The organism is Actinomycetospora sp. 2LY8.5 (assembly GCF_057180585.1).
The window spans coordinates 1-56538 of sequence record NZ_JBXUHE010000037.1 but is presented as its reverse complement, the minus strand read 5'-3'; the positions used below and the strand labels follow the sequence as shown (position 1 = coordinate 56538).

Annotated in this window: 55 protein-coding genes and 2 pseudogenes (1 of these 57 only partly in view); 28 read left to right on the top strand and 29 right to left on the bottom strand. The window is 72.8% G+C overall.

What is annotated here, in order from left to right; translation table 11 throughout:
• Positions 1–853 carry the 3' portion of an MFS transporter gene (locus tag AC2A1K_RS28435; RefSeq protein WP_483899711.1) on the top strand. Its footprint begins 647 nt before the window's first position, so only the last 853 of its 1500 coding nucleotides appear in the window; its start codon lies off the left edge, out of view; its stop codon occupies positions 851–853.
• 97 nt (positions 854–950) lie between these two features.
• Here AC2A1K_RS28435 and AC2A1K_RS28430 read toward each other — a convergent pair whose 3' ends face one another.
• Entirely contained in the window at positions 951–1475 is a 525-nt protein-coding gene (locus tag AC2A1K_RS28430) for a DinB family protein (RefSeq protein ID WP_483899710.1), read from the bottom strand.
• 62 nt (positions 1476–1537) lie between these two features.
• Entirely contained in the window at positions 1538–1900 is a 363-nt protein-coding gene (locus AC2A1K_RS28425) for an MmcQ/YjbR family DNA-binding protein (RefSeq protein ID WP_483899709.1), read from the bottom strand.
• 326 nt (positions 1901–2226) lie between these two features.
• On the opposite strand from AC2A1K_RS28425, the pseudogene ssb reads away from it, so the two are divergent.
• Positions 2227–2661 (top strand): annotated as a pseudogene (gene ssb / locus AC2A1K_RS28420) (single-stranded DNA-binding protein); the annotation flags it as partial.
• Between the two features lie 2 nt (positions 2662–2663).
• Here ssb and AC2A1K_RS28415 read toward each other — a convergent pair.
• Complete coding sequence (locus tag AC2A1K_RS28415; protein ID WP_483899708.1) at positions 2664–3110, bottom strand: VOC family protein; 447 nt, start codon at positions 3108–3110, stop codon at positions 2664–2666.
• Between the two features lie 543 nt (positions 3111–3653).
• Between AC2A1K_RS28415 and AC2A1K_RS28410 the strand changes: the two genes are divergently transcribed.
• The gene (locus AC2A1K_RS28410) at positions 3654–4271 is read left to right on the top strand and encodes a class I SAM-dependent DNA methyltransferase (RefSeq protein ID WP_483899707.1); all 618 of its coding nucleotides are present in this window, start codon (positions 3654–3656) and stop codon (positions 4269–4271) included.
• Positions 4272–4440: 169 nt separating this feature from the next.
• On the opposite strand, the gene AC2A1K_RS28405 is transcribed toward AC2A1K_RS28410, so the two are convergent.
• The 6 genes from AC2A1K_RS28405 to AC2A1K_RS28380 form a co-directional block, all read right to left on the bottom strand.
• Positions 4441–5352: a putative RNA methyltransferase gene (locus tag AC2A1K_RS28405; RefSeq protein WP_483899706.1), complete on the bottom strand. Its 912-nt coding sequence runs from the start codon at positions 5350–5352 to the stop codon at positions 4441–4443.
• Positions 5353–5694: 342 nt separating this feature from the next.
• Positions 5695–6120: a GNAT family N-acetyltransferase gene (locus tag AC2A1K_RS28400; protein ID WP_483899705.1), complete on the bottom strand. Its 426-nt coding sequence runs from the start codon at positions 6118–6120 to the stop codon at positions 5695–5697.
• A 234-nt stretch (positions 6121–6354) separates the two neighbouring features.
• A complete protein-coding gene (locus AC2A1K_RS28395; RefSeq protein WP_483899704.1) occupies positions 6355–6537 on the bottom strand; it encodes a hypothetical protein in 183 nt (60 codons plus the stop codon).
• Positions 6538–6688: 151 nt separating this feature from the next.
• Positions 6689–6877: a hypothetical protein gene (locus AC2A1K_RS28390; protein WP_483899703.1), complete on the bottom strand. Its 189-nt coding sequence runs from the start codon at positions 6875–6877 to the stop codon at positions 6689–6691.
• Positions 6878–7405: 528 nt separating this feature from the next.
• Positions 7406–8764 (bottom strand): amidohydrolase family protein, encoded by a 1359-nt coding sequence (locus AC2A1K_RS28385; protein WP_483899702.1) that lies wholly within the window; start codon positions 8762–8764, stop codon positions 7406–7408.
• Entirely contained in the window at positions 8761–9909 is a 1149-nt protein-coding gene (locus AC2A1K_RS28380) for a CoA transferase (RefSeq protein ID WP_483899701.1), read from the bottom strand. The genes AC2A1K_RS28385 and AC2A1K_RS28380 overlap by 4 nt, the downstream gene beginning before the upstream one ends.
• 72 nt (positions 9910–9981) lie before the next feature.
• Between AC2A1K_RS28380 and AC2A1K_RS28375 the strand changes: the two genes are divergently transcribed.
• The 17 genes and pseudogenes from AC2A1K_RS28375 to AC2A1K_RS28295 form a co-directional block, all read left to right on the top strand.
• Entirely contained in the window at positions 9982–10977 is a 996-nt protein-coding gene (locus AC2A1K_RS28375; RefSeq protein WP_483899700.1) for an enoyl-CoA hydratase/isomerase family protein, read from the top strand.
• Positions 10978–11082: 105 nt separating this feature from the next.
• Entirely contained in the window at positions 11083–12252 is a 1170-nt protein-coding gene (locus tag AC2A1K_RS28370) for an acyl-CoA dehydrogenase family protein (protein ID WP_483899699.1), read from the top strand.
• 7 nt (positions 12253–12259) lie between these two features.
• Positions 12260–13501, top strand: coding sequence for an acyl-CoA dehydrogenase family protein (locus AC2A1K_RS28365; RefSeq protein WP_483899698.1), 1242 nt, complete (start codon positions 12260–12262; stop codon positions 13499–13501).
• Positions 13502–13522: 21 nt separating this feature from the next.
• Positions 13523–15019 (top strand): class I adenylate-forming enzyme family protein, encoded by a 1497-nt coding sequence (locus tag AC2A1K_RS28360; protein ID WP_483899697.1) that lies wholly within the window; start codon positions 13523–13525, stop codon positions 15017–15019.
• 57 nt (positions 15020–15076) lie between these two features.
• Positions 15077–15847: an SDR family NAD(P)-dependent oxidoreductase gene (locus AC2A1K_RS28355; protein ID WP_483899696.1), complete on the top strand. Its 771-nt coding sequence runs from the start codon at positions 15077–15079 to the stop codon at positions 15845–15847.
• 22 nt (positions 15848–15869) lie between these two features.
• Positions 15870–17459, top strand: coding sequence for a GMC family oxidoreductase (locus AC2A1K_RS28350; RefSeq protein ID WP_483899695.1), 1590 nt, complete (start codon positions 15870–15872; stop codon positions 17457–17459).
• Between the two features lie 98 nt (positions 17460–17557).
• Positions 17558–18787: a CaiB/BaiF CoA transferase family protein gene (locus tag AC2A1K_RS28345; RefSeq protein WP_483899694.1), complete on the top strand. Its 1230-nt coding sequence runs from the start codon at positions 17558–17560 to the stop codon at positions 18785–18787.
• Entirely contained in the window at positions 18784–19620 is an 837-nt protein-coding gene (locus AC2A1K_RS28340; protein WP_483899693.1) for an NAD(P)-dependent oxidoreductase, read from the top strand. Before AC2A1K_RS28345 ends, AC2A1K_RS28340 begins: the two co-directional genes overlap by 4 nt.
• Positions 19617–20477: an NAD(P)-dependent oxidoreductase gene (locus tag AC2A1K_RS28335; protein WP_483899692.1), complete on the top strand. Its 861-nt coding sequence runs from the start codon at positions 19617–19619 to the stop codon at positions 20475–20477. The genes AC2A1K_RS28340 and AC2A1K_RS28335 overlap by 4 nt, the downstream gene beginning before the upstream one ends.
• A 44-nt stretch (positions 20478–20521) precedes the next feature.
• Entirely contained in the window at positions 20522–21988 is a 1467-nt protein-coding gene (locus AC2A1K_RS28330; RefSeq protein ID WP_483899691.1) for an aldehyde dehydrogenase family protein, read from the top strand.
• Positions 21989–22056: 68 nt separating this feature from the next.
• Positions 22057–22272, top strand: coding sequence for a ferredoxin (locus tag AC2A1K_RS28325; RefSeq protein ID WP_483899690.1), 216 nt, complete (start codon positions 22057–22059; stop codon positions 22270–22272).
• 17 nt (positions 22273–22289) lie between these two features.
• Positions 22290–23687, top strand: a complete 1398-nt coding sequence (locus AC2A1K_RS28320; protein ID WP_483899689.1) for a cytochrome P450 — start codon at positions 22290–22292, stop codon at positions 23685–23687.
• Positions 23684–25348 (top strand): thiolase C-terminal domain-containing protein, encoded by a 1665-nt coding sequence (locus tag AC2A1K_RS28315; RefSeq protein WP_483899688.1) that lies wholly within the window; start codon positions 23684–23686, stop codon positions 25346–25348. Before AC2A1K_RS28320 ends, AC2A1K_RS28315 begins: the two co-directional genes overlap by 4 nt.
• A 1-nt stretch (position 25349) precedes the next feature.
• Positions 25350–26882 carry an NAD-dependent succinate-semialdehyde dehydrogenase gene (locus tag AC2A1K_RS28310; RefSeq protein ID WP_483899687.1) on the top strand — a complete coding sequence of 511 codons (1533 nt, stop codon included), beginning with the start codon at positions 25350–25352 and terminating at the stop codon, positions 26880–26882.
• Between the two features lie 78 nt (positions 26883–26960).
• Entirely contained in the window at positions 26961–27263 is a 303-nt protein-coding gene (locus AC2A1K_RS28305) for a hypothetical protein (RefSeq protein WP_483899686.1), read from the top strand.
• Between the two features lie 62 nt (positions 27264–27325).
• Positions 27326–27874 (top strand): DoxX family protein, encoded by a 549-nt coding sequence (locus AC2A1K_RS28300; protein WP_483899685.1) that lies wholly within the window; start codon positions 27326–27328, stop codon positions 27872–27874.
• Between the two features lie 133 nt (positions 27875–28007).
• Positions 28008–28301, top strand: a pseudogene (locus AC2A1K_RS28295) (FAD-dependent oxidoreductase); the annotation flags it as partial.
• A 179-nt stretch (positions 28302–28480) separates the two neighbouring features.
• Here the strand turns inward: AC2A1K_RS28295 and AC2A1K_RS28290 are convergent.
• The 5 genes from AC2A1K_RS28290 to AC2A1K_RS28270 form a co-directional block, all read right to left on the bottom strand.
• Complete coding sequence (locus AC2A1K_RS28290) at positions 28481–28921, bottom strand: MaoC/PaaZ C-terminal domain-containing protein (RefSeq protein WP_483899684.1); 441 nt, start codon at positions 28919–28921, stop codon at positions 28481–28483.
• Between the two features lie 68 nt (positions 28922–28989).
• Entirely contained in the window at positions 28990–29517 is a 528-nt protein-coding gene (locus AC2A1K_RS28285) for an FAS1-like dehydratase domain-containing protein (RefSeq protein ID WP_483899683.1), read from the bottom strand.
• Between the two features lie 78 nt (positions 29518–29595).
• Positions 29596–30852: an amidohydrolase family protein gene (locus tag AC2A1K_RS28280; RefSeq protein ID WP_483899682.1), complete on the bottom strand. Its 1257-nt coding sequence runs from the start codon at positions 30850–30852 to the stop codon at positions 29596–29598.
• 67 nt (positions 30853–30919) lie between these two features.
• Positions 30920–31789 (bottom strand): TIGR03560 family F420-dependent LLM class oxidoreductase, encoded by an 870-nt coding sequence (locus AC2A1K_RS28275; protein WP_483899681.1) that lies wholly within the window; start codon positions 31787–31789, stop codon positions 30920–30922.
• A 285-nt stretch (positions 31790–32074) separates the two neighbouring features.
• Positions 32075–32482 carry an ArsR/SmtB family transcription factor gene (locus tag AC2A1K_RS28270; RefSeq protein ID WP_483899680.1) on the bottom strand — a complete coding sequence of 136 codons (408 nt, stop codon included), beginning with the start codon at positions 32480–32482 and terminating at the stop codon, positions 32075–32077.
• Positions 32483–32667: 185 nt separating this feature from the next.
• On the opposite strand from AC2A1K_RS28270, the gene AC2A1K_RS28265 reads away from it, so the two are divergent.
• The 3 genes from AC2A1K_RS28265 to AC2A1K_RS28255 all read left to right on the top strand — a co-directional run bounded on the left by AC2A1K_RS28265 (position 32668) and on the right by AC2A1K_RS28255 (position 35441).
• Entirely contained in the window at positions 32668–33465 is a 798-nt protein-coding gene (locus AC2A1K_RS28265) for an enoyl-CoA hydratase/isomerase family protein (RefSeq protein ID WP_483899679.1), read from the top strand.
• 80 nt (positions 33466–33545) lie between these two features.
• Positions 33546–34586: a LacI family DNA-binding transcriptional regulator gene (locus tag AC2A1K_RS28260; RefSeq protein WP_483899678.1), complete on the top strand. Its 1041-nt coding sequence runs from the start codon at positions 33546–33548 to the stop codon at positions 34584–34586.
• A gap of 141 nt (positions 34587–34727) precedes the next feature.
• Positions 34728–35441 (top strand): hypothetical protein, encoded by a 714-nt coding sequence (locus AC2A1K_RS28255; RefSeq protein WP_483899677.1) that lies wholly within the window; start codon positions 34728–34730, stop codon positions 35439–35441.
• Positions 35442–35481: 40 nt separating this feature from the next.
• Here AC2A1K_RS28255 and AC2A1K_RS28250 read toward each other — a convergent pair whose 3' ends face one another.
• The 10 genes from AC2A1K_RS28250 to AC2A1K_RS28205 all read right to left on the bottom strand — a co-directional run bounded on the left by AC2A1K_RS28250 (position 35482) and on the right by AC2A1K_RS28205 (position 45941).
• Positions 35482–36417, bottom strand: coding sequence for a VOC family protein (locus AC2A1K_RS28250; protein ID WP_483899676.1), 936 nt, complete (start codon positions 36415–36417; stop codon positions 35482–35484).
• Positions 36418–36491: 74 nt separating this feature from the next.
• On the bottom strand, positions 36492–37934 hold the full coding sequence (locus AC2A1K_RS28245) for a carboxyl transferase domain-containing protein (protein WP_483899675.1): 1443 nt from the start codon (positions 37932–37934) through the stop codon (positions 36492–36494).
• Positions 37924–38718 (bottom strand): 3-hydroxyacyl-CoA dehydrogenase family protein, encoded by a 795-nt coding sequence (locus tag AC2A1K_RS28240; RefSeq protein WP_483899674.1) that lies wholly within the window; start codon positions 38716–38718, stop codon positions 37924–37926. The genes AC2A1K_RS28245 and AC2A1K_RS28240 overlap by 11 nt, the downstream gene beginning before the upstream one ends.
• A gap of 86 nt (positions 38719–38804) precedes the next feature.
• Positions 38805–39974, bottom strand: a complete 1170-nt coding sequence (locus AC2A1K_RS28235) for a thiolase family protein (protein WP_483899673.1) — start codon at positions 39972–39974, stop codon at positions 38805–38807.
• 245 nt (positions 39975–40219) lie between these two features.
• Complete coding sequence (locus AC2A1K_RS28230; protein WP_483899672.1) at positions 40220–41929, bottom strand: FAD-binding protein; 1710 nt, start codon at positions 41927–41929, stop codon at positions 40220–40222.
• A gap of 68 nt (positions 41930–41997) precedes the next feature.
• Positions 41998–42318: a 2Fe-2S iron-sulfur cluster-binding protein gene (locus AC2A1K_RS28225; RefSeq protein WP_483899671.1), complete on the bottom strand. Its 321-nt coding sequence runs from the start codon at positions 42316–42318 to the stop codon at positions 41998–42000.
• A gap of 6 nt (positions 42319–42324) precedes the next feature.
• Complete coding sequence (locus AC2A1K_RS28220) at positions 42325–42582, bottom strand: lipoyl domain-containing protein (RefSeq protein ID WP_483899670.1); 258 nt, start codon at positions 42580–42582, stop codon at positions 42325–42327.
• On the bottom strand, positions 42566–43564 hold the full coding sequence (locus AC2A1K_RS28215; protein ID WP_483899669.1) for an alpha-ketoacid dehydrogenase subunit beta: 999 nt from the start codon (positions 43562–43564) through the stop codon (positions 42566–42568). Before AC2A1K_RS28215 ends, AC2A1K_RS28220 begins: the two co-directional genes overlap by 17 nt.
• Complete coding sequence (locus tag AC2A1K_RS28210; RefSeq protein ID WP_483899668.1) at positions 43561–44547, bottom strand: thiamine pyrophosphate-dependent dehydrogenase E1 component subunit alpha; 987 nt, start codon at positions 44545–44547, stop codon at positions 43561–43563. The genes AC2A1K_RS28215 and AC2A1K_RS28210 overlap by 4 nt, the downstream gene beginning before the upstream one ends.
• 53 nt (positions 44548–44600) lie before the next feature.
• A complete protein-coding gene (locus AC2A1K_RS28205; RefSeq protein WP_483899667.1) occupies positions 44601–45941 on the bottom strand; it encodes an aromatic ring-hydroxylating oxygenase subunit alpha in 1341 nt (446 codons plus the stop codon).
• A 217-nt stretch (positions 45942–46158) separates the two neighbouring features.
• Here AC2A1K_RS28205 and AC2A1K_RS28200 point away from each other — a divergent pair, with 217 nt between their 5' ends.
• The gene (locus AC2A1K_RS28200) at positions 46159–47712 is read left to right on the top strand and encodes a PucR family transcriptional regulator (protein WP_483899666.1); all 1554 of its coding nucleotides are present in this window, start codon (positions 46159–46161) and stop codon (positions 47710–47712) included.
• A gap of 154 nt (positions 47713–47866) precedes the next feature.
• Here the strand turns inward: AC2A1K_RS28200 and AC2A1K_RS28195 are convergent, their stop codons facing one another.
• Positions 47867–48601, bottom strand: coding sequence for a class III extradiol dioxygenase subunit B-like domain-containing protein (locus AC2A1K_RS28195; RefSeq protein ID WP_483899665.1), 735 nt, complete (start codon positions 48599–48601; stop codon positions 47867–47869).
• Between the two features lie 268 nt (positions 48602–48869).
• Here AC2A1K_RS28195 and folP point away from each other — a divergent pair, with 268 nt between their 5' ends.
• Positions 48870–49685 (top strand): dihydropteroate synthase, encoded by an 816-nt coding sequence (gene folP / locus AC2A1K_RS28190; protein ID WP_483899664.1) that lies wholly within the window; start codon positions 48870–48872, stop codon positions 49683–49685.
• Positions 49686–49694: 9 nt separating this feature from the next.
• Here the strand turns inward: folP and AC2A1K_RS28185 are convergent, their stop codons facing one another.
• The 4 genes from AC2A1K_RS28185 to AC2A1K_RS28170 all read right to left on the bottom strand — a co-directional run bounded on the left by AC2A1K_RS28185 (position 49695) and on the right by AC2A1K_RS28170 (position 53499).
• Positions 49695–50459: a pyrimidine reductase family protein gene (locus AC2A1K_RS28185; protein ID WP_483899663.1), complete on the bottom strand. Its 765-nt coding sequence runs from the start codon at positions 50457–50459 to the stop codon at positions 49695–49697.
• Between the two features lie 628 nt (positions 50460–51087).
• Complete coding sequence (locus tag AC2A1K_RS28180; RefSeq protein ID WP_483899662.1) at positions 51088–51684, bottom strand: dihydrofolate reductase family protein; 597 nt, start codon at positions 51682–51684, stop codon at positions 51088–51090.
• Between the two features lie 10 nt (positions 51685–51694).
• Complete coding sequence (locus AC2A1K_RS28175) at positions 51695–52645, bottom strand: NAD-dependent epimerase/dehydratase family protein (RefSeq protein ID WP_483899661.1); 951 nt, start codon at positions 52643–52645, stop codon at positions 51695–51697.
• Positions 52646–52656: 11 nt separating this feature from the next.
• Positions 52657–53499 carry an AraC family transcriptional regulator gene (locus AC2A1K_RS28170; RefSeq protein ID WP_483899660.1) on the bottom strand — a complete coding sequence of 281 codons (843 nt, stop codon included), beginning with the start codon at positions 53497–53499 and terminating at the stop codon, positions 52657–52659.
• A gap of 112 nt (positions 53500–53611) precedes the next feature.
• Between AC2A1K_RS28170 and AC2A1K_RS28165 the strand changes: the two genes are divergently transcribed.
• Genes AC2A1K_RS28165 through AC2A1K_RS28155 form a run of 3 tightly spaced genes read left to right on the top strand, consistent with a single transcriptional unit; the run spans position 53612 to position 56407 of the window.
• Complete coding sequence (locus AC2A1K_RS28165) at positions 53612–55237, top strand: sensor histidine kinase (RefSeq protein WP_483899659.1); 1626 nt, start codon at positions 53612–53614, stop codon at positions 55235–55237.
• The gene (locus AC2A1K_RS28160) at positions 55222–55884 is read left to right on the top strand and encodes a response regulator transcription factor (protein WP_483899658.1); all 663 of its coding nucleotides are present in this window, start codon (positions 55222–55224) and stop codon (positions 55882–55884) included. Before AC2A1K_RS28165 ends, AC2A1K_RS28160 begins: the two co-directional genes overlap by 16 nt.
• 58 nt (positions 55885–55942) lie before the next feature.
• A complete protein-coding gene (locus tag AC2A1K_RS28155; protein WP_483899657.1) occupies positions 55943–56407 on the top strand; it encodes a hypothetical protein in 465 nt (154 codons plus the stop codon).
• Positions 56408–56538: the final 131 nt, after the last annotated feature.

Sequence of the window (56538 nt, the reverse complement as noted above, 5' to 3'; positions counted from 1 at the left end):
GATCGTCGGGGCGGTCAAGCACACGGCCGCCCACGGCCCGGGCCTCGTCACCTCCGCGCTCCTGCTCGCGGGTGTCGGCGCGGGCGTGCTGTTCGTGCGCCGTCAGTACGGTCTCGCCGACCCGATGCTCGACCTCACCTTGTTCCGCCGCCGCGCGTTCGTCGCCGCCGTGTCCCTGCTCTTCCTGGGGCTGCTCGCGATGAACGGCATGAACTTCCTGCTGCCCCAGTTCCTGCAGTTCGTCGGTGGCCTCGATCCGCTGGCGGCCGGGATCGCGCTCCTCCCGATCGCGGTGATCACCGTCGTCGGCGCTCTCGCCACGCCCTCCGCGGCCGCACGCTGGGGACGGACGCCGCTGCTGGCCGGCGGGATGGTGCTAGCCGTGCTCGGGGCCGTCGGGGTGGCACTGGTGGCCCCGACGGGCGCGACGTCGGCGGTCGTCGCGCTGGTCGGGGTCACGGTCCTCGGCGTGATGCCCGCGGGCGTGCTCGGCACCGACCTCGTCGTCGGATCCGTGCCGACCGCCCGCGCCGGGGGAGCGGCCGCCATCTCCGAGACCAGCGGCGAGCTCGGGGTGGCACTCGGGGTCGCCGCGCTCGGCAGCGTCCTCACGGCGGTCTACACCGCGCGGGTCGCCTCGACCCTGCCCCCGGCCGTGTCGGCCACTGCGGCGGAAGGGGTGGCGCCCGCGATGACGCTGGCGGCGCAGCTCCCGGCGGCCGACGGCGCCGCCGTGCGCGACGCGGCGCTCGCTGCGTTCGCCGAGGGCGTCGGCGCCGTCGGGTGGACCGCGGCCGCCCTCACGGCGGTGAGCGCCGTCCTGGTGCTCACGGTGCTGGGGACGCGGAACTGAAGGGCTCGGGCACGGCGGATCACTACGCCGACCGCGAAGCCGGCTCGCCAAGGATCGCAGCCAGGGCGAGCGACCTCCGGGGCCGCGCGACTCGCCCCTACTCCGCGGCAGCGCGGATGATCGTGAGTTGTCCGATCTCGGCGACGTTCTTCATCAGTTCGATGTTCGCCCACGCCAGGAGATCGGCGACCGTCCGCCCCGCCTCCACCGGCCACGGAAACCCGACCACCGCGTCGAGCGCGGGCCCGTCGATCTGGTCGAGCAAACCGCTCCAGTGTTCGCTCAGCTGTTCCAACCACGCCACCGTCGTGGCCGCGTCCCCGGGCCAGACGATGTCCTCCCGACCCGGCGGCGGTCCGCCTTGGACGTGAGCAGCTGCCACGCTCCACCACCAACCGAGATGCCAGCTCACCCACGCCGCGGTCGGCGCCGGCACCGGGTCGGGCTCGGGCACCTCCCAGTCCGGGACCCATCGGCCCTCCACGTCGCGTCGCACGCTCCAGCACGAGCTCGCCGGCTCCCACAGCAGGCTCTCGTCGGTGACGCGCTCGAGGTGATACCGAGCCAGCGACCACGTCACCTCGAACTGATCGCGCAGCAACCCCAGACGACCGTCCGCCACGCAACGATCATTCCCGGCGCGCGCAACCGTGTTCCGGCGTCCCACCCGCCGACGTGATCGCCCTACGGGGCGATTCGGTCCTGGTTTCGGCTCCAGGCCTTTGTCAGTGATCGTGGAGCTCGGAGGCGCCAGGATTCGTCGACGAGCTCGGTGAGTTCCTCGACATCGATCGTGGCCATGCGGACGAGAACGATGGGGTGACCGTCGTAGTGGGGGGTCGTGACGAACTTCTCCGGGTCCGAGGCCAACAGCGCCTCCTTCTCCTCGATCGAGCCGACCCACACCACGAGCGAGCCGTCTTCACCGCCGATCCAGGTGAACATGCGTGGTTTGGTTCGCCACGACGGACTACCGCCGTAGGACTCCTGCTCGTAGGCGCCGGGCAGGCGCAGCGCGACACGACGGACGTCGTCCTCGGTGACCATCAGGCCCCTCTCTTCTTGCTGGCGGCCGCTGTTCCGGCGAGCCGGCCCCAGGTCAGCGCGAGTCCGATGGTCGTGCCTGGGGACAGGATGCCGGGCCCGATGGCCGAGTCGGCGACGTTAGCGGCGGCGAACAGGCCCGGGATCGGGATGTGGTCCCCGTCGACGACCTGCCCGCGGGGGTCGGACGGTTCTCCGCGCCGAGCTCAGCAGGCACATTCACTGCATTGGTCACGAGGATCACGGTGGCCCGACAGGAGTCACGGGTCTTGAACGAAACCGACCCCGCTCGAGGCGAGAGTGACCGCCGTGAGAGCGCGCTACGCCTCATGCCCGAGGGCCGCGGCATGTCCTACGTGCTGGCCGTGCCCTCCCACCAGCGCGTGCGCTCCACCCCGTCAGGTGGCCGTCGCCGGCTTCACCGCGGCGTCCACCCCGCGGGCCTGTGACCGTCAGAGCGGCGGGCGGATGGACGGCGAGGCACTGTTCGTGCGCTGCAACATCTGGCGCCAGGCCGCGGAGAACGTCGCCGAGGCGCCCACCCGGAGCGCCCGCGTGATCGTGCAGGGACGCCTCGAGCAGCGGTCGTTCGAGACCCGGGGAGGCGAGAAGCGGAGCGTCACCGAGCTCGAGGTCGACGAGGTCGGGGCGTCGCCGCGGGTGGGACGGCGGCGAAGGTCACCAAGGCGTCGGACCCGGGCAACGGCTCCGGTGGAGCGAATCGCCGAGCGCCGGCAGGCTTGTGTGTCGTGCCAGCTCGGGACGTTCATGTGAGGTCCAGCGGAGGCATTGCCGGAGTGTGGGGGCTCCATGCCTGTCGGAACCCGTCTTGGACGGTGATGTCGACGAGTTCGATGCGCCCGCCGAGGCTGGGTAGGTGGTGGTAGGTGAACGACCGGCCGTAGGGGCAGGAGTCGAAGTCCAGTGGTGCTCCGCGGTCGACGAGGACGTGCTTGTCGGTGGCCACGTCGTTGGCCCAGTAGCCCAGGTGGTGGAAGTGGGGGCCGGTGGTGGTGTCCCAGGGGCTGCCCGGTGGGCCTTGGATGATCTCGAAGAAGGGTGGTCCGGCGACGGAGAAGACGATGCGGTAGTCCCAGTCGCCGAGGCTGCCATCCTGGGCCGGGCTCCAGGTGACACCGAGAACCGAGGACAGTTCTTCGGTGGCTTGTTCGAGGTCTTGGACGGCGAAGCAAAGGTGGTAGAAGTCGCTCATCGCCGTCGTTCCTAGCAGCCTCGGGGCTGGCGGTCAGGCTCTGCGCAGGGGGATCACTCCCGGCTCTGGTGCGCTTGGCCGGGCGGCTTCGGGGGTGGTGCGCAGGCGACGATGGAGACCTTGCCGCCGCAGTGCGGGCAGTCGCGGACCGCGGCCGGTGCGGCGAGGGCCTGCTGGCCGCGTCGCTGCCCGGTGCGGTGGGCGTGGTGTGCCGGCGGGTGTGCCGGCTTTGCGGCAGCGGTCCGAGCAGTAGCGGTGAGTCGGGCCAGCGGGGGTGGAGGTGGTCCAGCAGATCGGGCAGCTGCGGCGGTCGCCGGCGACGGCGAGCTGGAGCCCGATCACCACGCCCAGGAGTGGCCCCAGAACGCGAAGGTGTCCGCGCCGGCCTCGTCGGCGATGGCCAGCAGGTCGCGGGTGACGGCGTCCGGGGTCAGAGTGCCGTCTTGGGAACGTCGGGATGAGCGGGCTGGACGACGGAGAATCGGTCGCCGAGCACGTCCGGCCAATCATCGACCTGCCCGCAACTCCTAGACTCTCGCGGCGATGGAGCAGCCGGGCTCGGTGCGCGACGCGTACTCGTCGATGTCGGAGCAGTACATCGGGCTGTTCGACGAAGGGGGCGGCTGGCAGGCCCATGAGGGCGACGCCGCGCTCATCCGCCGGCACTTGACCGGCCTCTCCGGGCCGGTGCTCGATCTCGGCTGCGGACCTGGTCATTGGAGCGCCTACCTGCACTCGTTGGACGTCGACGTGACCGGCATCGACATGGTCCCCGAATTCATCGCGCACGCCCGAGCCGCTCATCCCGGCCCGACGTTCCGGCTCGGCTCGATGACCGAGGTGGACGTCCCCGAGCATTCGGTGTCCGGCGTGCTGTCCTGGTACTCGACGATCCACCTGCCACCGGCGGAGCTCGACCGCACGCTCGCCGGGTTCAGGCGCCTGTTGACCGCGTCGGGGACGCTCGTCGTCGGCTTCTTCGACAGCGACGACGAGGTGGCCGAGTTCGATCACGCGGTGACCCGTGCCTACCGCTGGCCGGTCGAGGTCTTCGCTCAGCACCTCACCGACGCGGGCTTCACCGAGATCGAGCGCCTGCGCCACCAGGTCGCTGAACGCCCGAACCGCAGGTACGCCGCCCTCGCCGCGCGCGCGTCCTGAGGCTCCACTCGCCGCGCGACGACGGGCGAGGTCGAGTCTGGGGGCGCGTCCGAGAGCCGTCCGGTGTCGCGCAGCGTGGCCTCGACCAGCAGAAGGCCCTGCATGTGGAGGTCGCCGCCGCGGAGGCCTCACGGCCGGCGGGCGGAGAAGCCTGCGGCGTGGTGGGCGGTCACCGCCGGTGCTGCAGCACTGTCACCGACACTGCCGCGCTGACTGCGGACACCTCGGGCAGGGCAGCGACCGCGGCCTCCAGCTCCGCCTCGTCGAGGTGGTGGCCGCTGGGTCCCATCGCGACCAGGTCCTTCACGTCGTGGCGTTCGAGGGCCAGGCGCCACTGGACGCTCTGGTCGTCGAGGACGTCGAACTCGGCGAAGGACTGACGCAGCCGCTGGTCCTTGCGGGGGTCCACCTCGAGGGTCCGGAATCGTGTGCGGAGCTCGCGGAGGTGACCGGGGCGTGCGGTGGCGAGGATGAGGATGCCGTCGCGGCGCAGGAGTCGGGTGATCTCGGTGGTCGAGCGGGGCCCGAACACGCTGAGCACCACCGCGGCCGCGCCGGAGGCGACGGGCAGCGTGCTGCGCAGGTCGGCGGCGATGGCGCCGGCTCGCGGGTGGGCTCGTGCGGCGCGGCGCAGAGCGGCGGTGGAGACCTCGACGACGAGTCCGTGGGCGGCGGGAAGGGCGTCGAGCACGGACGCGAGGTAGTGGCCGGTGCCGCCGGCGAGGTCGGCGACCAGCTGCTCGCTGGCGGGGGCGTGTTCGGCGGCCAGAGCGGTGATGGTGGAGCGCACTGGCCGATAGTGGTCGCGGCCGAGGAACTGCTCGCGCGCGGTGACCATGGGTGGGTCGTCGCCGCGGTGCGGACGTCGGCCGGTCAGTAGCGAGACGTAGCCCTGGCGGGCGATGTCGAAGTTGTGCCCGGAGCGGCATTGCAGTGCTCGCGGGGATGCGGGCTGCAGCGCGGCGGCGCAGTGCGGGCAGCGCAGCCACCGGGTGAGCGCGCCGAGGGCGGTCGCCGGGTCGGTGGTGTCGTCAGGGCAGGGCAGGGGCCCGACCTGGTGGCCGGTGGGGTGGTGATCCACGTCCGCGTCGTCCCGAGGAAGCAGGGAAACCGCGGCGGCGACACGTCGGCACGAGCGAGCCCACGTCGGCGCGCGTGCGAGGCCGACCGGCGCGAGGCGCGCGGTCGGCGGGGTGCGCCGCCTTCAGGCGGTGCGGGGACGCTTCGTCGGGAACCAGCCCATGGCGAGGATCTTACCGGTGCAGTTCGGAGGCTTCGAGCCATCGCTCCCGGCGCTCGGGTGACCAGGACGGGCTCGACCACCGGTGCGGCGGGGCGATGTCGTCGTGCAGTCGTCGAATGCGCTCGAGGTCGGTGCCCGCTGGGTCGGTGACCTCGGCGCGGCGCCCGGGTACTTGCGGACTCACCTCGGCTCGGGAGACAGGTAGATCAAGCCGGCTCGGGTGGGAGCGAACCCGCAGGACCGCTCGTAGAAGCCGGCGAGGTGTTCCTCGTAGTCGACGTGGAGCCACTCACAGCCGGCGGCTCGCGCAGAGGACGTCGCGAGACTGACAAGACCAGTGGCGAGACCTCGTCGCTGGTGGGCGGGTGCGACCTTGGTGTCGAGCAGGAAGGCGTGCCGGTCACCATCCCACGCGACGTTGACGAAGCCGATCAGCTCGCCGTCCTGACCCCGGGCTGTGGCCCAACCCAGCGAATGCGGGCGTACGCGGTCCCACCAACCCTGCACGACCCGGCCGCCGAGGGCCTCGTCGAGCGCCATCAGCTCGTCGTCGGCGACGACGGCGCGCCAGGCGACGTGAACCGCACTGGGTGGCTCGTTGTTCACCCCGCTGATCCTTGTGGCTACCGGGCCGGTCCACCGACTCGGCGCCGAAGTCCGCTGAGAACGCGACACCGAATACGGCGGCTCTACTGTCGAGGTCATGCGCCCCGACGGCCCGGCTGAGGACTTCGCGCCGCTGGCCGGGCGGGTCGCGGTCGTCACCGGCGTCAGCCGCCGGGTCGGGATCGGGTTCGCGATCGCCCGCCGCCTGATCGGGCTCGGCGCCTCTGTGATGGTTCACCACTCCATCGAGCCCACGACGAAGCCCAGGCGTGGGGCGGCGACGACCTCGAGGCGCTGCTCGCCGAGCTCCGCGATCACCAGCGACACCACGGCTCGCGATCGGCCCGTCTCGCCGACACCGCCGCCGACCTGGCGCAGCCCGACGCTCCCGAGCAGCTGATCGCCCGCACCGCCCACCTTTCGGGCAGGTCGACATCCTGGTCGCCAACCACGCCCGCAGCGCCCCCGACGGCAGCCTCGGCCAGCTGACCGCCGACATCCTCGACGGCCACTGGGCCGTCGACGCCCGCTCGACGATCCTGCTCGCCCAAGCCTTCGCCGAAGCCCATCACGACGACCGGCCGGGCCGGGTCGTGTTCCTCACCAGCGGGCAACATCTCGGGCCGATGCCCGGCGAGGTGCCTACGCCGCCGCCAAGGCCGCCCTGGCCGGGGTCACGCTCACCCTGGCCGACCAACTCGCCCCGCGGGATCACGCTCAGCGCGTGGCGCGCCAGCATCGTCAGCCACACCGTCACGAACGGGATGACCGTGACGTTCTTGATCGCGAGTTCCCACGCCTCCGCAGTCGGCCGGGCGATCGCGAGCGCAGCGCTGCCTGGGCACGGAACTGAGCGACGCCATCGTCGGCTTCCACGAGGCGATCGGAGGCGCTGCTCGGCGTCTCTGCGGCCGATCACAAGGCGCTGGGTGTCCTCCAGCGGGAAGGCCCGCTGTCCGCGAGGCAACTGGCGGCACGAACGTCGGTGACGCCGGGGGCACCGGGCTCGTCGACCGGCTCGAGGCCGCGGGACTCGCACACCGAGAGCGTGAGCCCGCCGACCGGCGTCGCCTCGTCGTCACGGCCAGCGCACCCACCGGTCCCGGAGTGGGGCCGCCTTCGCCGCACCGGGGCAGGTGATGGCTGATGTCGTCGTCGCCTTCACACCCGAGTAGCAGCAAGCGATCGTCCAGTGGGCCTCGAGAACCAGCGCGGTGCTACGAGACCGCACAGCAGTTGTCGCCGCGAGTGCGCGACAGCATCGCGGTCATGCCGCGCGGCCGCGTCAGCTCCCCCGGACGACCCGCCCGGCGATCAGCGTGGCCCGCACGTGGTCGGCACTCGGGTCCCGCAGCACCTCGGCCAGCGGGGCGTGCAGCAGCACCATGTCGGCCGGGGCACCGACCCGGACGCGTCGCGCGGGGGCGCCGGGTGCCGCGGCCGGGGTGAGGTAGCCGTCGAGCGCCTCCGCGGCGGTCAGTGCCTCCGCCGGGCCCACGACGCCGTCGTCGGGGGCCTGCCGCGTGGTCGCCGCCTTGATCACCGCCCACGGGTCGACCGGGCCGTACGGGGCGTCCGAGGACAGCGCCAGCCCGACACCGGCGGCGAGGAGACTGGCGGCGCGGTAGAGGTCGTCGTGCTCCTCGGGAGGGACGCGCCGACGGTAGGCGTCCCCGCGGTCGGCAAGGAAACCCGGCTGGGTCACCACGGCGAGCCCGCGCAGATCGCCGAGCAGCTCCTTCGGGACCAGGGCCGCGTGCTCGACACGGTCCCGCGGGTGGCGGCCGGCCCGGTCCAGCGCGAGCAGCAGGAGGACCAGCGAGTCGCGGGTGACCGTGTGCACCGCGACCCCGCGCCCGGTGGCGTGCACTGCGCGGATCCGGGCGGCGAGCTCGTCGGGGTCGGGCAGGTCACCGTCGTCGAGGACGATCTTGTAGGGCCCGGCCGCGGCACCCGCGGGAGGTGTGGCGCCGCCGCGCACGCCGAGCAGCGTCAGGCGTTGGGGCAGCACGGTGAGGTCCGCGGCGGCGTCGTCGTCGAGATCGGGCGTGGCGTCGGTGACCCCGGTGAGCCCGTAGGCGGCCAGCTCGCCGCCCAGGGCCCCGAGGTCGGGCAGGGGCGAGGGGGGCAGGCGTGCGCGCAGCCAGCCGTCGGCACGGAAGATTCGTCCGCTGGGGCGGCCGTCACCGCGACGCTCGACGCCCGGGTGCTGGAGGTCGCCGAGTCGGGCGAGCGCCGCGGTGTTCATCGACCACATCGCCCCGCTGCGATGCTGCACCCGGACCGGGCGCTCCGGCACGACCGCGTCGAGCGCGTCCGCGTCGAGACCGTCGTCGCGGTTCCCGACCGCCCGGATCCAGCCCCCGCGGTCCGGTTCCGCGGCCCGCAGCGCCGCGACGAGGTCCGCACGGTCCCGGCCGACGTGCACCGAACGCCGCGTCGCCGCCAGCGCGTGCAGGTGCAGATGGTGATCCACCAGTCCGGGCAGGAGCGCGCTACCGCGAGCGTCGATGGTGTCGCCGGTCGCGACCGGGGTCGTGTCGAGGGGCGCCCGGGTGGGACGCAGCGCGGTGACCCGTCCCTCGTCGAGGGTGACGTCGACACGGTGTCCCTCGACCTCGGCGTCCCGGATGCGCAGCCTCATCGGCACTCCCGCGCGAGCACGGCGGCGGTGTCCGCGCCGAGGCCCGGGGCACGCCCGGCGGGCGCGCGGGCGCGCGGAGGCGCCACGTCGCCGGGTGCGAGCTCCCCGCCGACGGTGCCGTCCAGGGTGCCGGCGACGACCCGGGCCATGGACACGTCGTGCAGGCGCCCGGGCGCCGTGAGCGCCAGCGCCGCCGCCGTGAGCCCGGTCAGCGGATCGGCGAGGGCGTCCCCGGCGAACAGCGGCCGCCCGTCCGGGTCCCGGGCGACCAGGCCGGCCGACGCGGCCACGTCGTCGCCGAACCCGACGCGGCCGCTGCGCCGCCCGCCCGCGGTGATCGACATCCACGTCGCGCCCCGGGCCACCTCCGCGGCCGCGTCGAGACCGAACCCGCGCAGCGCGCGCGGCCGGGACGCCTCGACGACGATGTCCGCGGCGGCGACCAGGCGGTGCAGGGCGTCGCGCTGCTCCGGGAGGTCCGGATCGAGCACCACGGAGCGGTCCCGGGCGTGCAGGAGGTCGTGGAACTCCGGGTGGCTCCACCGTGTCGGGTCCGGACGCCTCGGGGTCTCGACGGTGACCACGCGAGCGCCCAGGGACGCCAGCAGTTGGGCACAGAGCGGGGCCGCCCACAGGGCGCCGAACGACACCACCAGCGCGCCGCGCACCGGGTGGAGGTGCGTGGTGGGACGGATCGGCGCGGTCTCCACGGTGGGCACGGCGTCGGGCACCGAGCCCGCCGCCACACCCAGCCGGGCGGCCCGGCCGTCGAGAACCTCCGGCGACATCCCGGCGAGCGCGTCCACCAACGGGGGCCACGGGTCCTGGGCGGGCAGGTCCCGCCCGACGAGGGCGCCCAGGAGCCCAGGGTCGTCGGGACGGGCGCACGTCACCGCGGCCCACCCGGAGGCCAGGGGCACCAGCCGGCAGGCCCCGCCGACCGAGGTGCGACCGGCTCGGTGCCTTCCCGACAGCGCGGCACGCTCCCCGAGCAGCGCGGCCCCGTCGATCCCGAAGAGCTCGCCGAGCTCGGTGGCCACCGACGCCGCGCGGCCCGGGGGAGCGAGCGGCGGACCGTTGCGACGCCCGGTCAGCGCCGCCGCCCCCGAGGCCGCCCACGCGGCCGACTCAGCAGCAGCGGACACCGGCTCAGGCTAGACACCGACCCGGAGCGGGCGCGGGTCGCGCTGGCGGTGGGCTCGGGACATGCTCGTCGGGTGCATCCCGCCACCGCCGCGGCCCTGCTCGGAGCTCCTCGCCTGCTCGACGACGCGGCGAGGATCGACGAGCCCCTAGTGCTGGTGGACGGCCGCACGCCGTCGGACCGGGTCGACGCGCTGCGCGCGTCCGGGCGCATCGTGGTCGGCGTCGTCGACGCCCGTGCCGAGGTCGATGTCCTGCTCGGTGCGCCCGGCGGAGCCGGCGACGTGCTCGTCGACGATCCGCGGCACGAGGGCGAACGGCTCGCCGCGGCGGCGGCGTCGTCGCCCGCGGCCGCGGTGCTGCTGGCCGGCACCGTCCGCGTCGGCGCCCGCCTGGAGGTGCCCGACGCCCTCCAGCTGGAGTCCCTGGCCTACTCGACCCTGCTGGGCGGGCCCGAGCACGCGAGCTGGCTTGCGACGAGGCCGCCGCGGGCGGCTCCCGAACCCCCGGGCGAGCCGGTGCTCCTGCGGCGTGACGGGACGCTGCTCCGGCTGACCCTGAACCACCCGGGGCGTCGCAACGCGTTCGGGCGCCACCTGCGTGACGCGTTGCGGGCGGCCCTCGAGGTGCCGGTGCTCGACGCCACGATCGAGCAGGTGGTGCTCGACGCGGCGGGCCCGGTGTTCTGTTCGGGAGGGGACCTCGCGGAGTTCGGCACCGCCTCCGATCCGGTGACGGCCCACCTGGTGCGGACCGCGGGCGGGGTCGGCCTCGTCGTGCACGCACTCGCCGACCGCCTCACCGTGCGCGCGCACGGCGCCTGCGTCGGGGCCGGGGTGGAGCTCGCCGCCTTCGCCGGCCGTGTCGAGGCCGATCCCGGCACCACGTTCCGGCTCCCCGAGCTCGCGATGGGGCTCCTGCCCGGCGCCGGCGGCACGGTCTCCCTGCCCCGGCGGATCGGCACCGCGCGGACCCTCTACCTCGCGATCTCCGGCGCCGCGCTCGACGCGGTCACCGGCTGCGCGTGGGGCCTGGCGGACGTCATCTCGGATCATAGTTCGATAGATTGACAAAGATAAGAGTTACGTTGTTCGATGGCCTCCACCCCGTCACGGCGATCGCCGCGGACGCACCGTTCGCCGGTGCCCGGCACGACGAGCTGAGAGGAAGCCTCGATGGAGCTGGCGCTCTCGTCGGATCAGAAGCTCTTCCGGTCGTCCGCACGGAGTCTGCTCCAGCGCGACCACTCCCTCGACCGCCTGCGGAACGTCAAGGACGACGAGGCCCGGTGGGACCGCGACTGGTGGCGCCAGTGCGCCGAGCTGGGATGGGCGGCGACCGTCGTCCCGGAGGACCTGGGCGGGGGGAGCGTCTCGGGCGAGGGCCTGCGCGACCTGGCGCTGCTCGCTGAGGAGCTCGGCACGGTCCTGGCCCCCGGGCCGTTGTTGCCGGTCAACGTGGTGCTCGCCGGGCTGGTCGCGGGGCAGGACCACGGCCCGGACCACGGCCCGCAGATCGAGGCGCTGGCGTCGGGCGAGCTGGTCGCGACGTGGGCGGTCGACGAGGCCGGGCAGGGCTGGACCCCTGGCGCACCGGGCACGACCGCGACGCCCGACGGTGACGGTTACCGGCTCGAGGGCACCAAGGTGCACGTCCAGGACGTGGCGGCGGCCGACCTGCTGCTGGTCACCGCCGCGGCGCCGGACGGGGTGGCGCAGTTCCTCGTCCCCGCCTCGGCCGGCGGAGTCACGATCACGCCCTCGTGGTCGCTCGATCTCTCCCGGTCCTTCGGCGAGGTCCGCCTCGACGACGTGCGCGTCGACGCCGACGCGCTGGTGGGAGCGGTGGGTGACCACGAGGTCATCGAGCGCCAGGTGCAGGTTGCGTGCCTCATCCAGTGCTGCGAGGTCTGCGGCGGGCTCGACCGGATGTTCGCCGCGACCGTCGAGTGGGCGTTCGACCGGTACTCCTTCGGCCGCCCGCTCGCCTCCTACCAGGCGCTCAAGCACCGGTTCGCCGACATGCGCACCTGGCTGGAGGCCTGCCACGCCACGACCCAGGCCGCGGCCGCCGCCGTCCAGGACGGCTCCGCCGACGCCGCCGAGCTCGTGAGCGTGGCGGCGTCGTTCGTGGGGGAGCGATCGCTGGTGATCCTGCAGGAGTGCGTGCAGCTGCACGGCGGCATCGGTGTGACCTGGGAGCACGACCTGCACCTCTACCTCCGGCGTGCCGTCGCCGACCGGGCCCTGCACGGGACCCCGGAGGAGCACCGCATCCGCGTCGCCGCGCTGGCCACGGCGCGAACCGGCGCCTCCCCTGCCGCCCGTCCTGCCGCGAGGGGTTGAGACCACCGTGAGCACGAGCACCGTCGAGAACGTCGAGTCCTTCCGCGCCCGGGCCCGGTCCTGGCTGGCGGAGAACATGCCTCGTCGCGACGACAGCGCGCCGGCACCGCCCTCCGGTGACGACGACCACGTCTGGGAGCGCGCCCGCGAGCTGCAGCAGAAGCTCTACGCCGGTGGCTTCGCCGGCATCTGCTTCCCCCGCGAGTACGGCGGGCTGGGGCTGAGCCCGGCGCACCAGGAGGCGTTCACCGACGAGGCCGACAGCTACGAGATGCCCCTGGTGCTCAACACGCCGACCTTCAGCATCTGCGCGGCGACACTGCTGGACGTGGGCACCGAGGAGCAGAAGCGCGAGCGGATCGGCGCCGCCGTCCGCGGCGAGGAGGTCCTCTGCCAGCTCCTCTCCGAGCCGGGCGGCGGCTCGGATCTGGCGGGGGTGACCACGCGGGCGCAGCGCGACGGCGACCGGTGGATCCTCAACGGGGCCAAGACGTGGAGCACGTCGGCCTACGCCGCCGACTGGGGACTCTGCCTCGCTCGGACCGACTGGGACACCGCCAAGCACGGCGGCCTGACCATGTTCCTCGTCCCCACCCGTGCGCCGGGCCTGACGATGAACCGCGTCCGCATGGTCGACGGTTCGACCGAGTTCTGTGAGGAGTTCCTCGACGATGTCGTCGTCGACGAGAGCGCCGTCGTCGGTGCCGTGAACGACGGTTGGCGGGTCGCATCGTGCCAGCTCTTCCACGAGCGCAACGCCGTGGGGGGCGGCTCGCCCTACGTCAGCGGACGCGGACTGGGGCGAGCGCGGACCCGCGCGACGCCGCTCGACCTCGCCCACCGCACGGGCCGCGCGGACGATCCGCGGGTGCAGGAGAAGGTCGGCGGATGGCTCGCGCTGGAACGGGTCCACGACCAGACGGTCGCGCGCGTGTCCCGGGCGATCGCCGACGGCACCCTGCCGTCGCCGGCCGCCTCGATGCTGCGCCTGCTGCACGCCGAGGCCGCCCAGCACGGGGAGGACGTCGCCGTCGAGGTCGCCGGCGCGAGCGTGGCGGTCGGCTCCGGGCGGGAGCCCGGCCTGGGCGGCACCGCCGGCGTCGAGTACCTGATGCGCCAGGGCGCCAGCCTGGGCGGGGGGAGCACCGAGATCTCCCGCAACATCATCAGTGAGCGCCTGCTGGGCATGCCCCGCGAGCACGCCCCCGACCGCGACGTCCCGTTCCACCAGGTCAAACGCGGCCGCTGACGCCAGGGAGCAGCGAACCCGATGAACCTCGCCACGATTCTGGACATGATCGCCGACGGCATGCCCGACCGGGTGCTCCTCGGCGACCGCACCGACGGGCTGACCGGCGCGGAGCTCCGTGAACGGGCGGCGGCGGGCGCGGCCCATGTCACCGCGCACGGCGCTCGGCGCCTGGTCTACCTGGGCCCCAACGCGCCGGCGTTCCCGACCGCACTGTTCGCCGCCGCGCTCGCGGGGGTGCCCTTCGTCCCGCTGAACTACCGTCTCGGCGGGTCGCAGCTCGCCGAGATCCTGAGCCGGCAGGACGCACCGCTGGTGGTGACCGACGCCCCGCAGCGCGTGCCCGGCGCCACGACGATCGACCCGGAGGCGTTCCTGGCGCTGCCGCCGGCCCCGGAGCCGCGCTCCGTGCCGCAGCTCGACGCCGACGCGGTCGCCGTGCTGCTCATGACCAGCGGCACCACCGCCGCGCCGAAGAGTGCCGTGCTGCGGCACCGCAACCTGGCGGCCTACCTCTTCGGCTCCGTCGAGTTCGGTGCCGTCGAGGAGGACGCGGCCACGTTGATCAGTGTGCCGCCGTATCACATCGCCGCGGTGGCGAACGCGCTGTCGAACCTCTACAGCGGACGACGGGTGGTCTACCTGGACCGCTTCACCCCCGGCGAGTGGCTCGACGTCGTCGCCGCGCAGCGCGTCACCCACGCCATGGTCGTCCCGACCATGCTGGCGCGCATCGTCGCCGAGCTGCGCTCACGCGGGACCGAGGGGCCCGACTGCCTGCGGTCGATCTCCTACGGCGGGGCCAAGATCGCCCAGGAGGTCGTCGAGGAGGCCCTGCGCCGGTTCCCCGGGACGGGCTTCGTCAACGCCTACGGCCTGACCGAGACCGCGTCCTCGGTCGCGGTGCTCGGCCCCGACGACCACCGGGACGCTGCGGCCAGCACCGATCCCGCGGTGCGGGCCCGACTGGGCTCGGTCGGGCGGGCCTTGCCATCGGTGGAGCTCGCGGTGCACGACGACGACGGCAACCCGTGCCCGCCCGGCGTCGTCGGCGACATCGTCGTCCGCGGCCCGCAGGTCGCGGGCGAGTACCTCGAGGCGGGCAGCATGCTCGGGCCCGACGGGTGGTTCCGTACCCGCGATCGCGGCTACCTCGACGACGGCGGCTACGTCTTCGTTCGCGGCCGCACCGACGACGTGATCATCCGCGGGGGCGAGAACATCGCCCCCGCCGAGATCGAGGACGCGCTCGGCACCCACGTCGCGGTGCAGGACTGTGTCGTGGCCGGGGTGCCCGACGCGGAGTGGGGTCAGCGGATCGACGCGTTCGTGGTGCTGCGCCCGGACGCCCGGGCGGACGCCGCGGAGCTGCGGGCCTGGGTCCGCGAGCGCCTGCGCGGGTCGAAGACCCCGGAGTTCGTGCATTTCGTCGCCGAGCTCCCCACCACGGCGACCGGCAAGGTCCTGCGCCGTGACCTCGTCGCCCTCGTGGTCCCCGAGGACACCGTGCCGGCGTGACCGGTCCCCGGGCCGGTCCCCCGAGGCACGCGAGTGCCACATCATCGAGGAGGACGCATGGATCTGAGCGGAGCGTCGGCGCTGGTCGTCGGCGGAGCCGGCGGCTTCGGCGAGGCGACCGTGCGCCGCCTGGTCGACGCCGGCGTCGGCGTGGTCCTCGCCGACCTCGCCGAGGACAGGGGCAAGGCCCTCGAGGCCGAGCTGGGCAGTCACCGCACGCGCTTCGTCGGCACCGACGTCACCGACGAGCAGTCCGTCCAGGACGCGGTCACCGCGGCGGGCGAGCTCGGCACGCTCCGGATCGCCGTCGCGGTCCACGGGGGTCCCGCCGCGGCCCGCCGGATCGTCAACCGGCGGGGCGAGCCGTATCCCTCCGAGGTGTTCCGGCGGACCACCGACGTCTTCCTCGGCGGCACCTTCACCGTGCTCAGCACGGCCGCCGCCGCGATGAGCGCGAACGATCCGCTGGAGTCCGCCCAGCGGGGGGTGGTCGTCACGACGGCGTCGATCGCCGGGTTCGAGAGCCAGGTCGGCCAGACCGACTACGCCGCGGCGAAGGGCGGCGTGATCAGCCTGACCCTCGCCGCCGCCCGCGACCTCGCCCCCGCCGGTGTCCGCGTCATGTGCATCGCGCCCGGCACGTTCTTCACGCCCGCCTACGGCGTCAGCGAGGACGAGGCCCAGGCTCGGTGGGGCCAGGGGGTCCCCAACCCGCAACGGATGGGCCGCGCCGACGAGTACGCCGGCCTCGCCCTCCAGATCGCCGAGAACGACTACCTCAACGGCGAGGTCATCCGCATCGACGGCGCCCTCCGCTTCACCGTCTGACATCCCGACCCGAGAAGGCACCATGAGCGAGTACGACTACGTCATCGTCGGGGCGGGATCGGCCGGTTGCGTGCTGGCCCACCGTCTCAGCGCCGATCCCGGCCGATCCGTCCTGCTGCTCGAGGCCGGCGGCGGGGATCGCAGCCCGTGGGTCCACGTTCCCAAGGGCCTGGCGATGGTGGGCCCGGACAAGATGTGGGTGAACCCGACCGTGCCTTTCGGTCCCCGCGGTCAGACCGAGTACTGGACCCGCGGCAAAGTGATCGGCGGCTCCAGCTCGATCAACGGCATGGTCTACAACCGCGGTGGGCAGCCCGACTACGACCATCTGGTCGAGCTGGGGAACCCCGGGTGGGGATGGGAGGACATCCTGCCGGTCTTCCGCGCCATCGAGGACCACAACCTGGGCGCCTCCCCGGTGCGGGGCGAGGGGGGCCCGCTGGGGATCACCGTGCAGACCCGGCCCGAGCCCGTGTCCGAGATGATGATGGACGCGGCCTCCGCGCTCGGTGTCAAGCGCACCGACGACGTCAACTCCTCCGACGAGGAGCGCATCGGCTACACGCCCGGCACGATCCGCCGAGGTCTGCGCCAGAGCGCGGCCAAGGCCTTCCTGCGCCCGGTCGAGCGGCGGCCCAACCTGACCGTCCGCGACGGGGTGCACGTCACGGAGGTGATCGTCGAGCGTGAGCGCGCCGTCGGTGTCGCGGCGCGCGTCGGTGACGCCGCCACCCTGTTCCGTGCCCGCAGGGAAGTGATCCTCTCGGCCGGCAACCTGGGCTCGCCGCACCTGCTCGAGCTCTCGGGTATCGGGCCGCGGGAGGTCCTCACCGCCGCGGGGATCACCGTGCGGGTCGACAGCCCGCGGGTGGGCGAGGGTCTGCGCGAGCACCGCTGCTTCCCGTTGCAGGTCCGCCTGCGCTCGGACATCGGCTACAACAAGGCCCTGGCCAGGCCGCTGCGTCAGGCGGTCAGCGGCGCGAAGTACCTGCTGGACCGGGGCGGGCCCATCGGCACCCCCGCGTACGAGATGCTGGCGTTCTTCCGCGCCACCGACACCGCCCGGCGCCCGGACGCCCAGGTCCTGCTCGCTCCGTTCACGATGGGTTGGGCACCCCCGTCCTACGGGGTGGAGGACCGCCCCGGCGCCTCCATGTTGGGTTTCGCCCTGCGCCCGACCAGCGTCGGCTCGGCCCACATCACGACGCGTGACCCGTCGGCTCCGCTGCGCCTGGACCCCGGATACCTGAGCACCGACCACGACCGCGAGGTGTCGGTGGGGATGTTCCGGCGGATGCGGGAGATCCTGCGACAGTCCCCGATCGCCGACGAGATCGTGATGGAGATCCAGCCCGGAGCCGTGGTCGAGGACGGCGACGACGTGCTCGAGTCCGGCTTCCTCTACGGCGGTCCCGGTTACCACGCCTCCGGGGCGTGCGCGATGGGCCCGGACGACGCCGCGGTGGTCGACAGCCGGCTGCGCGTGCGTGGTGTCGAGGGCCTGCGCGTCGTCGACACCTCGGTGCTCCCGTCCATGGTCTCGGGCAACCTCAACGCCCCGATGATGGCCATGGCCTGGCGGGCGGCCGACTTCGTCCTCGAGAGCGCCTGAGCGGGCTCGGGCTTGTCCCGTCATATTTCGACGGTTAGACTTTTATGGAAGTGATTCGGTCCTTCGGGTCCCCGCGCGCAGAGATCGAGGTTCCTCACGTGGTCACACCGATGCAGGGTATCCGCGTCCTCGAGGTCGCCCAGTTCACGTTCGTGCCGTCGGCGGGCGCGGTGCTCGCCGACTGGGGAGCGGACGTCATCAAGATCGAGCACGCGGAGTCCGGCGACGCTCAGCGTGGCCTGGTCAAGGCCCTCGGGCAGGACGTCGTCTCGAAGGGCTCGAGCTTCGCTCCGATCATGGACGGGCCCAACCGGGGCAAGCGCAGCCTCGGCCTGGCCCTGGGGAAGCCGGGATCGGCCGAGGTGCTGCGGGAGCTGATCCGCTCCAGCGACGTCTTCCTGACCAACTTCCTGCCCAGCGCCCGTGCCAAGCTCGGCATCGACCTCGACGAGGTCCGTGCGATCAACCCCCGCATCGTGTACGCACTCGGCACCGGTTTCGCCCACAGCGGGCCGGAGGCGGACAAGGGCGGTTACGACGGGACGGCGTTCTGGGCCCGCGGCGGCAGCGCCGACTCCGCGACGCCGCCCGGGTACGACCTCGTCATCGGGCAGCCGGGGGGCGCGTACGGCGACAACATCGGCGGGATGACCATCGCCGGCGGCATCGCCGCGGCCCTGCTGACCCGCGAGCGCGCCGGTGTCGCCCCGACCGTCGACATCTCCCTGCTCGGCGTCGGTGCCTGGGCCAACCAGCTCAACGTCAACCTCTCGCTGATGGCGGGTGGTCCCCTGCCCAAGCCCGATCCGCGAGCCGGCAACGCCACCAACCCGTTGACCGGGATGTACCTCACCGCCGACGACCGGTGGCTCTCGCTGGTGATGCTCCAGCCGGGCCGCTACTGGCCCGAGTTCTGCGCGTACGTCGGTCGACCCGAGCTGGCCTCCGACGAGCGCTTCGACTCGGCGGAGAAGCTGATGGCCAACTCCGCGGAGGCGGCCGAGATCGTCGCGGAGATCCTCCGAGGCCGGACCAAGGACGAGTGGGTCGCGGCCTTCGACGGGATGGAAGGCCAGTGGGCGGTCGTCCAGAACACGTACGAGGTCGGCCACGACCCGGCCCTGCGCGGGATCGGGCAGATCGCCGACGTCGTCGACGCCGAGGGGGTCACGCGCCAGCTCGTCGCCAACCCGGTGCAGTTCGACCGTGAGCCGGCGCAGCTGCGTCGCGGCCCGCTGTTCGCCGAGCACACCGACGAGATCCTCCGCGAGCTCGGGACGACCGACGAGCAACTGCTCGAGCTGAAGATCGCCGGGGCGGTCACGTGACGGCCGACGGCGCGCTGCGGGTCGGCTTCATCGGGCTCGGCAGCCAGGGCGGGCCGATGGCCCGGCGCATCGTGGACGCGGGCCACCCGACCACCCTGTGGGCGCGCCGCCCCGAGAGTCTCGCGCCCTTCGCCGACACGGCGGCGGCGACGGCAGGTACCCCGGCCGAGCTCGCCGCGTGCAGCGACGTCGTCGGGGTGTGCGTGCGCGACGACGACGGGGTCGTGGACGTCGTGTCCGGGCCCCACGGCCTGTTCGCGGGTCTCGGGCCCGGCGGCGTGATCGCGGTGCACAGCACGGTGCACCCCGACACCTGCCGCCGGCTCGCCGACGAGGCCGCCGGCCGAGGGGTCGCCCTCGTCGACGCCGCGGTGAGCGGTGGCCGGCCTGCCGCCGAGCGCGGGCGCCTGCTGGTGATGGTCGGGGGTGAGGCCCCGACGGTCGATCGGGTGCGACCGGTCCTCGCGACGTTCGGCGACCCGGTCGTCCACCTGGGACCCGTCGGGAGCGGTCAGCGCGCGAAGTTGATCAACAATCTGGTGCTCACGGCGAACCTCGCAGTGGCCGAGAGCGCGTTCGAGCTGGCCGACCGCCTCGGCGTCGACCCGGCCTCGCTCCAGGACGTTCTCGCCCACGGCTCCGGCGCGAGCTACGGGGCCAGGACGGTGCGCGGGCCCGACTTCTCCCTCGCCCCCCTGGGCCCGCAGGCCGGTCCGCTGCTGCGCAAGGACGTGGGGCTCCTGGTCGAGCTCGCCGACACCGCCGGGGTGAAGGCGGGGGCCGTGCTCGACGCCGCCGACGCCGGCCTCGCCTCGATGGGACACCCGCGGTGACCATTCCGACCGTCGGTTTCGTCGGGGCGGGCCGGATCGGCCTGCCCATGGTGCGGCGGCTCCTCGGCACCGGTCACCTGGTCCGTGTGGCCGACAGCTCGCCGGAGGTGCGCAGCACCCTCGCCGCCCTCGGTGCCGCGACGACCACCGACGTCGCGGCCGTCGCCGAGGGTGCTGCCGTCGTCGGGCTCTGCGTCTACGCCGACCCCCAGGTGCGCCAGGTCGCGCTCGACGGCGGTCTGCTCGCGGCGATGGCCCCCGGCACGGTGCTGGTCGTCCACACCACCGGCAGCCCGACCACCATCGCCGAGCTGGTGCGCGCAGGGCGGTCTCGGGACGTCGAGGTCGTCGACGCACCGATCAGCGGCGGGCCACGCGACATCGACACGGGACACGTGACCCTCTACACGGGTGCGACGTCGGCCGGTCTCGAGCGCGCCCGTCCGGTGCTCGGGGCGTACGGCGACCCCGTCCTCCACCTCGGTGACCCGGGCGCCGGCCAGCTGGTGAAGCTGGTCAACAACGCGGTCTTCGCCGCCAACATCGGCGTGCTCGCGCAGGCCCTGCGGTTCGCCGGCCGGCTCGGCGTGAGCGCCGAGAGCGTGGTGACCGGACTGTCGCACGGCAGCGGCGCGAGTCGGGCGCGTGACGGGGTCGCGGCGTCCGGCGACGTCGCCACCTTCGCCCACGACGTCGGCGAGTTCCTCGGCAAGGATCTGGCCGTCGTCCGTGACGTGGCCGCCGAGCTCGGCGCCGACCTGGGGGTCCTGGCCGAGGCCCACCGGGTGCTCGGGGACCTGCTCGATCCGGCGCACCGCGCCCAGCTCGCCGGCACCGCGTCCACGACGGGGACGTGACGCCCGTGTCGCCGTCCTCGCCCCACGTCCGTCCAGGAGCCCTCATGCCCGTACTCGGTGAACATCTGCTGATCGACGGCGATCTGGTCGCGAGCGGGAGCGGCCGGACCTTCGACGACCTGAATCCGGCCACCGAGGAGGTCATCGGGGCGGCCCCGGACGCCGACGCGGCCGACATCGAGCGCGCCGTCGGGGCCGCGCGCCGGGCCTTCGACACGACCGGCTGGTCGACCGACACCGAGCTGCGCCGGCACTGCCTGCGCCAGCTGCGCGACGCCCTGCGCGCCGAGGTCGAGGCTCTGCGCTCGCTGGTGGTCGCCGAGGTCGGCAGCCCGGTGATGCTCACCGCCGGTATCCAGCTCGAGGCGCCGATCGGCTTCATCGACCACTACGTCGACCTGCTCGGCGCCCACGAGTTCGAACGGCACCTGCCCCCGAAGGAGATCTTCGGCGCGCCGGCCGGACGGATCCTGCGTCAGGAGGCGGCCGGGGTCGTCGCGGCGATCACGCCGTGGAACTACCCGTTCTACCTCGACATCTGCAAGGTCTCGGCGGCGCTGGCCGCCGGATGCACCGTCGTGCTCAAGCCCGCGCCCGACACCCCCCGCACGGCTCTGGCCCTCGGCGAGATCGCCGCCCGTGCCACCGACCTGCCCCCCGGCGTGCTCAACGTCGTGACGACGGCCGACACCGACGTGGCCCGGATCCTCACGACCCATCCGGACGTCGACGCCGTCACCCTCACCGGCTCGACCGCGACCGGCCGCAAGGTCATGGGGTCGGCCGCGGAGACCGTCAAGCGGGTCACCCTCGAGCTCGGCGGGAAGTCCGCGGCCGTCCTGCTCGACGACACGGACCTGACCGCCGTCGTCCCCGGCGTCGCCGGCGGGGTCTGCGCCCACGCCGGCCAGGGCTGCACCCAGCTGACCCGCCTGCTGGTGCCCCGCGAGCGGCTCGACGAGGCGGTCGGGATCGCGGCCGCGACGATGGAGCAGGTCCCGTGGGGCGACCCCACCGACCCGCAGAACATCATGGGCCCGGTGGTCAACGCGCGTCAGCGCGACAGCATCCTGGGCTACTACGAGTCCGCCCGCCGCGACGGCCGCGTGGTGGTCGGTGGCGGCACCGGCGACCGCTTCGACCGCGGGTACTGGGTCGAGCCGACCCTGATCACCGACGTCGACCCGAAGGCGGCCGTCGCCCAGGAGGAGATCTTCGGTCCGGCGCTCGTCGTCCTGCCGTTCGACGACGACGAGGACGCGCTGCGGATCGCCGACGGCACCGTGTACGGCTTGTCGACCGCGGTCCACAGCGCGGACCTCGACCGGGCGATCGCGATGGCCCGCCGCTTCCGCACCGGGACGGTGAGCGTGAACGGCGGCCAGTGGTTCGACGTCGAGTCCCCGTTCGGCGGCTACAAGCAGAGCGGCGTCGGCCGCGAGTGGGGCACCGAGGGCCTCCTCGACTTCCTCGAGGTCAAGACCATCGCCTACCCCGCGGACGCCGGTTGAGCCCGACCCACTCCCCACCGATCCGACCGTCCACGGCGTCCACCACCGACCCACGGGAGGCCACCACCATGAAGGTCCGTGTCGACCCCGACATCTGCCAGGGCCACACCCTGTGCGCGATGACGGCACCCGAGCTCTTCGGCCTGAGGGACGAGGACGGACACGCCTACGCCCTCTGCGAGGACGTGCCCGCCGATCAGGAACGGCTCGCCGAGGCCGCAGCCCGTTCCTGCCCCGAGCAGGCGATCGTCCTGTCCGTCCTGTCGTCCACCGAGCGAGCCTGACGCGGAGGCGTACGACCATGAGCATCGACGAGACCCCCTCGACCGAGGGCGGCCGCTGCCCGGTCCAGGCGGCACCCGGCCCGGCGATCGACCTCGACCGGCACTCGACGAGGTACCGCACCGAGTTCGAGGATCTGACCGACGAGTTCCATCGCCGCTGCCCGGTGGCCTGGAACGAGACCCACGGCGGGTACTGGTTCGTCAGCGGGAACAAGGAGCTCTTCGACATCGCCCGGCGTGCCGACGTGCTCTCCAACGACAACGACGTCAACGGCACCGACCGTGGTTACCACGGCATCAGCATCCCGCACCGACCCCACGTCGAGCACCGTGGACAGCGTGGTGGCTTCCTGGAGATGGACCCGCCCGAGCAGCGCTACTACCGGCAGAGGCTCAACCCGTACCTGTCCCCGGCGGCGGTGGCGCGGTGGAAGCCGGTCATGGCGGAGCTCACCCGCGCCTGCCTGGACGAGGTGATCGAGTCCGGGCGCATCGACTTCGTCGACGACCTCGCCAACATCGTTCCGGCGGTCCTGACGATGGGCCTGCTCGGTGCGCCGATGAAGGACTGGGACGTCTACTGCGAACCCGCGCACGCGGGCGTCTACACCTCGCCGGACTCGCCCGACCATCCGCGCGTGATGGAGCTGAGCCGCCAGATGGGCGTCCGGATGATGGAGACCGTCCACGAGGTCCGGGCGGCGCCGCGACCGGGCCTGATCCACGAGCTGGTGACCTGCGAGATCAACGGCCGGCGACCCGACGACCTCGAGATCCTCGGTGTGCTCATGCTGCTCATCGGCGGCGGGTTCGACACCACCACCGCCCTGTCCGCGCACGCGCTGGAGTGGCTCTCGGAGAACCCCGCGGAGCGGGAACGACTCAGCTGGGAGCGCGACACCCTGCTCGACAGCGCCACCGAGGAGTTCCTGCGCTTCTACACCCCAGCGGTCGGGGACGGGCGCACGATCGCGGCGGACTGCGAGATCAACGGCACGGAGTTCCGTGAGGGCGAGCGGCTGTGGCTCTCGTGGGCGATGGCCAACCGCGACGAGAAGATCTTCCCCGACCCGCACAGCGTCCATCTCGAGCGTGGCGGCAACCGGCACGCCAGCTTCGGGCTGGGCATTCACCGCTGCATCGGGTCCAACGTCGCGCGGGCCGCGTTCAAGACCATGCTCACCGCCGTCCTGGACCGGATGCCCGACTTCGTGTGCGACCCCGCCGGCGCGGTGCACTACGACACGGTCGGCGTCATCAACGGCATGAAGCACCTCCCGGCGACCTTCACCCCCGGACGGCGGCAGGGGCCGGGACTCGAGGAGACCATTGCGCGAATGCAGCAGGTGGTCGACGAGCAGCGCATCGCCGAGCCGGTGACCGCCCGGAGAAACCCCGCCGAGGTCGGCGGGTGACCGCGCCGGGGCGCCCACTGCCGTTCGTCACGCCGCTCACCGAGTTCTACTGGAGCTCGGGAGCCGACGGGCGGCTGCGGGTCCAGCGCTGCGCCTCCTGCGCGGCGCTGGTCCATCCCCCGAAGCCGGTCTGCCCGTACTGCCTCGCGACGCAGCTCGACGTCGAGGCGGTCTCGGGGTCCGGCACCCTGTTCGGCTTCACCGTCAGCCACCGGTTCCACCTGCCCGGGCTGCCCTCGCCGTCGATCGTCGCGCAGGTGGCCCTCGCCGAGGACCCCCGGGCCCGGTTGACGACACGCATCGTCGGCTCCGAAGAGGACGACCTGTACCTGGGCATGCGGATGCAGGTCGAGTTCGAGCACGTCGAGGACGTCTGGCTGCCGCTGTTCCGGCCGACGCCCGAGCAGCCTGCGTACCCCGACCCGCTGCCGGCGGACGAGGTGCCTGCCGAGACCGTTCGCACCCTCGTCCGACCGCCCCGCACGACGCACCGGTACGAGGACGACGCGGTGCTGTCCGGGGTCGGTTCCTCGCGGATCGGACGGCGCCTCGGCGTCGACCCGCTCGCCCTGACCGTCGAGGCGTGCCGGGCGGCGCTCGACGACGCCGGACTCACCCCCGACGAGGTCGACGGTCTGTCCACCTACCCGGGCGGCGGGCTCGAGCACGGCATGGGGGAGGGCGGGGTGACCGCCCTGGAGGCGGCGCTGCGCGTGCGACCGACCTGGTTCAACGGGGGTGGCGAGACCTTCGGCCCCGGGGGCTCGGTGGTCGCGGCGATGCTGGCCGTCTCCGCCGGCCTCGTCCGCCACGTGTTGTGCTTCCGCACCGTGTGGCAATCCACCCACGACGCGCTGCTGCGCAGCGGGCGCCTGCCCACCGGGGCGGGGCGGGTGAGCGGGGACATGGGCTGGGGGATGCCGTTCGGGGCCACCTCGGCCGCCCACGTGCTGGCCCAGACCGCTCAACGCCACTTCCACCGGTACGGCACCTCCCGGGAGACGCTGGGATGGATCGCGCTCAACCAGCGGGCGAACGCGGCCCTGCACCCCGACGCGATCTACCGCGAGCCGCTCACCATGGACGACTACCTCGGCGCCCGGACGATCACGACGCCGTTCGGGCTCTACGACTGCGACGTCCCCTGTGACGCGGCGATCGCGGTCGTCGTGTCCGCCGCGGAGGCGACCCCGGACCTGCGACGGCCACCGGTGCGCATCGAGGCGGCCGGCACGCAGGTCGTCGAGCGGCTGGAGTGGGATCAGAGCACGTCGACCCACGAGCCGCAGGTGCTCGGCCCCGCCACGCACCTGTGGACCCGGACCTCGCTGCGCCCCGACGACGTCGACGTCGCCCTGCTCTACGACGGCTTCACCTTCAACTGCCTGTCCTGGATCGAGGCGCTGGGCTTCTGCGAGCTGGGCGGAGCCAAGGACTTCCTGGACAGCGGGAAGAACATCTCACGGGACGGGGTCCTGCCGCTGAACACCCATGGCGGCCAGCTCTCGCACGGACGCACCCACGGGATGGGTCTGGTGCAGGAGGCGGTCCAGCAGCTGCGCGGCGACGCCGGTGCGCGCCAGATCCCCGCAGCCCGTGTCGCGGTCGTGAGCAGCGGTGGCCTGACGCCGAGCGGGGTCCTCCTGCTGCGCCGCGAGTGACGTGCGCGCGAACTCGACCGCGGTGCCCGGTCCGGCTAAACTGCTCAACATTATGAAAGATTTAGAAATGCCAGATGGCTACGCGATGTACGGCGGCGACACGCTCTTCGTCCAGGGCAAATGGCAGGGCGCCGCCGACGGCCGGGTGTACGACGTTCGCGACCCGGCCCGGGGCACGCTCATCGCCCGGGTGTCCGACGGCGGTGTCGAGGACGCCCGCCGGGCGGTCGCGGCCGCCGAGGAGGGCTTCGACGTCTGGCGGGCCGAGACGCCCTACCGCCGTGCGGAGGTCCTGTGGGACGCCCAGGGGCTCATGCGGCGACGGCTCGGGGACCTCGCCGACCTGATGGTCCTCGAACAGGGCAAGCCGCTCAAGGCGGCTCTCAACGAGGTTCGCTACGCGGCGGACTTCCTGTCGTGGTTCGCCGAGGAGGGCAAGCGGGTGCGGGGGAGCACCATCCCGTCGGCCCGGGCCGACCAGCGGTTCTCGGTGCTGCGGCAGCCCGTCGGGGTGGTCGCCGGGATCACGCCGTGGAACTACCCGATCTCGATGATCACGCGGAAGGTCGCGCCCGCCCTGGCCGCCGGGTGCTCGATCGTGGTCAAGCCCGCGGAGCAGACCCCGCTGTGCGCGGTCGCCGTCGTCGAGTTGCTGGCCGAGGCCGGCGTCCCGCCGGGCGTCCTGAACCTCCTGACCACCAGCCGACCGGCCCTCGTCGGTGACCAGCTGATCGACTCGCCGGCGGTGCGCAAGCTGACCTTCACCGGGTCCACCGAGGTCGGCAAGCACCTGGCCGCCCGCGCGACGGCGACGATGAAGCGGGTGTCGATGGAGCTGGGCGGCCACGCCCCGATGATCGTCTTCGGCGACGCCGACCCGGTGCACGCCGCCAAGGGCACCGCCCTGGTGAAGTTCCTGAACACCGGCCAGGCCTGCATCAGTCCGAACCGCATCTTCGTCCACCGCTCGGTGCTTCCGGCGTTCACGGAGGAGCTCGTGTCGCGAGCGGGCCGTCTCGTGGCCGGGCCCGGCGACCGGGAGGGGGTCGGCGTCGGACCGCTGGTCGACGACGCCGCGCTGGCGAAGGTGGCCGATCAGGTCGACGACGCACTCGCCCGCGGCGCCCGGCTGCTGGTCGGGGGCACGCGCCTGACCGAGGACGGCCTCGACGCCGGCCGGTTCTACGCACCGACCGTGCTGGCCGACGTCGACGAATCGATGCGGATCTACCGGGAGGAGACCTTCGGCCCCGTGGCCGCGATCGTCGCGTTCGACGACGAGGACGAGGTCGTCGCCCGGGCCAACGACACCGAGTACGGCCTCGCGTCCTACCTCTACACCCGTGACCTGGGCCGCGCCGTGCGTGTGGCCGAGGCGCTGCGGTTCGGGATCGTCGGGATCAACGACATCAACCCGACCGCCGCGGCAGCGCCGTTCGGCGGGGTCGGGGCCAGCGGCCTCGGCAGGGAGGGCGGTACCGAGGGCATCGACGAGTACCTCGACGTCAAGCTCGTGGGCCTCACCGTGCCGTGATCGGGCCGTGCCGTGATCGGGCCGTGCCGTGATCGAACGACGACCGGATCGACCGCGAACTGGGCAGGAGCAGACGAGATGAAGCTGACGGTGGGCACGACCCTGGAGAGCACGGTGGACGCGACCTCGCTCGTCGTCGTGCGGGCCCCCGACCGGGACCTGACGGTGACGTGCGGCGGCCGCACCATGACGCTGCCGGGCGCGACGGGCGAACGGGTCGCGCCGTCGGACGACGCGGCGGGCTCGGGACTGCAGCTCGGGAAGCGCTACACGGGCGCGGACCTGGAGCTGCTGTGCGTGAAGCCGGGCGAGTACCCGGTGGCGGTGGACGGGGTCGAGGTGGCGCCGAAGAGCGCGCAGCCCCTGCCCGCCTCGGACTGAGCGCCCAGGTCCCGCGCCCACGGGGCCCGGGACTCCGGGAACGACGACGAGAGGAGCCATCGATGTCGCGGCGAGCGCGGCGCGGCGGCGCGGGTACCGAGCTGGCCCGACTGCTGCTGCGGGGGGTGGTGGGGAGCACCCTGATCACCCACGGGATCAAGCACGGCCGGACCCTCGAGGGCACCGCCGGCTGGTTCTCCTCGATCGGGTTCCGGCAGCCGCGGTGGCAGGCCCGGCTCAGCGCGGTGGTGGAGGTCGGCGCGGGCGGCGCCCTGGTCGCCGGGGCAGCCACCCCCCTCGCGGCGTCGGCGGTCGTCGGCACGATGGCCGTCGCCGCGCGCACGGTCCACCAGCCGCACGGCTTCTTCATCAATCAGGAGGGCTGGGAGTACGTGCTGAACCTCGCCATGGCGAGCACCGCGCTGGCCGCACTCGGGCCCGGCCGGTACAGCGTCGACGCCGCCCTCGGTCTCGAACGGCGCGCGAGCGGCCCCGCGGCGGCCGGGGTCGCCGCCGGCCTCGGCGTGGCGGCCGCGGCGGCACAGCTCGCCGTGTTCTGGCGACGGCCCGTCTCCGTCGCGTCGGTCCCCGACACCCCGGGTGCGGCGTGAGGCCGGTCCCTGAGCACGTCACCGTGGTCGGCGCCGGCCTCGGAGGGGTCCGGACGATCGAGCACCTGCGAACGAACGGCTACGCCGGCCGCATCACCCTGCTCGGGGACGAGCCGCACGCTCCGACGCCGTCGTGGTGGCCACGGGGGCGGTGGCCCGCCGGTTGCCCGGGCAGCCGGCGGGGGCGCTGACGCTGCGCACCCTGGACGACGCCCTCGCGCTGCGGGCGGCGTTCCGCACCACGCGTTCACTCATCGTGGTCGGCGGTGGGTTCATCGGCGCCGAGGTCGCATGGGCCGCGCTCGGCCGGGGTGTCGAGGTCACCGTGCTCGAGGCGTTCTCGGTGCCGTGCGCACGGGCGCTGGGTTCCGAGGTCGGGACCCTCAGTGTCTGGGGCGCACGGACGTCGCGGACGAGGTCGTGTGCCTGTCCGGGAACGGCCTCGACGGCGGGCCGATCAAGGGCACGGTGGTCGGGTACTTCTCGGGGGCTCCCTCGTCGGTGTCGTGGCCTTCGGTGCGCCCGCCGCCTTCGTCCGCTTCCGGCCCCTCGTCCTGTCCGGTGCCGACCGCGTCTCGGTGACCGCACACGCCGGTGGCGCCGGTATCAGCCGGTGAATCGCACGGTGGCCGTCCCCGGCGCGAGGCGGCGAGCCGAGGCGTCGTCGGCCCACAGGTCGAGCGTGAGCAGTGTCGACCCGTCCGGGGCGTCCTCCCGGGCGGTGACCACGCCGCCACAGGTGATCTCGTCGCCCTTGAGGGCCGGCGCCGTGAACCGGCACCGGAGATGCTCGAGCTCACCGTGCTCTCCGATCCAGCCCTCGACAGTGGCGTGCAACCAGGACCAGACCAGGTTCCCCATCCCGATGGCGCCCGGATAGCCGGCCGCCTGCCCGGCGGCATCGTCCATGTGGATGTTCACGAACTCGTCGTTGACCGCGGCGAAGCGGTTCCAGACCTCGAATCCGGCGGCCCGCACGAACGGCGGCAGCGCGTCCCCGACCTCCGGGGGGCGTGCGACCCGGGTGCCCGGCGTGGTCTCGGCCATGTCTCCTCCTGCGGTGCGGGACGATGCTCGGCCGCCCCGAGCCGGGCTCTCGGGAGCCGCGCGCACGTTCAGTAGCGGATCAGCGTCATGTTCTGGGTCTTGATCTGCTCCCCGTCCTGGGTGGTCCAGGTCGTGGTCACCTCGGTGAGCAGCATGGCGCCGAGGCGTCCCTCGCGCTCGGAGTAGCCGGAGACGGCCGACTCCGCGGTGACCACGTCCCCCGGCCGCATCCGGGTCCCGGAATAGTCGGCCGAGACACCCCCGTTGAGGACGCGGTGCAGCGCGGGCGGGTCGATCCCGAGCCGGTGCTCCATGGCGCCGATGGCGGCGTACCCGGGGTCGGCCGGTATCTCGCGCCCGGTGGGGTGGACCTCGGCCGGGCCCCACGCGAACGGGTTGAAGTCGAGCGGGGCGACCAGGAGGTGCTCGTCGGCCGACCCCGAGGAGGTGTACCGCCCCGGAGGCGGGGCCGGGAAGTGGATCGCGATCGCCCAGCGTCGGATGTCGGAGGCGGCGATCGGATGCGACACGCGGTGGTCGTAGGGCTGGCCGACGATCGCGAGCATGTCCGCCCGGATCAGGCCGAGGTCGCTCACTGCTCCTCCTGGGATCGATCGCTCCCGCAACGCCGTGTCCGGCGCGCACGAGCCCGAGGCCGTGCGCGCCGGAGGCGGTCAGGAGTGCGCCAGCTCGTAGAGCTCACGCCACTCGTGCTTGGAGCGCACCGTGGTGTCGACGTCCGGCGACTGCGCCCGCAGCGCGCCGACCGTGGCGTCGGAGCGTGAGATGTGCCGGAAGGGGTCCCATCGGAAGAACCGACAGGTGTTCTCCCAGAGGATCTTGCTGATCTCCGGGTCGGTGGCGCCGGCCCCGTTCATCTCGTTGAGGACGAACTCGGGGGCGTTCGGCCAGATCGTGTCGGAATGCGGGTAGTCGCACTCCCACGCGATGATGTCCAGACCGATGTCGTGCCGGACCTTCAGCGCGGTCGGATCAGTGACGTAACAGGCCAACGAGTGCTCGCGGAAGATGTCGCTGGGCAGCTTGCCGCCGAAGTCGTGGCCCAGCCACCGCTGGTTCGTGTAGTGCCGGTCGCAGCGGTCGAGGTAGAACGGGATCCACCCGATGCCCGCCTCCGACCAGGCGATCTTCAAGTCGGGGTAGGCCGTCATGGCTCCGCCCCAGAGCAGATCCTGGGCGGCGAAGGTCGACACCTGGGTCGCCAGGATGATCATGTTGTCCACCGGCGCGTCCGGGGCGCTGCGGATCGCTCCGAAGCCCTGACCGATGTGCAGACACATGACCGTCTGGGTTTCCGAGGCGGCCCGGAAGAAGGGGCCCCAGTACTCGAGGTCGTGGTAACTGGGCAGCCCCTGCAGGTGCGGCAGCTCCGGCATGGTCACGGCACGTACGCCCTTGGCCGCCATCCGGTGCACCTCGGCGGCGAGCTCCTCGGGGTGCCACACCGGCCCCAGCGCGACCGGGATGAACCGGCCCGGGTAGCTCGCCGCCCACTCGTCGACGTGCCAGTCGTTGTAGGCCTTGAGCATGATCAGCGCGAGGTCCTTGTCCTCGGCCTCCTGGAAGAACCGCGCGCTGAAGCCGGCGAACGACGGGAAGCACATCGACGCGAGGATGCCGTTGCGGTTCATGTCGCGAACCCGCTCGTGCACGTCGTAGCTGCCCGGCCGCATCTCCGCGAAGGTCGAGGGGTTGAGGCCCCACTCCTCGTTCGGCCAGCCGACGACGGCGTTGAGGCTGGTCGAGACGCTGGGGACGCCCTGGAACCACCACTTCTCGTAGCCGTTCTCATCCATGATCGACTTGGGTGCCTCGTCCCGGTACTTCGCGGGCACGTGGCGGTCGAACATGTCGGGCGGCTCGACCACGTGGTCGTCGATGCTCACCATGATCATGTCTTCGACGTTCATCCCGTTCCTCCCTGCCGCTGGGTCGTGGTCGTCCGTGTCGTCGTCCGTGTCGTCGTCCTGGTGCCGCTCACCAGGTCCGGACCTCCGGGATCACCTTCGAACCGAGCGTCTCCAGCGGCGTGCGGGCTCCGACGTCCGGCACGGAGCCGTAGACCGTGGTGAATCCGAGGTCGTGGAGCCGCCGCAGCTCCTCCAGCAGGCCGTCGACGCCTCCGGGGCCGTCGGTCACCAGCGGCAGGACGGCCGTCTTCTCGATCTCCTCGTGATCGCGCCCGAGCCGCTCGCAGTGCTCGGTCAGCCGGGTGATCTTCTGGCCGGCGTCGCGGCCGCCGTAGACGTTGAAGGCGTCGGCGTACTGCGCCGCGATGCGCAGCGTGACGCGCTCGCCGCCGCCACCGACGAGGATGCGGGGGCGGGGCCGTGACACCGGCGCCGGGACACCCAGCGTGCTCGACAGTTGGTGGTGCTCACCCCGGAAGGAGTCCCGGCTGCCGCTCCACATCTGGAGGCAGATCCTCAACGTCTCGTCGAGGCGGGCGTACCGGCCGCTCGGGGCGTCGTAGGGCAGCCCGAGTCCGGTCGCCTCCTCCTCGTTCCAGCCGGCGCCGATACCGAGCCAGGCCCGTCCCCCGGAGAGTACGTCGAGGGTCGTGACGATCTTCCCCAGCAGACCCGGGGCGCGGTACGTCGCCGCCGTGACCAGCGTCTGCAGCTCGATCGTCCGTGTCACGCCGGCGAGGAAGCCGAGGCCGGTGTAGGACTCGAGCATCGGCTCGTCCTCCTCACCGATGAGGCTGATCTGCCAGACGTGGTCGGTCAGGCTCAGCCGGGAGAAGCCGACCTCCTCCGCCGTGCTCGCGACTCTGGCCAGGCGAGTGCCGATCTCGTCGGGAGCTCCGAAGGACGAGTAGTCGTTGATGTGCAGTGCGAGTTGCATGAGCCGCTCCGGAGCGCATCGATGATTTGACAGTTATCGACGAGTCACATCATCGCTCGTCGGGCGGCCGCGCGCAACGAGGAGCCGCGGCGGGCAGGGTGTCGGCCCGCGGCGTGCCCGAGTCGGTCGGCGCTCGTGTGGCGCGCTCGTGTGGCGCGCTCGGGCGGCGCACTCCTCGGCGAACGCGAGGACGCGGAGGTGAGGGGCGCGCGCGACGTGCTCAGGGACCGGGGCGCACCGGCGGGTGCTGCGAGCCCTCCCGTCGCCCCGCAGTGCGCGAGGTGCTCACCATGTCAGCAGCGTCACCGGAGCGTCGTCGTCGCCCGAGGCGCGGGGGAGGCCCTCCCCGGGACGGGCCTGCGAGGCGCGGCCGGAGGTGCTCCGTCGGCCCGGCCCGGCTCCCACGGCGCGGGGTGCCGGGGTGAACGAGGACAACGCCTCGGCCAGCTCGTCGAACGCCTCCGTCCGTGCCCGATAGAAGTAGTTGCGGCCTCGCTTGTGCACCTCGATGAGGCCGGCCTGGGCCAGGATCTTCGTGTGGTAGGAGATCGTCGGCTTCGAGACGGGAAGGGTGTCGTCGAGCACGCTGGCGGCCAGCTCGTCGTGCTGGGCGATCTGCTGGACGATGTTCCAGCGGACCGGGTCGCCCAGCGCCTTGAAGGCCTCGGCCGCCACGACCGCGTCGCGGGCCATCGCCGCTCCCTTCACCGTGCCATGAGGTCGACCGTTAGTCAGGCATCAATCTACTGCACCGGTGTTCCCGGTCGAGCGCTCGCCGAAGGGATCCGGCCCACACGTCGCGCGCCGCCTCCTGGCCCCGGGGAGACCTGCCCTACGCTGCGGTGACTCCAGCCGCCCGTCGAGGAGGAAGGACGCGGATGGCAGCAGGTTCAGGCGACGCGGTGCTGGTGACCGAGCCAGGTCCAGGGGTTCGCCTGCTCACCCTCAACCGGCCCCAGGTCCGCAACGCCATGACCTCGGAGATGACCGAGGCCTGGGACGACGCTGTCCGGCGGGTCGGCGACGACCGCGCGACCAGGGTCGTGGTGGTGACCGGCGCGGGCAGCTCGTTCTGCTCCGGTGCGGATCTCTCCTGGCTCGACCAGGCCTCGGTCGAGGACACCACCACCGATCGGCTGCGGGACCGGATGCTGCCGTTCTACCGTAGCTGGCTGCGACCCCGGCTCCTGCCGTTCCCGGTCATCGCGGCGGTCAACGGCCCCGCGGTCGGCGCCGGGGTCTGTCTCGCGCTCGCCTGTGACCTGCGGGTGGCGGGTCCGTCGGCCCGCTTCAGCACGCCGTTCATCTTCCTCGGCACCCACGGGGGCATGGGCGCGACCTGGTTGCTCCCCGAGGCCGTCGGGGTCTCCCGGGCCCGTGAGATGCTCTACACGGGTCGCGAGGTCGTGCCCGAGGAGGCCGCGAGGTGGGGTCTGGCGACCGAGACGGCGGACGAGCCGGTCGAGCGCGCCCTCGAGCTCGCGGCGCGCATCGCGACCGCGGGGCCGATCGCCCTGCGCCTGACGAAGACCGGTCTCGAGCAGTCCGCGGCCGGACTCGAGGCGTCGTTGCAATGGGAGGCGCTCGCCCAACCGGTCACCATGACGACCGCCGACCTGCACGAGGGCGTCGAGGCGATACGGCAGCACCGCGCCCCGCACTTCCGCGGGCGGTGAGCGCTCGCGAGCGGTGCGCTGCATGATAGGCGTGTCGCGACTCACCGGCGACCGCGATCACTCGGACATCTGGAGGGACCGTGTCCAGCCAACCGAGCGAAGGGGCACCGGCACCGGCTCCGGCACCGGCACCGCGGTCCCGGCCGGCGACCAGCGGCGACGTCGCCCGGCTGGCCGGTGTTTCCCGGGCCACGGTCAGCCACGTCCTCAACGGGCAGGTCGCCCGGTTCGCTCCCGAGACCGTTGACCGCGTCCGGCGGGCGGCGGCGGACCTCGGCTACGTCCGCTCCGCCGCCGGTCGTGCCCTGGTGAGGGGCCGCAGCGACTTCGTCGTCCTCGCGGTCCCGGACACCGCCGTGAGCGACTCGCAACGGCTCCTCGAGGCCGTCTCGGCGGATCTCGCGGAGATGGGCTTCATGTCGGTGGTGCACTTCCGCCTCTCCGAGGCCGAGCGCGTGGTCTCCCATCGCCTGCACCACCTGGTGGCGACCCTGCGTCCGGCCGGTGTCGTCGATCTGGGTGGGATGTCCCGACGCGACTTCGACCTCCTCGAGGACAGCGGATGTCCGGTCCTGCCCTCGCCCGACCGACCCGAGGTGAACGGCAATCATCTGATCGGCCGCCTGCAGGCCGAGCACCTGGTCGCGCGGGGGTACACCGCCATCGCCTGTGCCTTTCCGCCCGGTGTCGCCCAGGACGCCTACGGCCACGCCCGCACCTCGGCGATCGCCGAGGTGTGCGCGTCACGTGGGGCCGGGGTGCCGTCGACCCTGGGGGTGCCGCCGTGGCCTGCGTCCGTTCCGGAGGCGCTGCAACGGCTCGTGGCGCGGGCCGGGTCGGTGGGCCTGGCCGCCTACGACGACGCGGTGGCCAGGACGCTGGTCACCGCCGCGCGCGCCGCCGGACTGCATGTCCCCCGGCACGTGGGCGTCATCGGCGTGCAGGGGCCGGAGGGGCCGGCGCCGGGGGAGCCCCCGCTCACCACGGTGGCGGTCGATTTCGCGGCGTCTCTGCGCCACGTGCGCCGCTCCGTGGTCGAAGAGTACGGAGGTCTCGGTCCGTCGGCCGACGACTCACCCCCGTTCGCGGGGTTCGACGTGCGTCCGGGAGACACCACGTAGGTGTCCGGGCACGCCGGCGTCCGAGCCGTGTTGACGCGTGTCACTACGATGCCTACGGTCGGTTCGGCCGGGGCGCCGGCGCACCACCACGAGCTGTCGGGAGTCGATCCCGGCGGCGGCTGCTGGCGAGGAGGCTGGCCGATGTCACTCCACTGCGACGTCGACGTGGTGCTCATCGGCCTCGGGGTCGTCGGGGTCGCGGCCGCGCGGGAGGCGGTCGGCGCCGGTGCCCGCGTCCTGGCCCTGACCCGGGCCCCTCTCACCGGCTTCCGCGGCGAGGCCTCGAGTCCTCCCGGCATCGACGTCCGCTCCCGGACCGTCGTGCACGAGCTGATCGTCGAAGGGGGGCGGGTCGCCGGCGTCGGATTCGATCCGGGTCCGGGCCACCTCGGCCGGGACCATCGCGCGACCTCCGTGACGTGCTCGGCGGTCGTGCTGGCCCTGGACGCGCGGCACTGGGAATTCGTCGGCCCCGCGGTGTGGTCGGTCGTGCGGGACGGGCCCGTCGTCCACCGTCGACGGTTGGGCGTCGTGTCCTCCGGCGCCGCATCCCGGACATCGCCCGGTGGACCGGAGGGACCCGAGCTCGCGGTGCGCCGTTGGTGTGCCGACTGGGAGGCCGGACCGGTGGCGGCCGCCGCCCAGGAGGCACTCGAGGTCGACGCCGCGAGCCGGGGGGTGACGGCCTGCGGCACCCCGGTGCCGGGCCTCTACACGGCGGTGCCGACCCACCCGACGGGCGACGGCGCCGGCCGTCGCGGGGACGCCGACGCGATCGCGGCCGCCCGGCTGGCCGGTCGCGCCGCGGTGATCGCCTCGAGTGCGACCCGGCCTGCGCTGAGCTCGGTGGGCTGAGGGCGAGGGCCGGTCGGGTGCCTCCGGGTCGGACGAGGGGTCAGACCGAGAACGGGTCGCCCTGGATCTCCTCGGTGCTCAGGAAGATCGGTGCACCGAAGCTGTCGTCGACGTCGGTGGCGAGCAGCGTGTCGCGAATGCGCGTGGTCCCCACGCCGTTCGCGGTGAGCCAGCGCTCGGCCGCGTCGAGGTCGGCGACGAGGAAGCGCAGCCCGTAGATCATGTTTCCCCACGTGGCGACGTGGCGGCCCAGGTCGGAGTCGTCGTCCGTGGGCTCGGCGACCTGGAGCAGACAGTCTCCGAGCTGCAGCGTCGCGTACCGGGCGCACAGGTCGATGTCCGTCCCGGCCTCGACCGGGACCGCCTGCATGACATCGACGTAGGTCCGGACCGCCGCGTCGAGGTCGCGCACGCCGAGCGTCACGTAGGAGAACCGCTCGATGGTGAGGGGGTGCGTCCGCCACAGACGCACCAGCGACGACCAGGACTCCTGGTCGCGAGGGTCTCCGGGCATGTCGATGCTGCACAGCTCCACCATGAGGCCCGCGGTGTCACGGGGGCTGGGGAAGAAGTACGGCGTCGCCGGGTCGAGCCTCTCGATCCGGCCGCCGCCCGGCTTGCCGATGAAGACGCCCTGCTCGAGGAGGCGGTCGGCCAGACCGGGGAGGTCGTCGACCTTGTAGCCCACCGAGTGCAGGTGTCGCCCGAACTTCGTGTAGAAGCGCCCCACCGGCAGTTGCGGGTCGGCAGGCATCCGCGGCGACATCGTCTCGATGCACAGGTCGCCGACCATGATCAGGGTGGCGAACCGGTCCTCGGGCTCGAGGTAGTTGGGCTCGTCGACGCCCATGAAGACCAGGCCGCCGAAGACGGTCTCGTAGAACTCCCGCAGCTTCGCGGCGTTGTCCGACATGTGGACGACATGGATCATCTGTCCGATGCCGTGGTCTCCCGTCGTCCGGACCTGCTTCTTCACGGTGTGCTCCTCGAGGGTTCGGTGGGTGCGCTGCGGAGGTCATGACGGAGAACCAGCCGCGGAGGACGATCTCCTCACCCTCCCGGGCGGTCGGTGTCCCCGTATGTCCGCAGAGCTGCGGAGGTCGCCAGGCTGGTCCGGATCTCCCGTGCTCCGGTCCAGGACCCGGCCAGCCGGGTCGTGACGGCCTCACGAACGGCGGTCACGTCCTCGGGCAGCACCCGGTCGACGACGCCGAGGCGCAGCAGCTCGGCGGGGAGCATGCCGAGTCCGTGCGCGAGATCCGGTGCCCGGGACGGGTCGCGGTGGAGGACAGCGGCGCCCGCCTCCGGACCGATCACGGAGAAGACGCCGCCGTCGAGCACGAAGAGCTGGTCGGTGTGGGCGAGGGCGATCGCCCCGCCGCTGCCGCCTTCGCCGACCACGACACCGATGCTCGGCGTCGGCAGGTCGGCCAGGGCGAGCAGCGTGCGCGCGATCTCCCCGGCCACCCCGTCGGCCTCGGAGGCCGGTGCCGGGTCGGCGCCCGGCGTGTCGACGAGCGTGATCACGGGCAGGTGCTGCCGTCCCGCGAGGTCCACGGCGCGTTGCGCGAGACGGTAGGCCCCGGCCGAAGGAGCCCCGGGGCGGGCGCTGCCGGCGTGGCGGTCCATCGCGATCATGACGGCGCGGCGGCCCCCCATCGTGACCAGGCCGGCGCGGATCGCCGGGTCGGGTCCGGCGATCTCGAGCCACCCGTCGCTCAACCACCCCGCCCATTCGAGCCCGGACGGGCGATGCGGGCTGCGGCAGCGCTGAAGGTGATCCCACGCGTCGGCCGGCGATCCCACGGCCGGGTGCGGCGTTCGCGGGCGGCCGGTGAGCGCCGGTAACGGCTCGGCGGGCAGCGCGCCGATCACGGCGGCGAACCAGTCCCAGCACCGCGACCGCGGAACGATCGCGTCGATCAGGCCGTTCCGCAGCGCGGACTCGGCGGTGTGTGACGTGGGCGGCGGCGCGGCGCCGGTGATGGTGGCGACCACCCGGGGCCCGCCGAAGCCGATGGTTGCCCGCGGTTCGGCGGCGCGGAGGTCGGCGACGGAGACGAACGAGGCGAACACCCCGCCGGTGGTGGGCGAGGCCAGGTGGGCGGCCGAGACCAGCCCGGCCGCGCGGTGGCGCGTCGCGGCCGAGACGGTCCGCGGCATCTGGATCAGGGAGATCATGCCTTCCTGCAGCCGCACACCCCCGCTGGCGACGGTCACGACGACCGGCAGGCGGTTCGACGTGGCCTGGTCGTAGGCGCGCACGACCCGCTCCCCGGCCACGGCGCCCATCGTCCCGCCCCAGCGGGCGAAGTCGCAGTCGATCCACACCACCCGGCGCCCGGCCAGCTCGACCACCGCGACCCGGACCGACTCGTCGTCGCCCGACGGGGGTGAGTAGCCCGGGAAACCCAGAGGGTCGGTGGAGCGCAGCCGGTCGTGGGCGATCTCGAGGATCACGACGTCGTGGTGGGCCGGCAGCTCAGTCGTCATCGGTGTAGAAGCCCCGTCCGGTCTTGCGGCCGAGCCAGCCGAGCCGCACGTACTGCCGCAGCAGCGGCGGCGGGACGTAGCGTGGGTCCCGGTACTCCTCGTACAGGGAGGCGGCCATGTCGTGGACGATGTCGAGCCCGATGAGGTCACTGAGCCGGAATGGCCCCATCTTGTGGTTGAAGCCCAGGGTGATCACCGAGTCGATCGAGTCCATGTCGGCCACGCCCCGCTCGTAGGCCCGGATCCCATCCAGCAGGTAGGGGACGATGAGGAGGTTCCCGACGAAGCCCGGCACGTCGTTGACGAGCACGGGCGACTTGCCCAAGGCCGTCGTCAGCTCGACCACCGCGTCGATCGGCGCCTGCTCGGTGACCGGCGTGCGGATCACCTCGACCAGCCGCATCGCCGGTACCGGGTCGAAGGAGTGGAGCCCGATCGTCGACGTGTTGGACGTGATCAGGGTGTCGGGGCCGACGATGTCGTCGATCCGCGCGAGCAGGCGCTTCGTGATCTCCACGTCCTCGAACACGGCTTCGACGACGAGGTCGGCCTGGGCGATCTCGCCCAGGTCGGTGGTGAGTGAGGAGGAGTCCCGAGCCGTCCTGATCTGTTCGTCCGCGAGCTTGCCGCGGGCGACCCCGGCGGCGATGCCGGCGTCGGCCCGGTCGACGGCTTCGGGGCTCGTCTCGACGCCCAGGCCCTCGTATCCGTGCTGGGCGGTGAGCGGGATGATGCCGCCGCCCATCGTCCCGCAGCCGACGACGGCGATCTTCTTGAGGCTCATGGGACGGGTTCCTTCATCGGTCCGGGGTCGGGGGGAGCGGTCGGCGCGTGGTCGGGCCCCGGCGCGGGCGTGGTGCCCGTGCGGGATCAGCCGACCTCGACGACGACGGCCCCGCCCTGCCCCCCGCCGGCGCACATCGTCGCGACCCCGAGGCCGCCACCGCGCCGGCGCAGCTCATGGGTCAGGGTGGTGAGCATGCGGGCGCCGCTGGCCGCGATCGGGTGGCCCAGGCTGCAGCCGCTGCCGTGGACGTTCACCAGGTCCTCGTCGAGGTCCAGCTCGCGGCAGGACGCGACGGGCACCGACGCGAACGCCTCGTTGATCTCCCAGAGGCCGATGTCCGACGTCCCCAGGCCCGCGCGGTCGAGCGCGACCCGCGCCGCGTCGATGGCCCCGTCCCCGGTGTACTTCGGATCGACGCCCACCGACGCCCACGCCCGAACGGTCGCGAGCGCGGGGAGGGACTCCGAGCGGGCGAGCTCGTCGGAGACGACCACGAGTGCCGCCGCGGCGTCGTTGGTCCCGGACGCGTTGCCCGCGGTGATCGAGAACCCGTCGATGTCGGGGCGCAGCGGTGGCAGTGCGGCCAGCTTCTCCGCGGACGTGGTGGCGCGCGGGTGCTCGTCGACGGAGAACTCGACGACCGACCCGTCGGGACGGGTCACCTTGATAGGGGTGATCTCCTCGGCGAACACGCCCGACGCCGTCGCCGCCACCGCCCGCTGGTGCGAGCGCAGAGCCCACGCGTCCATCGCCCGGCGGGTCAGACCGTACTTCCGGGCCAGGTTCCACCCGACGCTCAGGACGGTGTCGTCGGTGGCGTCCTCGGTGTAGGGGAAGCCCGGGGCGATGCGCTGCTCGGTCGTGTCGGTACCGGGGATCCTCCAGGTCAGCGACGGTGTCAAGGACATCGACTGGACCCCGCCGGCGACGACGGCGCGATCCGCGCCGGTCCGGACGGTCGCCGCCGCGTTCGCCACGGCGGTGAGGCTGCTCGCGCAGTGCCGGTTCACCGCCTGTCCGGGGACGCGCGTCATCCCGGCCGCGACCGCGGCGTGGCGGGCCAGGTCGCCGCCGCCGTACATGGACTCCCCGAAGATCACGTCGTCGATCCGGTCCGGCGCCACGCCGGCGCGCCGCACCGACTCCTGCAGGACGTGCGTCGCGAGCATCTCCGCGGGCGTCTCGGCGAGGGTGCCCTTGCGGGCCGTCCCGATGGCCGTCCGGACCGCGCTGGCGATCACTGCTTCTGGCACGACCCACCTCGTCGTCTCGTCGTCTCGTCGTCTCGTCGTCTCGTCGTCGGTCGCTCCGGACCGGAGCGCCACGAGCGACTCTAGACAGTAGATGGAAAGACGTAAATGTGTCGAAATATGGCGGTGAACACGGGTCCTCGGGGGTCGGATCGGCCGCGAGCGGCCGGCCGCGCTCGCGGACCAACGTCACGAGGTCGCGCTTGCGAACCGCGGCGGGGTCTGTCCCGGCGGTTCGACCCCGCGGGTCATCCCCCCGCCGCGCGCGGCCGCGCGGCCGCCCCCGCCGCGTGGCGTGCGGCGAGGTAACCGAAGACCATGCTGTGCGCGATGCTCGCCCCCGCGCCGGGGTACGTGCGGCCCATGACCGTGGCGGCCATGTTGCCTGCTCCGTACAGCCCGGGGATCGGCGTGTCGGCCTCGTCGAGGACCCGGGCGTTCTCGTCGGTGACGACGCCGCCGGTGGTCCCGACGTCGCTCGGGTAGATCTCGGTGGCGTAGAACGGGCCCTCGGTGATCGGACCGAGAGCCGGGTGGGGTCGGTGCCCCGGGTCGCCGAGCACCTTGTTGTACTGCGACTCGCCCCGGCCGAAGTCGGGATCCCGCCCCTGGGCGGCGTACACGTTGAAGCGCCCGACCGTGCTCACCAGGACCTCGGGGTCGACGCCGATCCGGACGGCCAGCTCGTCGAGCGTGGCGGCCCGGCGCAGCCAGCCCTCCTCGACCAGATCCGCCGGCATCCGCCCCGGCAGCACCGAGGGCAGGTCACGCCACCGCGGGAGGCCGCGCACCCATGGATAGCGGCGTCGGAACGCGTCGTCGAAGACCAACCACGCCGGGACGGCGTCGTTCGCGTACATCGCCTTCCCGACCTCGAGATAGGAGTTCGACTCGTTGACGAACCGGCGACCGTGCCGGTTCACGAGGATGGTGCTCGGGTACTGCCGGGCCTGCGAGACGGTGGAGCCGCCGAGCTCCGCGCGGGGCCCGGGGAGCCAGACCGCGTCGTCCATGTAGTCGGTCTTCGCGCCCAGCGTGACGGCCGCCGCCAGCACCTCACCGGTGTTGCCGGCGTTGCCCACGCTCCATCGGCCGTCGTTCGGCTGGGTCGCGGCGCTGTACTTCTGACGCATCTCGGCGTTGTGGTCGAAACCGCCCGCCGAGAGCAGCACCCCCTGCTCGCCCCGGACGACCGTGGGGGTGCCCTGGCGGACGGCCCGCACGCCGACCACCCGACCGCCCTCGACGACGATCTCCTCCACCGCGGTGTCCAGCCAGATCGGCACACCCGCCTCGAGCAGGATCCCGAGGAGCTGGCCGACCAGTGACATGCCGTTGGTGAACAGGTCGCGGCCGCGCCATCGCGCCAGGTAGGTCCGGGCGACCGCCCGCGCCGTGGCCGCGAACGCCCCGGGCGAGCGGCTGAAGACCGGGAGGCTGCGGATCTCGTTGGTCATGACCGCGATCCCGATGCCGCGGCTCATGCCCGGAATGACCCGCTGGCGCCACTCGCCGAGCTGCGTACCGTCCCAGGGCACGCCCTCGACCGAACGGCCCCGCGCGCTGCCACCCTGGAGGTGGTCGTAGTAGTCCGCGTAGCCCTCGCAGCGGACGAGCCGGACGCCCTGGCGCTGGACGAACCTGATCATCTCGGGCCCGTGGACCAGGAACGCCTCCCGGCGCCGCTGCGACGATCCCTGGTCGGGCGGGCCCACGACGGACTCGAGGTACGCGAGCCCGTCCTCGTAGGAGTCCGGGACCCCCTCGGCCCGCATCAGCGGGTTGTTCGGCATCCAGATGACACCGCCCGACATGCCTGTCGACCCGCCGACGGAGGACTGCTTCTCGATGAGGAGCGGCTTGAGCCCCGCCTCGTGGGCCGCGAGCGCGGCGACCAGCCCGCCGCCCCCGCTGCCGACGATCACGAAGTCGAACGACTCGTCCCACGTGCCCGCCATGCTGTGCTCCCCGTCCGCTCGACGTCGGTGTCCACTCGCTGTGTCCCGCCCGCTGTGTCCCGCCCGGCTCACGGGTCCGGTGGGGCTCGGACGCCCTTCTTCTCCACCACGGCCCCGTCGCCCGCCACCTTCAGACGGCAGGCCAGTCGTGACGTCGACCGGCGCAGCGATCGCGGCATGCGCGACCGGATCGCCTCGATCTCCTCGTCGTCGGCGGGCACGAGGGCGTCCTCCCCGGCGAGGACGGCGACGGCGCAGACCATGCACTCGGCCCGGCCCCAGCACGTCGTCGGCCAGCGGTAGCCCTGTCGCCAGGCCGACTCGGCCAGGGTCTCGCCGGGCTCGGTGTCGACCGTGATGCCGCCCGGTTCGACCGACACCTTCGCCATCACGCGTCACCCCGCCCGTTCGATCGTCCCGAGCGTGGTGCCGACCGGGTAGTCGGCCTCGCTCGCGGCTTCCCCGTGGTGCAGGACCCCGCTGGCGGGCGACTCGACCTCGGACTCGATCTTGTCGGTGGCGACGGTGTAGATCGGATCGCCCTCCGAGACCGTCGAGCCGTCGTCGACCAGCCACGCCAGGAAGGTCGCCTCGGTGGCGGCCATGCTCAGCTTGGGCATGTTCACCGGGACGACGTCAGCCACGGCGGTCACCGGCGACCTTGCGCACCGCATCCTCGATGCGTTCGGCGTTCGGGCTGACCTGCGCCTCCAGGGCCGCGGAGGCCGGGATCGGCGAGAATCGTGCGCCGACGCGCGCGACCGGAGCCTCGAGCCGGCCGAACAGGTCGTGGCTGATGCGGGCGGCGAGCTCCGCACCGGGACCGGCGAACTCCGTGGCGTAGTGCGCGACGACGGCGCGCCGGGTACGGCTCACCGAGTCCAGCACGGTGGTCACGTCGAGGGGTACGAGGGAGCGCACGTCGACCACCTCGGCGGAGATCCCGTCGGCCGCCAGGGACTCGGCGGCGGAGAGGGCGTCCCGCACGCCGCGCCCGTAGGTGACGATGGAGACGTCGCTGCCGCTGCGCTTCACGTCGGCCGTGCCCAACGGCAGCGTCCGGTCGGGGGTGTCCAGGCGGGGGCCCTTGGTCCCGTGCAGCACCGTCTCGTCGATGAACACGCACGGGTCGGGGTCGAAGATCGCGGCACGCAGCAGGCCCTCGGCGTCGGCGGGCGTGCCGGGCACGACGACCTTCAGCCCGGGCACGTGCATGAACCACGCCTCGAGCGACTGCGAGTGGGTGGCGCCGTTGCCGCTGCCGCCGAACACCGCGGTGCGGAAGGTGACGGGGCACGGGGTGCGCCCACCGGACATGAAGCGGACCTTGGCGGCGTGGTTCGCGATCTGGTCGAGCGCGATACCGATGAAGTCCATGATCATGATCTCGGCGACGGGGAGCATGCCGTCGATGGCGGCACCGATCGCCGCGCCGGCGATCGCGGCCTCGGAGATCGGCGTGTCCCGGACCCGGTCCACGCCGTGCGCGGTGGACAGCCCGGCCGTCGTGCCGGTGACGCCACCCCCCGGGTCGGCGATGTCTTCGCCCAGGAGGACGACCCGCGGGTCGTCGGCCAGGGCGCCGTCGAGCGCGCAGTGCAGCGCCTCGCGCATGGTGTAGGTGCCGGTGCTCATCGGATACCCGCCGTGTCCGCGTAGATGTCGATCTCCAGTTCGTCGGCGGACGGGCTCGGGCTCGCCAGCACCGCCGCCATGGCCTCGTCGGCCTCGGCGACCGAGGCGGCCTCGATCCGGGCGACCTCGTCGGCGTCCGCCGCGCCCCGCTCGGTCAGGTACCGCTCGAACCGCGGGATCGGGTCCTCCGCCATCGCCTGCTCGAGCTGGGCGGGTGGGATGTAGGGCTGCGGGTCACCGAAGTAGTGACCGCTGAACCGGAAGGTCAGACACTCGACCAGGCTCGGACCACCCCCGGCACGGGCGCGGTCCGCGGCCGCCGTGAGCCCGTGGTGGACGGCGACGGGGTCGTTGCCGTCCACGCGGATGCCCGGGATGCCGTACGCCGTCGCACGGTCGGCGATGCGCTCGACCCGCATGGTCTCGGCGACGGGCGTCATCTCGCCGTACTGGTTGTTCTGGCAGACGAGGACGACGGGCAGGTCCCAGACCGCAGCGAGGTTCACCGCCTCGTGGAAGGAGCCGGTGTTGGTCGCGCCGTCACCGAAGCTGACGGCCACGACGCGGTCGCTGCTCTGGTGCTGGGCGGCCAGGGCGAGACCGACGGCGACGGGCAGGCCTGCGCCCACGATGCCGGTGGAGAGCATCACGCCGACCTCGGGGCAGGTGATGTGCATCGTGCCGCCCTTGCCCCGCGACGCACCGACGCTGCGACCGAGCACCTCGCCCAGGATCTCGACGGGAGGCACGCCCTTCGCGACCAGATCGTGGATCCCGCGGTAGGTGGTGACGAGCCGATCGTCGCGCCGCAGCGCGGTGGACAGGCCACCGGCGACGGCCTCCTGCCCGCGCGAGGGCCAGATGACCCCGGCGAACTCCCCGCTCGCGAAACCCTTCCGGAGCCGCTGCTCGCAGGCCCGGGCCAACGTCATCGTGCGGTACATCGAGAGGAGCGCCTCGGCTCCCGGAGGTTCACTCGACACGTCGAGTCCCACCTTGGACCGTCCTTTCCTCAGTTCGGTGCCCGACGGGTGTGTTAGGTCCGAGCCAGCCGGGCGTCGAGCTCGACGTGCATCGTGCTGATCGCGGCCTCCCACTCGGTGGCCAGGCGCAGCCCGTCGAACCCGGTGGTGTGCAGGCCCGCCTGCTGGCGCTCGATGTTGGAGAAGTCCTGCCGGGGGATGAGGCCCCAGTGCTCGTCGTCCTCCTTGTCGAACCGACCGAGCAGTTCGGCCCGGGGGCGCTCCTCGAGCTCGGCGTAGGTCGTCAGGGACCAGACCTCGAACCGGCACCACTCGGGATCGTCGTTGTAGGGACGGATCCGGTAGCTCAGGCAGTTGCCGAACTGGGGCAGGAAGAACATGTTGGGGAACAGGAAGACCTCGCCCGCCCAGAAGACCGGGCTGTCCTCCATCCCCTCCTTCCAGGGGACCCCGGCGCCCTCGGCGAAGTCGCGCAGGGCCCGGGCCGCGGTGTCCACCACGTCATCCTCGGGTCGGAGCTTGTGCCGCAGGCTCTTGAGCACGTTGAGGTCGCGCTCGAGAACCATCGCGTCCTGACCCTCGGTGAGCAGCGTCAGCTGCTCGATCATGCTGTCGACGCTGGTGAAGGCACCGTTGGCCATCCCTGTCTCGAAGTGGGAGTGGCCGCCCCGGTGCACGCCGTAGGTGGTGTTGCGACCGGCGGGGATGTCCTCGATCGGCACCCCCATCGTGAGCTGGGGGTGGGTCTGGGGAACGTGCCAGCCTTCCATGAACGCTTCCTGGGCCATCTTCCAGTTGGCGTTGAGAACCACCTCCTTCCACCACTTGACCTGCCAGTTCTCGATGCCGACGTCCTCGAGCAACGCTGCGGCGGGAGTCAGCGCCTCGCGCAGCGGTCCGGCGTCGGGGTCGAGGTTGATCCATGCGCAGCCGCCCCAGAGCTCGACCCGGCACTCGCGCAGGCGCAGGTCGTCGGGACGCAGGCACTCGGGGGCGAATCCCTCCTCGCCGAAGAGGAAGGAGGGGGCGCCGTCGGCACTCCAGCGCCAGCCGTGGAAGGGGCACACCAGCTGGCCGCCGGGCAGGCGGCCGGCGCCCTTCTCCAGCTGGGTGGCGCGGTGGCGGCAGGCGTTGTGGAAGCCCTTGACCGACATGTCCCGTTGCCGGACCAGAAGGACCGACTGATCGCAGATCTCGTACTCGACGAAGTCGTGAGGTCGGGGGATCTCCTGCAGACGGCAGGCCATCTGCCAGGTCCGGGGCCAGAGGCGCCGCTTCTCGAGCTCGAAGAACCCGCGGTCGTAATACCGCTCGCGGGGGACCCGCAGCCTGTCGCGCATGGCGAACGGCACGTCGCTGGTGTCGACCGCAGGACGGTCGTCGAGTGTCGTCATGGTGAGGCTCCCTTCGTGGTGGGCCGGCGTGGACAGCGGCCGGAGAGCGGTGAGGGCGCCGTCCCGCCACCGTGTCGGGACCCCGGCGCCCCGGGGTGGTGTGGTGCAGGCCCACGAGAACCCTGGGCCCGGAGTGGGGCTCGGAGCCAGGGCCATACTTCGAGAGATTTCGACGTGTCCCTTGTCACTGTGTAAAGGCGTCGGGGATGGTGGCGGTGTGGAGGAGTCGCCGCCGACCGTCCGGGACGTCCTTGCGCTGCCCGAGGTCCAGCGCGGCCATCCCGAGGTGCTTGCCGGCCGGGACGGGCTGGATCGCGAGGTCAGCTGGGTGCACGTCCTCGAACTCGGTGACGTGCGGGGCTTGTTGCACGGTGGGGAGCTCGTGCTGCTGACCGGGGTCGCCCTGCCCCACGGCAACGAGGGCCTGCGAGGATGGGTGGCCACCCTGGCTGCCATGGGCGCGTCCGCGGCCGTGATCCAGCTCGGTGAGCGCTGGGTCACCCCGCCCCCGGTGCTCGTCCGCACCGCCGAGCGCTGCGGGCTGACCCTGGTGGGGCTGCACACCGCCGTGCCGTTCGTGGACATCACGAAGGCCGGACTGACCATGATCGTGGAGTCGTCGTACGCGGACCTCCAGGAGTCGGCGCGGGTGCACGAGCTGTTCCATCGCATGGCGCTGGAGGGCCGCAGCGACGACGAGGTGCTGATGGCGGTGGGCTGGGCGACGCGGACCGCCGTCGTGCTCGAGGACGGCAACCATCGCGTGCTGGCCTTCCACTCCCAGGTCGACGACGACTGGGAGGCCCTGCTGCGGGACTGGGAGCGTCGTTCCCGGCGCGGCGGTGCCGGCGAGGGATGGCTCGTCGTCGAGGTGCGGGCCCGTGGGCAGACGTGGGGGCGGCTGATCGCGCTCATCGGTTCCGGCGCGACCCCCACCCGGCGTCAGCGGTACGCGGTCGAGCGGGGAGCGGAGAACATCGCTCTGAGCCGGGTGATCCAGGGCGACGGCACGGCCCTCGAGCTCGACGCGCGGTCCAGGCTGCTCTCGCGCCTGGCGCGCGGCTGGTACCCGTCGGAGGTCGCGGGGTGGCGGCAGGCCGAGGCCGCGGGCTTCCCGATGACCGACCGCACGGTGGTCGGTGTCGCGTTCGAGGCCCCGGGCGTGACCGCGGCCCAGATGCGGCTCGCCGTGGCCGGGCTGGCCACCCGCGCCCGCCTGGACGTCCTGTTGGGTCTCGAGGGATCGGGCCTGGTCTCGCTGCCGCCCGAGAAGGACTCGACCGCGGTGCTGCGCTCCTTCGCCCTGCGTGTCCAGCGGGAGATCGGCGCGGTGGTGATCGGAGTGGGGGCCAGGGTCACCGCGCTGAACATGATCCGCGCATCGCTGCGCGATGCGGCGAGCGCGGCCCGAGCGGAGGTCGCGCACGGTGGCACCCGACCGGTGGTGAGCCTGGTCGAGCTGCGGGCCCGGGGGCTGCTGGCCCAGCTGCATCAGGATCCGCGGCTGCAGGCCTACGTCGAGCGTGAGCTGGGGCCGCTCGTCGGCGAGGAGCATGCCGCCGAGTTGGGGGCGGTGCACTCCTACCTGGTTGAAGGCCGCAACAAGTCGGCGGCGGCTCAAGCCCTCCGGATGAGCCGGCCGGCGCTCTACGCCCGGCTGCGACGGGCCGAGAACCTCCTGGGCGTGGATCTCGACGACGCCGAGACCTGCCTGTCGCTGCAGCTGGCACTGATCGCCCACGAGATCGGTGCGTACGACCGGAGCGGTTAGGGGAGCGACGAACGTTGCTCGGCCGCGCTCAGCAGGGAGGGGCCGCCGCCTCGGCCACTCCGGCGCCGAACTCGGCCTGGTGACGGCCCTCGACCGGGGCCTGGCCTGATGGACGACACCGCCGTCCGAGCGGCGCCCGCGTCCGCCGGGGGCGTCACGGTGCCGTCCTCCACGACGCGACGTGGTACCGGACGCCAAAGGGGGCGTCGGAGTAGAGGAGCTCGGATCGCGAGGGCGCGTGCACGGCCCCGGCCAGTATCTGCCACGGGACCCGTCCGGAGACCCACAGTTCGGCGCAGAGTTCTGGATCGAGGTCGGCCAGGGCGAGGGCGTCGCCCTCGGAGAGCGCGCTCGCTATGCCGGCGTCGAACGGTTCGGCCGCCGGGCGGTAGGTGCCAGGAGCCCGCGGGCTGTGCGTCGCGGCGCCGTCTCCGATCACGAGAAGTCCGACCGGATCGTTCGCGTCGCCCTGTTCCGCGGCCAGGCACGCGCCCACCCGGGCGCACTCGATCGCCGTCAGGGTGGAGGGGAAGATCCAGCCGTCGATCGAGACATGGGTCGCCCCCGCCTCTCGTCGCAACCAGCCCGCGATCAGGAGCGGGAGGGGAAGCGCCGGGTCACCGCCCGCGCACTCATCCTCGTCACCCTCCGGACCCAGGGACACCTGCACGTCGACACCGAAGCCGGCGAACGAACCACGAGTCGTGGCCGCCCAGCGCGCCCACCTGTCGCCTGCTCCGACCGCCAGCCACCGGGAACTGACCGCACCGAGCTCCGCAGCGGCGGCGATCGCAGCGAGCCGGACCTCCTCGACCTCGTCCGCCGCGTCTCCCGCGAGCTCCGGGACCAGCAGGGGCGCAGACGGAACGACAGCGGCCTGACGGATCACGGAGCGCCTCCGCGACGCCCGGGTTGACCCACCGCGAGGGCTCGGTGTAGACGGTCCCGGACACCGCCGATCGACGGGCGACGGCGGTCCAGGGACGGACCGAGGAGCTCGGCGGTCGCTCGCGTCATGACTCGCATCGGACACGGAGGTCATCACGAGGGACAAGTCGACCACGGCAACGACGGCCGACGTCACGTCCGGCGCCGGCGACCAGGGCGGCCCCGTGGAGGGGCGTCCACTCCTCCCTCTCATCGACCGGCCGGCGATCATGGCCATCATCAACCGCACTCCGGACTCCTTCTACGACCGGGGTGCCGCGTGGCGAGCTGGTGCGGCCCTGGAGGCCGTCGATCGCGCGATCGCCGACGGCGCCGACGTGATCGATGTCGGCGGGGTCAAGGCCGGCCCGGGAGCCGAGGTCACCGCGGTGGAGGAGCTGCGCCGCGTCCTACCGACGATCGTCGCCGTGAGGGAGCGGCACCCCGACATCCGGATCAGCGTGGACACCTGGCGTGCGGAGGTCGCCCGTGAGGTGTGCGGCGTCGGCATCGACCTCATCAACGACACCTGGGCCGGTGTCGACCCGGAGTTGGCGGAGGTCGCGGCCGAGTACGGCGTCGGGATCGTGTGCTCCCACACCGGGGGAGCGCTTCCCCGGACACGTCCCCACCGGGTGCGTTATCGCGACGTCGTGTCCGACGTCCTCGCCGAGGTCGGCGAGCGGGCGCGGAGGTACGTGGCGGCGGGTGTCGACCCCGCCCGAGTGGTCGTCGATCCGACCCACGACTTCGGCAAGAACACCTTCCACGGTCTGGAACTGCTCCGCCGCGTCGACGAACTGGTCGCCTGCGGGTGGCCTGTGCTGATGGCGTTGTCCAACAAGGACTTCGTCGGCGAGACCCTCGGGACGGTCGAGGTCTCCGAACGGCTCGAGGGCACGCTGGCGGCCACCGCCATCGCGGCCCGCGCCGGCTGCGCCATGTTCCGAGTGCACGAAGTCGCCGCGACCCGGCGTGTGCTCGAGATGTCGGCGAGCATCCGCGGCGATCGGCCACCCTCGAGGACGGTCCGAGCCCTCGCCTGACAGCGCGCATCAGGCTCCCGTGACCAGCCGGTAGGAGAGGAACAACCCGTCGTCGTGAGCGAGCACGGAGGTCAGGGCGAGCGGGTCGGGAACGGTCGGGCGGTGGCCGGAGACGACGCGGCCGGCGGCGCCGCCGGCGAGTTGTGGTGCGACGCTCAGGCAGAGCTCGTCGACGCACCCTGCGGTGAGGAGGGCTCCGAACAGCGTCGGCCCGCCCTCGCAGAGCACTCGAGTCAGGCCACGGTCCGCGAGCGACGCGACGATCGTGCTCGCGTCGGTGCTCGCGGGATCGTCGGCGCTGACGCTGACGACTTCGGCGCCGGCGGCGCAGAGATGCCCCCGCGCGACCTGCACCGCGTCCGCCGGGACGAGGACGAGGGGCGCGACGGCGGTGTCGGTGAACAGCGGCGACCTCGGGTCGAGAATCCCGCGCGTGCTCACCACGGCGATCGGCGGCACCGCCCCCTGGCCCCGCCCACGTCGTCGGGCCGCGCTGTCCCGGGATGAGCGCGCACCGCGATACCCCTCGGCCCGGACGGTCCCCGCACCGACGAGGATCACGTCGGCGAGTTCGCGCAGCAGCGTGAACACCGCCCCGTCCCCCGGGGCGGCGAGCCCACCGGAGACGCCCTCGACGGCGACGGCCCCGTCTGCGCTGGACACGAAGTTGGCCCGTAGCCGCCCCTCGCGATGCGCGTAGAGACCGGCGAGCGCCTCGTGGTCCAGCTCGATGTCCGGACCCGGCCCTCGGTCCAGCGGCCAGATACACCTCATCGACCGGTCCAGATGCGGTCAGCCCTGCCCGCACTCGAGGTCGAGGACCTGGCCCACCCCTCGGGCCCCGCGACGGCGGATGTCGCCCCCACTGTGGCGATGTCGCCCATCTGCGGTTCCCATCGCCGGCTCGGCCCTCGCACCGAGCACCCGCACCCCGCCTGGCAGGCCCTGACAGACCGTCAACAGAATTCATTCCTCCTCCCCGGAGGGGCTACCTCTGTTCCCATGATCTGCATCACGACGACTGGAACCTGACAGTCGGGTGAGGTGCTGGCGTCTGGAGCGTGATCAACGCGTACGGATACCGCGCCTCTGGAGGGCCGGAGGTCCAGGAGTTCGTCGAACGGGCCGATCCCGTGGGATCGGCGGTGGCGTGGGGCTCGCCGCCGCCCAGCTGGCCCGCGCCCTGGACGTCGTCGGTACCGCCAGCGGTGCCAAGCGGGCGAGCGTGGCAGCCGCCGGCGCGCACGTCGTCGACTACACCGAGGATGAGGCCGACGACAAGCGACGTGCGACCCGAACGTCGCCGCCGTCCACCCCCTCGATCGAGCCGCGCAGGCTCCGGCGAGTGTGGAGAGCCGCCCCGAGCCGCCCACCGAGCCGCCCACCGAGCAGCTCGCTGTCGTCACTTCCTGACGGTGTAGTGCAGGTGCAGGACGCGGTCGCCCTGGACGATCGTGTCGGCGTCGTTCAGCAGGACCGTGCCGGCGTGCGAGCCGAAGAAGCGGACCCCCTCGCCGAGCACCACCGGGACGACGTCCATGGCGACCTCGTCGACCAGCCCGGCGGCGAACGCCTGCCCGCCGAGGTCGCCGGCGGTCACCGCGACGAGCCCGTCGCCCGCGAGGTCCTTCGCCAGCGCGACGCCGGCCTCCACCGAGTCGGCGACGTGGAACGGGGCGTCCGGGTGGGCGGCGAGCCAGTCCTCGGGCAGGGGACGGTGGGTGACGACCACGAGCTGGTCGCCCGCCGCGGGCTTGCCGTCCCACCCGTCGGTGGTGTCGAAGAGGTGGCGGCCGATGATGGTGACCGCGATGTCGTCCCAGAACGGCTGGACGTGGTCGAGCGACGCGCGCGAGACCCGGAACGTCCAGCCGCTCGGCCGGGCGATCAGCTCGTTCTCGCCGTTGAAGTACCAGTCGAACAACGGGCCGACGCTGTCGTCGGGGCGGGCGATGAACCCGTCCACCGACACCACGGCCTGGATCACGACGCGTGCCATCGGTAGCTCCTCATGCCTCGTGGGTCCGTAGCCAGGCGACGTAGTCCGCGACCGCCCGGTCGACGTCGTACTCGGGGACGAAACCCGTGTCCCGCTGCAGGCGGGTGATGTCGAGGTGTCCCTCCGGCGGGCGGCCGGTGCTGTGCCCCGGCGGTAGGGTCAGCTCCGCGCCCGGGACGGCGGCGTTGATGGCCGACACCACCTCGGGGTAGGGCACGAGCCGTCCGCTCGAGACGTTGTAGACCGTGTGCTCCAGGCGATCGGCGAGCATCAGCAGCGCGATCGCGCGACCGCAGTCCTTGACGTAGCAGAGATCCGTCGCGTCCTCGGCGTGCGCCGGCGGGCGGGGCGGCCTGAGGTCCGGGTCCTCGCCGCGCACCGCCGCGCTGAGCAGCCGCGGGAGCGCGAAGAACGGCGAGTCCGGCAGCCCCAGCGGGCCCCAGATGGTGCCGATGCGCAGGTTCACGACGTCGAACCCCGCGTGGGCGCCGGCGAGGGTGCTGAACAGCTCGGCGGCCTTCTTGAACACCGGGATCTGGTGCGGGGCCACCGCCGGGAGCGCGGCGTCCTCGCGCCACGGAGGATCGTCGACGCCGGCGTAGGCCGCGATCGTGCTGGCGACCGCGAAGCGCCGAACGCCCCAACCGGTCGCGGCGTCGAGCGCGTTGAGCAGCGCGGTGCTCTCGGCCCGCAGGTACGCGACGGGGTCGGGCGAGTCGTGCGGTGCCGCGGCGAGGTGCACGATGCCGGTGATCGGGTGCCGCGTGCCGAGGTCGAGGAACGCCGCGCCGTCCAGGGTGTCCAGGGGTTCGACGACCACGCGGTCGGCCGGCTCGTCGGCGAGGAAGTCGGGCGTCTGCTTCGAGCGGTGTGCCGTGAGCACCACCGGCGCACCCAGGTCGAGCAGCGCACGCGCGGTGTGCGAGCCGATCGAGCCCAGGCCGCCCGTCACGAGGATCATGATCGGCGACGTTAGGCCGGGCGGGCCGTCCGCTCTTGTACGGAACGGCCATGCCCGCTGCGCAACATCGGCAGGTACGCGGCCGCGTGGTCGTGGTCGTCGGCGCCTCCGCATGCCTCGCGGTACTGGGCGAGGAATGCCGACGGCGTTTCGCCCGTGAGCCGGCGGCACTCCCGCGTGAGATGTGCCTGGTCGTGGTAGCCGGCGTCGACCGCCCATCCCGCGAGGTCCCCGGGCGCGCGCCGGTCGACCGCCGCCTGCACGCGGGCGGTGAAGCCGTGGAAGCGCAGGATGCGCTGGAGCTCCTTCGGCCCCACCCCGACCGCGGCGCGGCAGCGCCGACGCAGCTGCCGTTCCGAGACCGGCAGCAGCTCCGGCAGCGCGGCCGTCCCGCCGCACCACGGCATGAGGTGGCGCACCGCCTCGTCCACGAGCGGGTCCCGCGCTCCGATCGAGCGCGCGACGAACGCCTGCAACCGGTCGAGAGCGACCTCTGGTGAGGGGGCGCCGCCGAGCAGGTCGGTCAGGCGAGGGAGGTCCCGCCACAGCGCGGATCCGGCCAGGTCCTCGTCCACCAGCTCGTCGGCCGGCATCCCGGCGAGGTCGCCCAGCATGCCGGGACGTAACCGGACACCGACGACCGTCCCGCCCGCCGGGATCTCCCGGTGGGTCGCCACGGTCAGCGTGCCGAGCAGCCGTGGCTCCTCGCCGAGGACACAGCGCACCTCGGCCCCGCCGTGGGGCACGTGGCGCTGCGCGACCGGCTCGGCACCGACCCGCTGGATCCACACCGACGAGGCGATCGCGGCCAGCGCCGACATCGGCGCCCGGTCCTGGTACGACGAACCCGCCACCTCGGCATCCTCTCTCGTCCTGGCCGATCGAGGAGGCCTTGCCGACCGCCAGGAACGAGGTCGGACTGGATCACTACCAGGAATCCCCGTTCCCGGGGCCGGCGGGAGCACCGTGATCTCGGTGCCGGGGACGGATGAGATTACCTTCATCCCGCTTCACCTGGTCACGGCATCTCGGGATGATTCGGACACGATGGCCGTTGACTCCGTACCTCCTGCTTCGGTTCGCGTACCCGTACCTGCCCCGGGGCGTGGCCGCGCCGCGGTGCGGGTGAGTACCGCCGATCCCGGCCTCGCCGACCGTGCGCCGAGTCGACGTCGGTCTCGACGCTTCGTGCTGCCGGCACGAGTACGGATCTTGGTGTGGTTGGTCCTGCTGCTGGCCGTCGCGCTCGCGACGGTGGTCGCGGTGACCCGCAACCTGCTGGTCTTGGGCGTGGAGCGCGACGCTACGGCGGCTCTCGAGCAGGAGACGAGCGAGCTGGCCCGTCGGGCCGAGGTCGCCCGTCTGGAATCGACGGTCGACCGGTTCGTCACGGGCCGTGACCTGCTGATGGGACACCTCAACGACCAGATCATCGATGACCACGAGATCGTGGTCGGCGTCGCCGCGGACGGCGAGGTGCTGTCGGCGTCGGCCCGGCCGACACCGGCCGACACGGCGTTGGCGACGGTCGTCACGTGGCCGGTCGGCACCGGGGAGCTCTCGGTGCCGGAGCTGGGTCGGGTGCGCTGGGCCGCGGTGCCGATCGTCGGCCCCACGGGGGCGCCGGAGGGCTCCTTCGTCGTGGGTTACGCCATCGATCAGCGCCAGGAGGACGTCGACGAGACGGTGTGGACGCTGGCGTTCGTCAGCCTGGCCGGGCTGTTGGTCGCGGGGCTGGCGTCGTGGGTGCTGGCCGGCCAGATCCTGGCTCCGGTCAACATGGTCCGCCGGGCGGCGGCGGAGATCACCTCCGACGATCTCACGCGGCGGATCGAGGTCGTCGGCAACGATGACGTCGCCGCTCTCGCCGAGCAGTTCAACGCCATGCTCGACCGGCTGGAGGAGGCCTTCTCGACGCAACGGCGGTTCCTCGACGACGCGAGCCACGAGCTGCGCACGCCGATCACGATCGTGCGCGGCAACCTGGAGTTCGTCGAGGACGACGATCCGGCCGAGCGGTCCGAGGTCGTCCGGCTCTGTACCGACGAGCTCGACCGGATGCATCGCATCGTCGAGGACCTCCTGCTGCTGGCCAAGACGCGGCAGCCCGACTTCGTCGCCCCCCGGCGCGTCGGACTCGTCGACCTCACCAGTGACATCCACGCCAAGCTTCCCGCGATCGGCGAGCGACGGTGGTCGCTCGACGCGATCGCGGAAGGGGAGGCACGGCTCGACGCGCAGCGAGTCACCCAGGCCGTCGTCCAGCTGGCACAGAACGCCGTGCAGCACACGGCACCGGGCTCGGAGATCGGCTTCGGCTCCGCGGTGGACCGCGGCGGGGTGGCCTTCTGGATCCGTGACACCGGTTCCGGGGTCCGGCCCGAGGACGCCGAGAACATCTTCCGGCGGTTCGTGCGGGGCTCGGCGGCGAGTGGCCATCGTGCCGGTGCGGGGCTCGGGCTGTCCATCGTCACCGCCATCGCGGAGGGCCACGGCGGCCGGGTGGAGCTCGAGTCGGTGGTGGGCCGCGGGGCGCGCTTCACCCTGTGGGTGCCGCACGAGCCCGAGGAACCGCCGTGCACCACATCCTGATCGCCGAGGACGAGCCGCGCATCGCGCGCTTCGTCGACAAGGGCCTGCGCGCCAACCAGTACGTGACCACCGTGGTCGGCGACGGCCACCTGGCCCTCGCCCATGCTCTGGCCGGACAAGCGGACCTGCTGCTGCTCGACATCGGGCTCCCGGGTCTCGACGGTCACGGCGTGCTGCGCGCCCTGCGGGCCGCCGGCAGCACGCTGCCTGTGATCATCCTGACCGCGCGCGGCACGGTGCGGGACACCGTGGCCGGGCTCGACGGGGGCGCCGACGACTACATGACCAAGCCGTTCCGTTTCGAGGAGCTCCTGGCCCGTGTCCGGCTGCGTCTGCGCACCGCCTCCGGCGCCACCGCCGAGCCGACGCAGCTCGGCGTCGACGGCCTGACCCTCGACCTGCGCACCCGCCGTGCCCACATCGACGGACGTACCGTGGATCTCAGCGCGCGCGAGTTCGCGCTGCTCGAGCTGCTCATGCGTCACCCTGGCCAGGTTCTCTCGCGCGAGCAGATGCTCGACCACGTGTGGGGCCTCGACTTCGATCCCGGTTCCAACGTCGTGGACGTCTACGTCCGGCAGCTGCGGCGCAAGATCGGCAGCGACCAGATCACCACCATTCGCGGCATGGGCTACCGGTGCGGATGAGAGTTCCCTCATCTGCGGTTCACGTGGCGGACCGTCGACGACGATCAGGATGATCGGGGTGAACAGCTCCAACACACGCTCCGGGATCGCCCGGCATCGCGGGCTGGTCGTGTCGTTGGTCGCCTTCCCGGTGCTCACCGTCGCCGCGACGTGCGCGCTCGTCGGAGGCTGGCTGGAGCCGGGCGCGATCCGCTTCGGTGGAGCGGTTCCGCCGCCGGGCCGGACAGTCGAGGCGCCGTTCGGTCTCGCCGCGCCGTTCCCCACCAGCCCCTTCGGGACCGCGACCTCCCTGCCTTCCGGTTCCGTCGCCGATGGCGACGACCCGGCCTCGGCGCCCGACGTTGCCGGGTCCGCCCCCGCCGGCGGGGACGGCGCGGGCGCCGCGGAGGCCGACTCACCCCCTGCCGCGCCGCCCGCCGGCGACGGGGACGACGACGAGGACGACGACGGGGACGACGACGGGGACGACGAGGACGACGACGACGACGACGAGGACGACGACGACGAGGACGACGACGACTGAGAGCCCCTGTGTCAAGCCGCCGCTGCTGCGAGCTGTTGTTGCAGCCCTCGGTGGAGGTCGGGCCGGTAGGTGTCGTGGTTGGTCCAGCAGCGCCAGAGGACGCGTAGCCAGGCGCGGGCGAGGATGCGCAC

Bases quoted from the DNA above. Each gene is read 5' to 3' on its own strand.
- AC2A1K_RS28280 (WP_483899682.1), bottom strand. From the start codon at position 30,852: ATGAACGTCGAAGACATGATCATGGTGAGCATCGACGACCACGTGGTC.
- AC2A1K_RS28350 (WP_483899695.1), top strand. From the start codon at position 15,870: ATGAGCGAGTACGACTACGTCATCGTCGGGGCGGGATCGGCCGGTTGC.
- AC2A1K_RS28215 (WP_483899669.1), bottom strand. From the start codon at position 43,564: ATGAGCACCGGCACCTACACCATGCGCGAGGCGCTGCACTGCGCGCTC.
- AC2A1K_RS28385 (WP_483899702.1), bottom strand. From the start codon at position 8,764: ATGAGGCTGCGCATCCGGGACGCCGAGGTCGAGGGACACCGTGTCGAC.
- AC2A1K_RS28265 (WP_483899679.1), top strand. From the start codon at position 32,668: ATGGCAGCAGGTTCAGGCGACGCGGTGCTGGTGACCGAGCCAGGTCCA.
- AC2A1K_RS28205 (WP_483899667.1), bottom strand. From the start codon at position 45,941: ATGACGACACTCGACGACCGTCCTGCGGTCGACACCAGCGACGTGCCG.
- AC2A1K_RS28370 (WP_483899699.1), top strand. From the start codon at position 11,083: ATGGAGCTGGCGCTCTCGTCGGATCAGAAGCTCTTCCGGTCGTCCGCA.
- AC2A1K_RS28185 (WP_483899663.1), bottom strand. From the start codon at position 50,459: ATGAGGTGTATCTGGCCGCTGGACCGAGGGCCGGGTCCGGACATCGAG.
- folP (WP_483899664.1), top strand. From the start codon at position 48,870: ATGGCCATCATCAACCGCACTCCGGACTCCTTCTACGACCGGGGTGCC.
- AC2A1K_RS28270 (WP_483899680.1), bottom strand. From the start codon at position 32,482: ATGGCCCGCGACGCGGTCGTGGCGGCCGAGGCCTTCAAGGCGCTGGGC.
- AC2A1K_RS28425 (WP_483899709.1), bottom strand. From the start codon at position 1,900: ATGGTCACCGAGGACGACGTCCGTCGTGTCGCGCTGCGCCTGCCCGGC.
- AC2A1K_RS28230 (WP_483899672.1), bottom strand. From the start codon at position 41,929: ATGGCGGGCACGTGGGACGAGTCGTTCGACTTCGTGATCGTCGGCAGC.
- AC2A1K_RS28275 (WP_483899681.1), bottom strand. From the start codon at position 31,789: ATGCAACTCGCACTGCACATCAACGACTACTCGTCCTTCGGAGCTCCC.
- AC2A1K_RS28180 (WP_483899662.1), bottom strand. From the start codon at position 51,684: ATGGCACGCGTCGTGATCCAGGCCGTGGTGTCGGTGGACGGGTTCATC.
- AC2A1K_RS28330 (WP_483899691.1), top strand. From the start codon at position 20,522: ATGCCCGTACTCGGTGAACATCTGCTGATCGACGGCGATCTGGTCGCG.
- AC2A1K_RS28290 (WP_483899684.1), bottom strand. From the start codon at position 28,921: ATGGCCGAGACCACGCCGGGCACCCGGGTCGCACGCCCCCCGGAGGTC.
- AC2A1K_RS28415 (WP_483899708.1), bottom strand. From the start codon at position 3,110: ATGAGCGACTTCTACCACCTTTGCTTCGCCGTCCAAGACCTCGAACAA.
- AC2A1K_RS28240 (WP_483899674.1), bottom strand. From the start codon at position 38,718: ATGAGCCTCAAGAAGATCGCCGTCGTCGGCTGCGGGACGATGGGCGGC.
- AC2A1K_RS28325 (WP_483899690.1), top strand. From the start codon at position 22,057: ATGAAGGTCCGTGTCGACCCCGACATCTGCCAGGGCCACACCCTGTGC.
- AC2A1K_RS28300 (WP_483899685.1), top strand. From the start codon at position 27,326: ATGTCGCGGCGAGCGCGGCGCGGCGGCGCGGGTACCGAGCTGGCCCGA.
- AC2A1K_RS28225 (WP_483899671.1), bottom strand. From the start codon at position 42,318: ATGGCGAAGGTGTCGGTCGAACCGGGCGGCATCACGGTCGACACCGAG.
- AC2A1K_RS28320 (WP_483899689.1), top strand. From the start codon at position 22,290: ATGAGCATCGACGAGACCCCCTCGACCGAGGGCGGCCGCTGCCCGGTC.
- AC2A1K_RS28255 (WP_483899677.1), top strand. From the start codon at position 34,728: ATGTCACTCCACTGCGACGTCGACGTGGTGCTCATCGGCCTCGGGGTC.
- AC2A1K_RS28305 (WP_483899686.1), top strand. From the start codon at position 26,961: ATGAAGCTGACGGTGGGCACGACCCTGGAGAGCACGGTGGACGCGACC.
- AC2A1K_RS28175 (WP_483899661.1), bottom strand. From the start codon at position 52,645: ATGATCCTCGTGACGGGCGGCCTGGGCTCGATCGGCTCGCACACCGCG.
- AC2A1K_RS28245 (WP_483899675.1), bottom strand. From the start codon at position 37,934: ATGACGACTGAGCTGCCGGCCCACCACGACGTCGTGATCCTCGAGATC.
- AC2A1K_RS28360 (WP_483899697.1), top strand. From the start codon at position 13,523: ATGAACCTCGCCACGATTCTGGACATGATCGCCGACGGCATGCCCGAC.
- AC2A1K_RS28355 (WP_483899696.1), top strand. From the start codon at position 15,077: ATGGATCTGAGCGGAGCGTCGGCGCTGGTCGTCGGCGGAGCCGGCGGC.
- AC2A1K_RS28410 (WP_483899707.1), top strand. From the start codon at position 3,654: ATGGAGCAGCCGGGCTCGGTGCGCGACGCGTACTCGTCGATGTCGGAG.